46 protein-coding genes, 2 tRNA genes, 2 rRNA genes and 3 pseudogenes (1 of these 53 only partly in view) are annotated in these 57,671 nt (G+C 33.5%); 21 read left to right on the plus strand and 32 right to left on the minus strand.

What is annotated here, in order from left to right; translation table 11 throughout:
• A protein-coding gene (locus AAHM86_RS03985) for an integrase core domain-containing protein (RefSeq protein WP_342267345.1) crosses the window boundary here: on the plus strand, positions 1 to 106 show its 3' portion. It extends 191 nt beyond the left edge of the window; only the last 106 of its 297 coding nucleotides appear in the window; the start codon falls outside the window, past its left edge; it ends in the stop codon at positions 104 to 106.
• A 95-nt stretch (positions 107 to 201) separates the two neighbouring features.
• Here the strand turns inward: AAHM86_RS03985 and rrf are convergent.
• The 7 genes and pseudogenes from rrf to odhB all read right to left on the minus strand — a co-directional run bounded on the left by rrf (position 202) and on the right by odhB (position 9,094).
• Positions 202 to 316: ribosomal RNA gene (rrf, locus tag AAHM86_RS03990) — 5S ribosomal RNA — on the minus strand.
• Positions 317 to 470: 154 nt separating this feature from the next.
• Positions 471 to 3,251, minus strand: a 23S ribosomal RNA gene (locus AAHM86_RS03995).
• A gap of 199 nt (positions 3,252 to 3,450) precedes the next feature.
• The gene (locus AAHM86_RS04000; RefSeq protein WP_342268377.1) at positions 3,451 to 6,414 is read right to left on the minus strand and encodes a pentapeptide repeat-containing protein; all 2,964 of its coding nucleotides are present in this window, start codon (positions 6,412 to 6,414) and stop codon (positions 3,451 to 3,453) included.
• A 9-nt stretch (positions 6,415 to 6,423) separates the two neighbouring features.
• Positions 6,424 to 6,588, minus strand: a pseudogene (locus AAHM86_RS04005) (pentapeptide repeat-containing protein); the annotation flags it as partial.
• Entirely contained in the window at positions 6,516 to 6,836 is a 321-nt protein-coding gene (locus tag AAHM86_RS07190) for a pentapeptide repeat-containing protein (RefSeq protein WP_410521539.1), read from the minus strand. The pseudogene AAHM86_RS04005 and the gene AAHM86_RS07190, both read right to left, overlap by 73 nt.
• On the minus strand, positions 6,737 to 7,885 hold the full coding sequence (locus AAHM86_RS04010) for a pentapeptide repeat-containing protein (RefSeq protein ID WP_342267346.1): 1,149 nt from the start codon (positions 7,883 to 7,885) through the stop codon (positions 6,737 to 6,739). The genes AAHM86_RS07190 and AAHM86_RS04010 overlap by 100 nt, the downstream gene beginning before the upstream one ends.
• 21 nt (positions 7,886 to 7,906) lie before the next feature.
• On the minus strand, positions 7,907 to 9,094 hold the full coding sequence (gene odhB, locus AAHM86_RS04015; RefSeq protein WP_342267347.1) for a 2-oxoglutarate dehydrogenase complex dihydrolipoyllysine-residue succinyltransferase: 1,188 nt from the start codon (positions 9,092 to 9,094) through the stop codon (positions 7,907 to 7,909).
• An 85-nt stretch (positions 9,095 to 9,179) separates the two neighbouring features.
• On the opposite strand from odhB, the gene AAHM86_RS04020 reads away from it, so the two are divergent.
• Entirely contained in the window at positions 9,180 to 10,073 is an 894-nt protein-coding gene (locus tag AAHM86_RS04020) for a hypothetical protein (protein ID WP_342267348.1), read from the plus strand.
• Between the two features lie 215 nt (positions 10,074 to 10,288).
• Here the strand turns inward: AAHM86_RS04020 and AAHM86_RS04025 are convergent, their stop codons facing one another.
• From AAHM86_RS04025 to fabD, 3 genes are all read right to left on the minus strand, one after another.
• Positions 10,289 to 11,278, minus strand: coding sequence for a ribonucleotide-diphosphate reductase subunit beta (locus AAHM86_RS04025; RefSeq protein ID WP_341751429.1), 990 nt, complete (start codon positions 11,276 to 11,278; stop codon positions 10,289 to 10,291).
• A gap of 325 nt (positions 11,279 to 11,603) precedes the next feature.
• Positions 11,604 to 13,433: a ribonucleoside-diphosphate reductase subunit alpha gene (locus AAHM86_RS04035; protein WP_342267349.1), complete on the minus strand. Its 1,830-nt coding sequence runs from the start codon at positions 13,431 to 13,433 to the stop codon at positions 11,604 to 11,606.
• 78 nt (positions 13,434 to 13,511) lie between these two features.
• Positions 13,512 to 14,441 (minus strand): ACP S-malonyltransferase, encoded by a 930-nt coding sequence (gene fabD, locus AAHM86_RS04040; protein WP_342267350.1) that lies wholly within the window; start codon positions 14,439 to 14,441, stop codon positions 13,512 to 13,514.
• A gap of 38 nt (positions 14,442 to 14,479) precedes the next feature.
• Here fabD and AAHM86_RS04045 point away from each other — a divergent pair, with 38 nt between their 5' ends.
• The 5 genes from AAHM86_RS04045 to AAHM86_RS04065 all read left to right on the plus strand — a co-directional run bounded on the left by AAHM86_RS04045 (position 14,480) and on the right by AAHM86_RS04065 (position 19,542).
• Entirely contained in the window at positions 14,480 to 16,438 is a 1,959-nt protein-coding gene (locus AAHM86_RS04045; protein WP_342267351.1) for a lytic transglycosylase domain-containing protein, read from the plus strand.
• Positions 16,439 to 16,530: 92 nt separating this feature from the next.
• On the plus strand, positions 16,531 to 16,665 hold the full coding sequence (gene rpmH / locus AAHM86_RS04050; protein WP_341748129.1) for a 50S ribosomal protein L34: 135 nt from the start codon (positions 16,531 to 16,533) through the stop codon (positions 16,663 to 16,665).
• 3 nt (positions 16,666 to 16,668) lie between these two features.
• A complete protein-coding gene (gene rnpA, locus AAHM86_RS04055; RefSeq protein WP_341748130.1) occupies positions 16,669 to 17,079 on the plus strand; it encodes a ribonuclease P protein component in 411 nt (136 codons plus the stop codon).
• A 568-nt stretch (positions 17,080 to 17,647) separates the two neighbouring features.
• Positions 17,648 to 18,538 (plus strand): hypothetical protein, encoded by an 891-nt coding sequence (locus AAHM86_RS04060; RefSeq protein WP_342267352.1) that lies wholly within the window; start codon positions 17,648 to 17,650, stop codon positions 18,536 to 18,538.
• Positions 18,532 to 19,542, plus strand: a complete 1,011-nt coding sequence (locus tag AAHM86_RS04065; RefSeq protein WP_342267353.1) for a hypothetical protein — start codon at positions 18,532 to 18,534, stop codon at positions 19,540 to 19,542. The genes AAHM86_RS04060 and AAHM86_RS04065 overlap by 7 nt, the downstream gene beginning before the upstream one ends.
• A 171-nt stretch (positions 19,543 to 19,713) precedes the next feature.
• Here the strand turns inward: AAHM86_RS04065 and AAHM86_RS04070 are convergent, their stop codons facing one another.
• The 6 genes from AAHM86_RS04070 to sdhC all read right to left on the minus strand — a co-directional run bounded on the left by AAHM86_RS04070 (position 19,714) and on the right by sdhC (position 24,584).
• Positions 19,714 to 20,349, minus strand: coding sequence for a histidine phosphotransferase family protein (locus AAHM86_RS04070; protein WP_342267354.1), 636 nt, complete (start codon positions 20,347 to 20,349; stop codon positions 19,714 to 19,716).
• 4 nt (positions 20,350 to 20,353) lie between these two features.
• A complete protein-coding gene (gene sdhA, locus AAHM86_RS04075; RefSeq protein WP_342267355.1) occupies positions 20,354 to 22,144 on the minus strand; it encodes a succinate dehydrogenase flavoprotein subunit in 1,791 nt (596 codons plus the stop codon).
• A gap of 267 nt (positions 22,145 to 22,411) precedes the next feature.
• On the minus strand, positions 22,412 to 23,002 hold the full coding sequence (locus AAHM86_RS04080; RefSeq protein WP_342267356.1) for a HEPN domain-containing protein: 591 nt from the start codon (positions 23,000 to 23,002) through the stop codon (positions 22,412 to 22,414).
• Between the two features lie 125 nt (positions 23,003 to 23,127).
• On the minus strand, positions 23,128 to 23,319 hold the full coding sequence (locus AAHM86_RS04085) for a hypothetical protein (RefSeq protein ID WP_342267357.1): 192 nt from the start codon (positions 23,317 to 23,319) through the stop codon (positions 23,128 to 23,130).
• 197 nt (positions 23,320 to 23,516) lie between these two features.
• On the minus strand, positions 23,517 to 23,924 hold the full coding sequence (sdhD, locus tag AAHM86_RS04090) for a succinate dehydrogenase, hydrophobic membrane anchor protein (protein WP_342267358.1): 408 nt from the start codon (positions 23,922 to 23,924) through the stop codon (positions 23,517 to 23,519).
• A 273-nt stretch (positions 23,925 to 24,197) separates the two neighbouring features.
• On the minus strand, positions 24,198 to 24,584 hold the full coding sequence (gene sdhC / locus AAHM86_RS04095) for a succinate dehydrogenase, cytochrome b556 subunit (protein WP_342267359.1): 387 nt from the start codon (positions 24,582 to 24,584) through the stop codon (positions 24,198 to 24,200).
• A gap of 190 nt (positions 24,585 to 24,774) precedes the next feature.
• On the opposite strand from sdhC, the gene AAHM86_RS04100 reads away from it, so the two are divergent.
• Positions 24,775 to 24,987: a hypothetical protein gene (locus AAHM86_RS04100; protein WP_342267360.1), complete on the plus strand. Its 213-nt coding sequence runs from the start codon at positions 24,775 to 24,777 to the stop codon at positions 24,985 to 24,987.
• Positions 24,968 to 25,315: a type II toxin-antitoxin system PemK/MazF family toxin gene (locus AAHM86_RS04105; RefSeq protein WP_341748052.1), complete on the plus strand. Its 348-nt coding sequence runs from the start codon at positions 24,968 to 24,970 to the stop codon at positions 25,313 to 25,315. Before AAHM86_RS04100 ends, AAHM86_RS04105 begins: the two co-directional genes overlap by 20 nt.
• Before the next feature lie 66 nt (positions 25,316 to 25,381).
• Here the strand turns inward: AAHM86_RS04105 and AAHM86_RS04110 are convergent, their stop codons facing one another.
• Positions 25,382 to 27,901 (minus strand): DUF3971 domain-containing protein, encoded by a 2,520-nt coding sequence (locus AAHM86_RS04110; protein WP_342267361.1) that lies wholly within the window; start codon positions 27,899 to 27,901, stop codon positions 25,382 to 25,384.
• Positions 27,902 to 28,009: 108 nt separating this feature from the next.
• On the opposite strand from AAHM86_RS04110, the gene AAHM86_RS04115 reads away from it, so the two are divergent.
• Both AAHM86_RS04115 and dnaE read left to right on the plus strand, forming a co-directional pair.
• A complete protein-coding gene (locus AAHM86_RS04115; RefSeq protein WP_410521576.1) occupies positions 28,010 to 29,302 on the plus strand; it encodes a UDP-glucose dehydrogenase family protein in 1,293 nt (430 codons plus the stop codon).
• A 1-nt stretch (position 29,303) separates the two neighbouring features.
• Positions 29,304 to 32,651, plus strand: a pseudogene (dnaE, locus tag AAHM86_RS04120) (DNA polymerase III subunit alpha); the annotation flags it as partial.
• Positions 32,652 to 33,151: 500 nt separating this feature from the next.
• Here the strand turns inward: dnaE and AAHM86_RS04125 are convergent.
• From AAHM86_RS04125 to coxB, 5 genes and pseudogenes are all read right to left on the minus strand, one after another.
• Positions 33,152 to 33,913, minus strand: coding sequence for a gamma-glutamyl-gamma-aminobutyrate hydrolase family protein (locus AAHM86_RS04125; RefSeq protein WP_342268378.1), 762 nt, complete (start codon positions 33,911 to 33,913; stop codon positions 33,152 to 33,154).
• 113 nt (positions 33,914 to 34,026) lie between these two features.
• The gene (locus tag AAHM86_RS07195; protein WP_410521577.1) at positions 34,027 to 34,206 is read right to left on the minus strand and encodes an RDD family protein; all 180 of its coding nucleotides are present in this window, start codon (positions 34,204 to 34,206) and stop codon (positions 34,027 to 34,029) included.
• 152 nt (positions 34,207 to 34,358) lie between these two features.
• A complete protein-coding gene (gene ctaD, locus AAHM86_RS04130; RefSeq protein WP_342267363.1) occupies positions 34,359 to 35,975 on the minus strand; it encodes a cytochrome c oxidase subunit I in 1,617 nt (538 codons plus the stop codon).
• A gap of 8 nt (positions 35,976 to 35,983) precedes the next feature.
• Positions 35,984 to 36,585, minus strand: a pseudogene (locus AAHM86_RS04135) (CatB-related O-acetyltransferase).
• Positions 36,586 to 36,604: 19 nt separating this feature from the next.
• On the minus strand, positions 36,605 to 37,405 hold the full coding sequence (gene coxB / locus AAHM86_RS04140; RefSeq protein ID WP_342267365.1) for a cytochrome c oxidase subunit II: 801 nt from the start codon (positions 37,403 to 37,405) through the stop codon (positions 36,605 to 36,607).
• 137 nt (positions 37,406 to 37,542) lie between these two features.
• Here coxB and AAHM86_RS04145 point away from each other — a divergent pair, with 137 nt between their 5' ends.
• From AAHM86_RS04145 to AAHM86_RS04160, 4 genes are all read left to right on the plus strand, one after another.
• Positions 37,543 to 37,707, plus strand: a complete 165-nt coding sequence (locus tag AAHM86_RS04145; protein WP_342267366.1) for a hypothetical protein — start codon at positions 37,543 to 37,545, stop codon at positions 37,705 to 37,707.
• 38 nt (positions 37,708 to 37,745) lie between these two features.
• The gene (locus AAHM86_RS04150) at positions 37,746 to 38,186 is read left to right on the plus strand and encodes a B3/4 domain-containing protein (protein ID WP_342268379.1); all 441 of its coding nucleotides are present in this window, start codon (positions 37,746 to 37,748) and stop codon (positions 38,184 to 38,186) included.
• A gap of 213 nt (positions 38,187 to 38,399) precedes the next feature.
• Positions 38,400 to 39,152, plus strand: a complete 753-nt coding sequence (locus tag AAHM86_RS04155) for a YebC/PmpR family DNA-binding transcriptional regulator (RefSeq protein WP_342267367.1) — start codon at positions 38,400 to 38,402, stop codon at positions 39,150 to 39,152.
• A complete protein-coding gene (locus tag AAHM86_RS04160; RefSeq protein WP_342267368.1) occupies positions 39,145 to 39,891 on the plus strand; it encodes a sugar phosphate nucleotidyltransferase in 747 nt (248 codons plus the stop codon). The genes AAHM86_RS04155 and AAHM86_RS04160 overlap by 8 nt, the downstream gene beginning before the upstream one ends.
• A gap of 15 nt (positions 39,892 to 39,906) precedes the next feature.
• On the opposite strand, the gene AAHM86_RS04165 is transcribed toward AAHM86_RS04160, so the two are convergent.
• The 5 genes from AAHM86_RS04165 to AAHM86_RS04185 form a co-directional block, all read right to left on the minus strand.
• A complete protein-coding gene (locus tag AAHM86_RS04165) occupies positions 39,907 to 40,137 on the minus strand; it encodes a hypothetical protein (RefSeq protein WP_342267369.1) in 231 nt (76 codons plus the stop codon).
• A gap of 226 nt (positions 40,138 to 40,363) precedes the next feature.
• The gene (gene hemA / locus AAHM86_RS04170; RefSeq protein ID WP_342267370.1) at positions 40,364 to 41,611 is read right to left on the minus strand and encodes a 5-aminolevulinate synthase; all 1,248 of its coding nucleotides are present in this window, start codon (positions 41,609 to 41,611) and stop codon (positions 40,364 to 40,366) included.
• 354 nt (positions 41,612 to 41,965) lie between these two features.
• Positions 41,966 to 43,984, minus strand: coding sequence for a DNA mismatch repair endonuclease MutL (mutL, locus tag AAHM86_RS04175; RefSeq protein ID WP_342267371.1), 2,019 nt, complete (start codon positions 43,982 to 43,984; stop codon positions 41,966 to 41,968).
• Positions 43,959 to 44,132 carry a zinc-finger domain-containing protein gene (locus AAHM86_RS04180; RefSeq protein WP_341748418.1) on the minus strand — a complete coding sequence of 58 codons (174 nt, stop codon included), beginning with the start codon at positions 44,130 to 44,132 and terminating at the stop codon, positions 43,959 to 43,961. Before AAHM86_RS04180 ends, mutL begins: the two co-directional genes overlap by 26 nt.
• Positions 44,133 to 44,228: 96 nt before the next feature.
• Positions 44,229 to 44,894 (minus strand): phosphatase PAP2 family protein, encoded by a 666-nt coding sequence (locus tag AAHM86_RS04185; protein ID WP_342267372.1) that lies wholly within the window; start codon positions 44,892 to 44,894, stop codon positions 44,229 to 44,231.
• 73 nt (positions 44,895 to 44,967) lie between these two features.
• Between AAHM86_RS04185 and AAHM86_RS04190 the strand changes: the two genes are divergently transcribed.
• The 3 genes from AAHM86_RS04190 (at position 44,968) to AAHM86_RS04200 (ending at position 47,189) form a co-directional block, all read left to right on the plus strand.
• Positions 44,968 to 45,672 carry an MBL fold metallo-hydrolase gene (locus AAHM86_RS04190; protein WP_410521578.1) on the plus strand — a complete coding sequence of 235 codons (705 nt, stop codon included), beginning with the start codon at positions 44,968 to 44,970 and terminating at the stop codon, positions 45,670 to 45,672.
• A gap of 93 nt (positions 45,673 to 45,765) precedes the next feature.
• Positions 45,766 to 46,488: an amino acid ABC transporter ATP-binding protein gene (locus AAHM86_RS04195; RefSeq protein ID WP_342267374.1), complete on the plus strand. Its 723-nt coding sequence runs from the start codon at positions 45,766 to 45,768 to the stop codon at positions 46,486 to 46,488.
• Entirely contained in the window at positions 46,485 to 47,189 is a 705-nt protein-coding gene (locus AAHM86_RS04200) for a TIGR02281 family clan AA aspartic protease (RefSeq protein WP_342267375.1), read from the plus strand. The genes AAHM86_RS04195 and AAHM86_RS04200 overlap by 4 nt, the downstream gene beginning before the upstream one ends.
• 258 nt (positions 47,190 to 47,447) lie before the next feature.
• On the opposite strand, the gene AAHM86_RS04205 is transcribed toward AAHM86_RS04200, so the two are convergent.
• The 5 genes from AAHM86_RS04205 to uvrB form a co-directional block, all read right to left on the minus strand.
• Positions 47,448 to 48,251: a DsbA family protein gene (locus AAHM86_RS04205; RefSeq protein ID WP_342267376.1), complete on the minus strand. Its 804-nt coding sequence runs from the start codon at positions 48,249 to 48,251 to the stop codon at positions 47,448 to 47,450.
• Between the two features lie 94 nt (positions 48,252 to 48,345).
• Positions 48,346 to 51,969 (minus strand): acyl-[ACP]--phospholipid O-acyltransferase, encoded by a 3,624-nt coding sequence (locus tag AAHM86_RS04210; RefSeq protein WP_410521540.1) that lies wholly within the window; start codon positions 51,967 to 51,969, stop codon positions 48,346 to 48,348.
• A gap of 156 nt (positions 51,970 to 52,125) precedes the next feature.
• Positions 52,126 to 53,289 carry an N-6 DNA methylase gene (locus AAHM86_RS04215; RefSeq protein WP_342267377.1) on the minus strand — a complete coding sequence of 388 codons (1,164 nt, stop codon included), beginning with the start codon at positions 53,287 to 53,289 and terminating at the stop codon, positions 52,126 to 52,128.
• Positions 53,290 to 53,306: 17 nt separating this feature from the next.
• Positions 53,307 to 54,401 carry a class I SAM-dependent DNA methyltransferase gene (locus tag AAHM86_RS04220; RefSeq protein WP_342267378.1) on the minus strand — a complete coding sequence of 365 codons (1,095 nt, stop codon included), beginning with the start codon at positions 54,399 to 54,401 and terminating at the stop codon, positions 53,307 to 53,309.
• A gap of 342 nt (positions 54,402 to 54,743) precedes the next feature.
• Entirely contained in the window at positions 54,744 to 56,732 is a 1,989-nt protein-coding gene (uvrB, locus tag AAHM86_RS04225) for an excinuclease ABC subunit UvrB (protein ID WP_342268380.1), read from the minus strand.
• A gap of 75 nt (positions 56,733 to 56,807) precedes the next feature.
• On the opposite strand from uvrB, the gene grxC reads away from it, so the two are divergent.
• From grxC to AAHM86_RS04240, 3 genes are all read left to right on the plus strand, one after another.
• Complete coding sequence (gene grxC, locus AAHM86_RS04230; protein ID WP_342267379.1) at positions 56,808 to 57,080, plus strand: glutaredoxin 3; 273 nt, start codon at positions 56,808 to 56,810, stop codon at positions 57,078 to 57,080.
• 116 nt (positions 57,081 to 57,196) lie between these two features.
• Positions 57,197 to 57,273, plus strand: a tRNA-His gene (locus AAHM86_RS04235).
• 127 nt (positions 57,274 to 57,400) lie between these two features.
• Positions 57,401 to 57,477: transfer RNA gene (locus AAHM86_RS04240), tRNA-Arg, on the plus strand.
• Positions 57,478 to 57,671: the final 194 nt, after the last annotated feature.

Below are 57,671 nucleotides of genomic sequence, written 5' to 3' on the forward strand. Positions count from 1 at the left end.
CATCAATCACTATAATTATAGAAGATTCCATTCAAGTATTGGTTACAAAAAGCCTATGAATGCCTATCTAAATTCTATACAAAATTATGAACAAATTGCAGCTTGAAAAATGCAAAAATGGGAAACAAAATTATTATTTTTTTTGTCTTGATTTTTCAGTCCAGTATCGTACATGACTTTCACAAAAAACTTGCATTGCAAGCTTGGCAGCGACTTACTCTCCCATGCCTCAGGGCATAGTACCATCAGCACTACGAGGTTTCACGTTCGAGTTCGGTATGGGATCAGGTGTTTCACTCGTGCTATAACCACCAAGCTAGCAATACAAATTTTTTTATATATAGACTTCTTTAGACATTTATTCATAGAACCATAATTTCAAAAGAGGTCTAAAATTTGAGTTGTTGATAAAACTGAAAACCTTTTTATGTTTCTTGCAGAATTAATGCTGTACACAAGTACAACCTCAGCAAAGTAAAACAATCGAGCTATTAGTACTAGTTAGCTACACACGTTACCGTGCTTCCACACCTAGCCTATCAACGTGGTGGTCTTCCACGGCTCTGATAGGGAAGTCTAGTTTTGAGGTGGGTTTCCCGCTTAGATGCATTCAGCGGTTATCCCTTCCGTACTTAGCTACCCAGCTATGCCGCTGGCGCGACAACTGGTCCACCAGAGGTACGTCCACCTCGGTCCTCTCGTACTAAAGGCAGATCCTCTCAAACTATCCTACACCCACGGCAGATAGGGACCAAACTGTCTCACGACGTTCTAAACCCAGCTCACGTACCACTTTAATCGGCGAACAGCCGAACCCTTGGGACCTTCTCCAGCCCCAGGATGTGATGAGCCGACATCGAGGTGCCAAACGATTTCGTCGCTATGGACGCTTGGAAATCATCAGCCTGTTATCCCCGGAGTACCTTTTATTCGTTGAGCGATGGCCCTTCCACTCGGGACCACCGGATCACTATGACCGACTTTCGTCTCTGCTCGTCTTGTCAGACTCGCAGTCAGGCTAGCTTATGCCATTGCACTCTAACAGTTGATTTCCGACCAACCTGAGCTAACCATCGCGCGCCTCCGTTACTCTTTGGGAGGCGACCGCCCCAGTCAAACTACCCACCATGCATTGTCTCGGATCCTGATTCAAGGATCGCGGTTAGATATCAAGAATCAAAAGGGTGGTATCTCAAGGGTGACTCCACAGTGGCTTGTGCCACCGCTTCATAGTCTCCCACCTATCCTGCACATCTAATTCCTAATACCAGTGCAAAGCTATAGTAAAGGTTCACGGGGTCTTTCCGTCTAACCGCGGGAACTCCGCATCTTCACGGAGAATTCAATTTCGCTGAGTCGATACTGGAGACAGCGGGGAAATCGTTACGCCATTCGTGCGGGTCGGAACTTACCCGACAAGGAATTTCGCTACCTTAGGACCGTCATAGTTACGGCCGCCGTTCACTGGGACTTCAATTCAGAGCTTGCACCCCTCCTCTTAATCTTCCAGCACTGGGCAGGCGTCAGACCCTATACTTCGTCTATTGACTTTGCAGAGCCCTGTGTTTTTAATAAACAGTCGCTACCCCCTGGTTTGTGCCACCTATAGATGGTTGCCCATTTATAGGTCATCCTTCTCCCGAAGTTACAGATGCAATTTGCCTAGTTCCTTCAGCATCGTTCTCTCAAGCGCCTAGGTATACTCTACCTGTCCACCTGTGTCGGTTTAGGGTACGGTCTTTAATAAGGGTGTTATTTCCTGGAAGATATTCACTGCATATAACAATCCAATAAGCATATACAATTTACTATCTTCGTCACACCCTTTCGGTTCAGGAATATTAACCTGATTCCCATCGATTACGCCTTTCAGCCTCACCTTAGGGACCGACTAAGCCTGCGCAGATTAACTTTACGCAGAAACCCTTGGACTTTCGGCGAGAATGTTTCTCACATTCTTTATCGCTACTTATGTCAGCATTCTCACTTCCGATACCTCCAGCAAACTTCACAGTTCACCTTCACAGGTCTACGGAACGCTCCGCTACCATTTGCACTATTAAAGTACAAATCCGCATCTTCGGTACATGACTTGAGCCCCGTTACATTGTTGGCGCAGGAAAACTTATTTAGACTAGTGAGCTATTACGCTTTCTTTAAATGATGGCTGCTTCTAAGCCAACATCCTAGTTGTTTTGGTTTTCCCACATCCTTTAACACTTAGTCATGATTTAGGGACCTTAGATGGCGGTCTGGGCTTTTTCCCTCTCGACTATGGACCTTAGCACCCACAGTCTGTCTGCTATGCTGTACTCGTCGACATTCGGAGTTTGGTTGAGTTTGGTAAGTCTGTAGAACCCCCTAGCTCATCCAGTGCTCTACCTTCGACGGTAATCGCTATAACGCTCTACCTAAATAGATTTCGCGGAGAACCAGCTATATCCGAGTTTGATTGGCCTTTCACCCCTAGCCACAACTCATCCCCTACTTTTTCAACAGTAGTGGGTTCGGTCCTTCAGCGGATATTACTCCACCTTCAACCTGGCCATGGCTAGATCACTCGGTTTCGGGTCTAATTCATCTAACTAAAGTCGCCCTATTCAGACTCGCTTTCGCTACGCCTACACCTAACGGCTTAAGCTTGCTAGATAAACTAAGTCGCTGACCCATTATACAAAAGGTACGCCGTCACAGAACATATAAACGAGCTTTAAAACTCAATGTCTGCTCCGACTGCTTGTAAGCATTCGGTTTCAGGTCTATTTCACTCCCCTTATCGGGGTTCTTTTCACCTTTCCCTCACGGTACTTGTTCACTATCGGTCACTAGAGAGTACTTAGGCTTAGAGGGTGGTCCCCCTATGTTCAAACAGGATTTCACGTGTCCCGCCTTACTCAAGGACTCCAAAACTTTTTACCTATAAGGGGCTATCACCCTCTATGGCCAACCTTTCCATGTTGTTCTAGTTTTTATTCTGAAGCCACTGGCCTGGTCCGCATTCGCTCGTCACTACTAACGGAGTCTCGGTTGATGTCCTTTCCTCCAGCTATTGAGATATTTCAGTTCACTGGGTTTGCTTCGCATAGCTATGTATTCACTATACGATACCTGCTAAGCAGGTGGGTTTCCCCATTCGGAAATCTTCGGATCAAAGCTTATTCGCAGCTCCCCGAAGCTTATCGCAGCGTATTACGTCCTTCATCGCCTTCTAGTGCCAAGGCATCCACCAAATGCTCTTATTTTATTTACTTTGATTCTTTTAAAGCTTGAGATTGTACGATGTGTACAGAACTAATTCTGCTACTTATACAGTATCCACTCACGATCATAAATTTTTATTATCGCAGTGTGTATTTAGTTTTCAGTTTTATCAACTTTTCAAACAGCTACAGGATTTTTGCCCTGTGTGAAGTTTTATACCGACTATTCAGAACAATGTCAAACATTATTTTATCTGATTAACAGATTTGTTTGTCTTTCTTTGTTAGCATTTCTATCATATCTTTCTCTATGTTCATTTGATGATATTGTTTGACTTGCTTTAGGTACTGGTGGAATAACTTCTATTTTTTTTACAGTAGCTTTATTCAAATCTACATTTTTTAGCAAAGGATTTGATTTAACTTCTTCGCTTATATTCCCAACAACTCTTATATTATCTAAATTCATTGTTTTTTCCGGATGTTTTTTATTATATTTTTTAATTTCCGGAAGAAGTGTAGTTAAAGTATTACCATCAATGGTAGCTCCTTCAAAGTCTATATGTTCTTTAAAAGTAACTCTCTTAAAAGAGCATTCTTTCAATTCAACATTTTTCATAGAACATTTTCCTAATGTCACTTCATTAAAATTAAATCCTTTAATTTCAAAATCATCTAATTTCATATCTACTTTTTCAAAAGATAATCCTCTCAAATCTTTATTATTTAAGGAATAATCAAGTATCGGTGAATACTCAGATGAATTATTTCGACTATATTTCTCAGCCTGCTCCTGAAAGATAGAAGATAAATCTATTTTCTTGTCTGACTTAGCTATCACAAGAGGATTGGGCAAAACATCTTCAATAATTTGGTTCATTTTTTCACCAATTACTTTTTCACGTGTTGAATTAGACACAAAATGTTTTTGAAAATTATACTTCCAAAGGTTAACAGTAGCTTCTACAGCTAAACTTAGAACTTTTGTATCAGATAACAAATTAATCAATGGACGAACCATTGCACTATATTCTCCCTTCTTATATGAAGCCGTTATTGTTCCTACTTCCTTAGCATGATCCCCTAGTGCTTTAACAATTGCTTCACCTTTTAGTTTTAGTTTTTTACCCATCTCAGTTTCATTTAAAAATTTCTCAACCACAGGACCAAGGTCTTTAGCATGTTTTATTAAAAGCTCCGGTATTTTTTCTTGTAAAACTTCTTTAACCTTAGGATTATCCTTATTAAACTTAATAAGAGAGTTTACTAATTTACCAACTTTTTCTGCTTGTTTGGATTCAGGTACGTTCATAACCTCTTTAGTTTGCTCAATGATTCGCTCTAACCCCTCTTTGTCTGCTAAACAACTTTCAGTAAGTTCTGCTATTATCGGTAAAACATCAACAATAAATGGAATAGTTGCTGCTGTTGCATCACGTACAAATTTAGGATTCAGACCAATAAATCTTATATTTTGCTGCACTTCTGTTTTATCCAAAAATTCTAAAATATTCTTTTTATTATCAGCAAAATATTGTGGTAGAGTCGATTTTAAGGCAGGAGCTAGATCTTGAACAACCTTACTAGTATTATCTAAAATAGACAATATCATGGCTTTTTGCGTTCCTATTATTTCTTCTTTTCGAGTTGGAGATAAATTTTTATTAGTCAATAATTCCAAGCCCAAATCTTGATGTTTCATATAGAACTCATAGATCATAACCATTTCAGGAGTATGCTCTAATATCGTGCTACTTGCATTAGTTGCTAGTGATACAGTATCCCTAAAAAATTCTTTTGACACAAATCTAGTAAATTTATCGTCTAGAACATTCTCAGCAATTTTGGTAATTTCTTTTTGATTAGCTGAATCACGTAAAAACTCAACTAAATCTTTCTTGACTACTTCTGCTACTTTAGGGCTGGTAAAGATTTCCAAAGCATTTTTAATGATATCACGCCCTGAATTCTCGTTAGAAATTATTAGATTTTTATAAATTTCTTGTACTTTTTTATTTGATTCTCCTTCTAATACGCCACCTCCTAATTTTAGCACCAACGGCACTATCCTTCTAATAAAATTTTTATCTACTCCATCAAATATATCAGGATTAACTCTACTAGCTTCTGTAGGTGAAATCATTGGAGCGGGATTTAACACAGCTCCTAAAACTGGCAACAAAACACGCTGAGCGATCTGATCTATTGAAAGATCAGATCGTGCTTCATTCAGAGCAGGAATATATATATCAGCCACTGCACCAGCTCCCTTGATTAGATTAGATACATGCTCTACTTGTTCTTTTTGTAATTTTTGCCTTTCTTCAATTAGCAACTTATCACTTAATAATTTTCCACTCACTTCTTGAAATTTCAGGAAATCAGCATATAGCTCATCATATAATAGCTTCTTTGTATCCAGCGGATTCCTAATAGCTGAAGGTACTATAGTAGCAATATCAAGAAGAAATGTCCCTGTCTCTTTTAATAAACCTACAGCGATGTGAGGTAAATTCTCTAATGTTAATTCTAATTGCTCCACTTTTTTTACTTGCTCCAATTGTTTTTGCTCTTCTTGAAGCTTTTGCGGAATAATTTCTTGACCATTCTGAATGAATATGCCTTGTAAACTAATCAAATTTACGTCCACAATATCAGTATTAATATCGACCGTAGCTTTAGACAAATCAGCCTCAGCTAACTTTGCCGCACGTAAATTAACTCCTTCTAACTTAACCTTTTCTGCTTGTACTTTTTCCAATATCGCTTGCTGCAATTTTGATTTTGTAAGATCACCATTCATGAATATTACTTCGGTAAAATCACCTTCCTGAGCGTCAATACTCCTCATTATACTATTCGAGAAATCAGCCTTTTGTGCATGAACTTTTTTTAGTATACTATAACTTGCATTGATTCCTTTAGCCTTCGCTCCTTCTAAAATCGCCTCTGTTAAGTTAGCAAATTTGACCTCTACTCCTTCTAAAATTGCATTTCTGAAATTCGCCTTTTGTGCTTCCACCATATTTAGATTGGCATTAATAAAATTCACTCCTTCAGCATTAATCCTTCTTAGAATAGCTGCTTCTAAATTCGCTCCATCCAACTTAGTCAAACCACTTAACTCAACATCCGACAAATCTAATCCTTTTGCTTCTATGTTTTGCAATATAGTATCTTTAAATTTTGCTTTATGTGCTTTGGTCTTTTCCATCAAAGCATTAGATAAATTACTCTCTATAATTTGACACTCTGTTAAAATAGCTTTATCTAATATTGCATGCTGCATTTGTACTCTTCGTAAATCTGCTGAGATTAAAGAAATACCTTGCAAATCTGCCCGATTAAATGTTGAATCAGTAAATTTTGCGTGATCCCATTTACTTTTTTTATATTCGCATAATCAAAGTTGGAGTTATTTATCACAACCTCTTGACCATTAGAGCGAGCCATAAAAGCATGTGTAAACTGACTATTATCAACGACTGCCTGACTTAAATTACTATTAAAAAAATTCGCGTTATCTGCTTTAGACCCTAAAAAATTAGCTCCATCAAGTTCTGCACTCTCGAAATTCGCTTCACTAATATTAGTACCATTAAATCTACATCCGGATAAAACGAACCCCACGAACACAGCACCCCTAAATCTGCTCCAGAGAAATCTAAATTAGATAAATCAACTCTATCATACCATTCATTATTAGTAGAAGTATCAACTCTACTAGAACAATCTGCAATAATTCTTGCTCCTGATCTTATCTGTGATTTCTCTAATTTAGATTTAGCAAAATCATTTAAGCTTAAATTCTCATTACTCTTTCTTGCCTGCAAATATTGCTCTATATCTTTCCGAGCTAAGGGTACATATTGCGTTTCTTGATTTCGCTGTTCTTTAGTTGATCCTCGTACATAAGCTGGATCAAAAGTACAACTGCTACTGCCAAAAATGTTTTGAAAAGTTTCATACATTGAATTATCTTCTCTAGGAAATATTTTTTGCTCAACCATTAGCTTCAGCTCTTCTTGCAGCCTATCATATTCTGAATTCCCGGTTTTATAACCTCCAATACGCCAAGCCTGAGCTTTCAAGCTTAACTTCTTCTCCGCCTCCTCTAATTCTTTTTGTTTACTACTTATAAGATCTTGCTGCTCTTTTTTGCGAACTAAGTCACTTTTTATGTCAGCATATTTTCTGCCTAAAGAAGAAGTGGTACTGAATTTTATCCCCTCAATATCACGTTCTTTCCCTATTTGAGAGTATCCTTTATAGCCATCAGAAAACCTACAATTAGCAAGGTCAGCCCCTCTAAAATCTATGTTTTTTAGAATAGTATCTTCGAAATAAGCATTGTCAAAATCAACATCACAAAACACCGCATCAGCTAAATTACATCCTGTAAAAGTAGTATTTTTAAGTATACAACCAGTAAAATCTCCTCCGCTTAGGTCTGTTACATTACCAGATCTACTAAAAGTCCTATCGGATAAATCTGCAACTACTACTACATTATCATCTGAAAAATATTTTTCCTTTAAATATTGGTTAAGGCTTAAACTTTCCTTAGGGTCACTTGCTAAAGTTGCATGCTGAGCTGTAATATAATCCTTTATATCCTTGCTAGTAGGACGAAATTTTTCAATCTTAACAGCGAGATCATAGAAAACAGGTTTATTTTTCACCATAACTTATACTCCTTCTTTGTATTAAAGATTTAATAACAATTTCTCAGGATTCTCAATCAATTCCTTTATTTTTACAAGAAAAGTAACTGCTTCTTTGCCATCAATAATACGATGATCATAAGATAAAGCAACGTACATCATGGGACGTATTTCTATCTTACCATTAACCACTACTGGTCTTTCTTCAGTCTTGTGAAGACCTAAAATACCTGATTGAGGAGGATTAATAATCGGAGTTGATAATAGTGATCCATAAACACCGCCATTTGAAATGGTAAATGTTCCACCTGATAAATCAGACATAGATAATTTTCCTTCTCTAGCCTTTTTACCCAAACCAGCAATTTCTTTCTCAACCTTAGCAAAACTCAATTTGTCAGCCTGCCTAACTATTGGCACTACTAGACCCTGCTCTGTTCCTACTGCAACACCAATATCATAATAATTCTTATACAGAATCTCATCCCCTTCTATCTCGGCGTTTACCGATGGAACTGCTTTAAGAGCTTCAATAGTAGCTTTTACAAAAAATGACATAAATCCTAGCTTCACGCCATGCTTCTTCTCAAACTCTTCACGATACTGCATACGCAAATTAATAACTTTCAACATATCAATTTCATTAAAAGTAGTTAGAATAGCTGCAGTATTTTGTGATTGTTTTAAACGATCCGCTATAGTTTTACGAAGACGTGACATTTTAACACGCTCAACCATCCCTTCATTTGTACGTACAATATTGGCTATAACAGGTAATTCTGTTTCTTTTGCAGGCGGGGTATTTATGAACTCTAGTACATCTCCCTTGGTCACTCTGCCTTCTCGACCAGTACCTTTTATGTCAGCTAATTGCAGTTTATTTTCGCTCACTAATCTTTGCACCGAGGGCGGAACATCAACCTTGTTGGTACTTGCAGGTTGCTGTTTTATCTCTTTGTCTAGTGTACTAAGTGAAGCTACACTAGAAGCTTCTCCTTCGGTAATTTGTCCTACGCTCTCACCCACATATACTGTATCACCCTCATTCTTAAGTATTTTGCTTATTACACCAGAGGAAAGTGCATTTACTGCTAACGTAACTTTCTCTGTCTCAAGTTCTAAAAGTAGCTCATCCACTTTTACTGCATCTCCTTGTTTTTTATGCCACTTAGCAATAGCCGCTTCTGATACAGACTCTCCAAGAGATGGAACTATAATTTCAATACTCATAATTATTTTATTCTCCCAATTATATTCTATTATACTATTATTTATATCTTGCACTAATAACAAAAATTGTTTTAGCACTCAAATGATGTTAAAAACATCTATCTATAAAACATCTATCTATAAAACATCTATTTTTTGCAGTCATTTTAGTATACTATTATTTTATTTACCACTAATATATATTAAGGATATTATAGGGAATGAAATGAAAGATCGGAAAGAAATTGAGCCATATATGGCATATAAGCCTACTCAGGTATATAATGTCTTGAAAGATTTATCTAGAAAGCAAGGATATACACTATCAGCAGAGACGTATGAAAATCTGGGTAATCCTGAGAATAAAATCAATTATTATCTTAAAAATGACAATAATTATATCACTGCTCCATCTCATGATGCTCAAAAAGGTAGTACGCTTACAACAACTGCAGCCCCATTAAAGGATACACTTGGAGTATTAAACCAAGATCATAACTGGAAGAAAGCAATAATTCCTATTTGTCAGTCTAACAAATATTTTTTTGGACTTCTGACAAGGAAACACTTCACATACTTAGAACTTAATAAAGATAATGCTGGCAATATAACATCTCATCATCAGGATTCCAAAGGATGGCTTAGCCGTTTCTACCCACTAAAGCCAATTAGAGACTCACTAGAAGAAACATTTGGAAAAGATAGAGTTACCTTTAAATCATCATATCTAGGTCATCAGAAAATAGCTGATAATATAAATTGCGGTCGATTTATCCTGTCTTATATAAAAAACGTTATTACTGGTGATCTTGCTAAAAATAAAATAAATCCTCAAACTCAGACAAGTTTATTTAGCGATTTTGACACAACAATTAACAAACCACCTAAGGAGGAAAAGATTTTACCTAAAGCTAAAGTCCCAACACCAAAACCCCCAAATATGGTAGACCACGTATCACGCATTAGTAGAAAACCTAATAATCCAGCAAGAACACATTAAGTCACGCGAATTCGATATAAGAATTAATAATTCTTATATCGATACTTGCTTTGTTATAAGGAAAAATGCACTCTTGAAGCGACTGACGCGGATGCGTTTTAACTTTTTTCATCATTCAATATGTGATTTTAATAATCAGGTGGGCAGCCGCTTCAAACATGATTGTTTCTATATATAATACTGAATTCGATGTAACTTGTTACATCGAATTCAGGTTAAGTAGTACCACTCCTCCTACCATCCATCTCAGCAAATACATCTTCCCACGATCCAGTAGTTGCAGCTTTGGTATATTCTGTCACCCTTCCTTCAAAGAAATTAGTATGTTCAGCACCGTTTAAGATTTCATCAAGCCAAGGCAACGGATTAGTATCAATTAAATAAATCTCTTTAAGTCCAAGCTGCATTAATCTGCGATCGGCAATATAACGAATATATTGTCTTACCTCTCTAGCTGTCAGACCTTCAATGCCACCAACTTCAAATGCTAGTTCAATAAAGGCATCTTCAAAATGCACAATAGTAGCACACGCTTCATAAAGACGGCTACGAAGCTCTTCAGTCCATACTTCAGGGTTTTCTCTAATAAAAGTTTTAAATAACATAATGATAGAATCAGTATGTAACGTCTCATCCCTTACTGACCAACTAATAATTTGCCCCATACCTTTCATTTTATTAAAACGAGGAAAATTAAGTAAAATAACAAATGAAGCAAATAGCTGTAATCCTTCAGTAAATGCACCAAATACTGCTAAAGTAGTAGCAATATCTTCTTTAGTTTCTACACCGAAACGCTGCATATAGTCATATTTATCTTTCATTTCTCTATATTTGAGAAATGCTGAATATTCAGTTTCTGGCATACCTACGGTATCAAGCAGATGAGAATAAGCAGCAATATGAATTGTTTCCATATTAGAAAACGCTGATAACATCATCAGTACTTCAGTTGGCTTAAATACCCTAGAGTAATGTTTCATATAACAATTATTTACTTCAATATCAGCTTGAGTAAAGAAACGAAATATTTGAGTTAATAAATGTTTTTCTCCTGGACTTAAATTATATTTCCAGTCTTTTAGATCATCAGCCAGCGGCACTTCCTCTGGTAACCAATGAATTCGTTGTTGAATATGCCACGCTTCATAAGCCCATGGATAAGAAAATGGTTTGTAGATTGGACTGGCATTAAGTAAAGACATATTATATTTCCTTTTTAATTTTAAGTATACTACTATAAAACGTCATTGCGAGGAGACTGTAGGTTGACGAAGCAATCTATATGACAAGCTTCATGGATTGCCACGCTCACATGCGTTCGCTCGCAATGACGATTGGATAAGAATTGATAAATTCTTATCCCGAATTCGCGTATATTCATTAGACTTCCTGCATAATTCGCTTTTGCTGAGGAATTTGTAGGAGACACGGAACGCAGAACCGCAGCATACTCAAATGTACGTGAGGATTCGAGTACCGGATCGACGCACAAATTACCAGCAAAAGTAGAATTATGCAGGAAGTCTATTACTGACAGGATAAACATTCATCATAAGACACAACTTCTTTTTCTTGTTTTTTCTTATTATCTCTTTCAATATCTTGAAAATCCGCTTTCTTGACATCGTGTGATACTTTATCAGCTCTTTGAATTGAGGTTGATCTACAATAATATAAACTCTTAACCCCTTTTTTCCAAGCTCTAAAATGGATATTATTTAAATACATCTTACTTACATTGCCTGCTAAGAAAACATTTAGAGATTGAGATTGTGAAATATGTGGTGTCCTATCTGCTGCTAGATCAATAAGCCAATTTTGATCAATCTCATAAGCAGTTCTGAAAACATCTTTTTCATGGCTGGATAAAAAGGTTAGATGTTGAACTGAGCCTTCATGAGTTGCAATTGATGACCAAACCTGCTCATTATTAAAACCTTTGGTGCTTAACAGCTTTTCTAAATATTTGTTACGTACATTAAAAGATCCAGTAAGAGTCTTTTGGACAAAACTATTAGCAGCAAATGGTTCAATTCCAGGTGAACTATTGCCAGCAATAATAGAGATTGATGCCGTAGGAGCAATAGCTGTTTTATTACTAAACCGTTCGTTAATACCTACTTCAACTGCATCGAGGCAAGCACCACGTTCATCAGATAGAACTACTGAAGCTTTATCAACTTCTTTATGAATATGTTCAAATATTTGATTATTCCAAACCTTTGCCATTACCGACTCTATTGGTACATCCTTTGATTGTAGGAATGAGTGAAAACCCATAACACCTAAACCTACGCTACGTTCACGCATTGCTGAATATTTAGCTCGCTCCATGGTACTAGGTGCTTTAGTAATAAAATCTTCAAGTACATTATCTAAAAAACGCATTATGGTAGGAATAAACTCGGGGTCATTTTGCCAATCATCAAAATATTCTAAATTTACAGAAGACAAACAACACACAGCAGTTCTAACCTTACCCAAATGATCAATGCCAGTTGGCAGGGTAATCTCGCTACAAAGATTAGAAGTTTTTACTTGTAGCCCAAGTTTTTTATGATGCTGCGGAATATATTTATTGACAGTATCAATAAATAAAATATAGGGTTCTCCAGTTTCTATTCTAGTAGTTAGTAACTTAACCCACAAATCTCTAGCCTTAACTTCACGTACAACTTTTTTAGTAGCAGGGCTGATTAATGGAAAATTTCCATCACTCTCAACTGCTTGCATAAATGCATCTGTTACAGCTATGCCGTGATGCATGTTTAAAGCTTTACGATTAGTATCACCACCAGTATGGCGTCTTAAGTCTATGAATTCCTCAATTTCAGGGTGATCAATTGGTAAATATATAGCAGCACTACCACGTCTAATTGACCCTTGAGAAATAGCTAAAGTCATAGAATCGACAACCTTGACAAATGGAATAATGCCAGAAGAAGTACCTTTGCCTTTAATTGCTTCATTAATAGAACGAACATTGCCCCAATAGCTTCCTATACCACCACCGCGTGAGGCTAACCAAACATTCTCAGTCCAAAGATCTACAATACCTTCTAAACTATCATCTGTTTCATTCAAAAAACAGGAAATAGGCATCCCTCTGTCAGTTCCACCGTTACTAAGAACCGGTGTAGCTGGCATAAACCACAACTTGCTTATGTACTCATATAATTGCTGAGCTGATTTTGCATTATCAGCATAATAGCTAGCTACTCTAGCAAATAGATCTTGAAACCCCTCTCCGGCTAGTAAGTATCTATCTTTTAGCACTGCTTTGCCAAAATTAGTCAGTAAATCATCTCGTTTCTTATCAATTTTTATAGGAAATTTAGTATTTGCTTGCGTTGCCATTATTATATTATCTTATATCTTATTGTTTTAATTAAATTGGGATCATAGCAGATTTTTGTCTTAACACTAATACCATAATCACATAATTTTTAAAAATTCTTCCAATTCTACAAGACTCGAAACATTAATCAAATTAAATTTATGATCAGTTTTTTTCAGCATATTAGTTAGAACCTTACCTGCACCTATTTCAACTATTTGTTCTATTTTCAGATTTTCCAATTCGTTTAAAGTTTGACGCCACCTCACCCTACCACAAATCTGGGAGATTAAGTTTTGTTTTATCTCTATAGGGTTAGTTATTGGTTTAGCTGTAACATTTTGTATCACCGGAACAAACGGTTTGTTAATTGCTACTTTGTCTAAAGCCTTTGCCATTTGCTCTTCTGCTGGCTTCATCAAACTACAATGAAAAGGACTGCTGACATTCAATTTAATAGCTTTATAGCCTAAATCTTTTACGATAGATATTACCCGTTCCACTGCTATAGTTTTACCACTAATTACCACCTGTCCATCTATATTATCGTTAGCTATATCAAGGTCTATAACCTCTTTGATGATTTCTTCAAGCTTTTTTAGAGGTACGCCTATACATGCCGCCATTGAGCCTTGACCGACCGGATAGGCTTCTTGCATGGACTTACTACGTACTGCTAGCAATTGGGTAGTTACTTGTATATCTATACTTTCCGCTGCACATAATGCACTATATTCTCCTAAAGAATGACCTGCAACATATGAACACAGGTTAGTAATATTTCTATTTGTTTGTTGCTTAATGACATTCAATATTGCCATAGATACTGCCATTAGTGCTGGTTGAGCATTAATAGTCAAAGTTAAATCTTCACTTAATCCATTAAAGACAATATGGCTTAATTTTCTTCCAAGAGTATTATCTACCATTTCAAATGTCTCTTTTGCCACCTGAAAGTTATCGTAGAATTCTTGCCCCATACCAACCATTTGTGACCCTTGACCTGGAAAGACAAATGCTCTATTCATAATAATACCATAATAATTTAATTTATCCGCTGTCGATTATGAGAATTTCAACAATACTGTCAATAGTTTTAATTATTCTAAATTTATTAATATCAGAGTCAATGGCATCGGACTATGTCAAAGAAACTTTTATACATTTAGACAAAAAAGCATGGCAAGATTGTGAAAAGATGGCAAAGTCTTCAAAAGATAAAACCTTAATCAAAATTATTATGTCTCAAAGATTCTTAGACCCGAATTATAAGAAAAATAGCTTTGAAGAGGTAATAAAATTTATACAAAACAATCCCCACTGGCCGCAAGTCGATAAACTAAAAGAGATGGCAGAACAATATTTAAACTATAACACAGACCAAGCTTTAATTGTAAACTGGTTTAGTGAAAACGAACCAATTACTGCTTTAGGCTATAAATTTTATGCTTTAGCCAGTAGAAAATTAATAAAAGATCCACAAAAATTAGCGAAGATTATAAAAAATGGTTGGATTTATGGGGTTTTCACGCAAGCAGAAGAAAGCAATTATTTGAGTAATTTCAAAAATATATTATGTGAAGAAGATCATGTAAAAAAAATTGATGAATATTTATGGGCAGGGGATATGCGTAGTGCAAAAAAATATATGCATTATGTCAGTAATGGCTATAAACAAAATTTTATTGCCCAAATTGCTATCTTAAATAAATCTAATGATAGTGAAAAACTTTTTCAACAAGTATCAGAAAAATATTATACCCCATCTTTATTATTTAACTATTTGGATTCCAAGAAAACAGAGATTCCTACCAGCCAAAGTATTGCTCTATTTAAAAAAGTAAAGCAAGATAAAAGACATTCCGCCTATTGGGCTCGTGTACAATCTTATTATGCTAGAGAATTTATTGACCAAAAAGATTTTTCCAGTAGTTATAAAATAATTAGCATACCTCTTACTGTCTACCCTGAGGATGTAAGAGAAGCACAATGGCTTAGTGGTTGGCTTGCCCTTAGATTTTTGCATAAGCCTGATATTGCTTTAAGTCATTTTAACAAATTTATGAAAGTTGCAGCTAAACCATTAAGCGTATCAAGGGGGCAATATTGGCTAGCTAGAACTTATGAAGCCAAAGGGGATAAAGAGCAAGCGAATAAATTTTATCATATGGCCAGCAAGTATTCCCATAGTTTTTATGGACAATTAGCTAATATCGAACTTAACAAACGGCACTTCATTTTACCACAAAAGCCTACCTCCACTAAGCATAATAATGAAAATAGTGAAATTATTAGAGCCATAAAATATTTGATTAAACATGGTAAGCATGATTTAGCTCTGTTATATGCTAAAACAGCTATTGAAAAATCATCAACCCCATCTAAGATTGTATTAATTACCGATATCATTAGCACAAAGGGTAATATTTATCATACAGTAGATGTAGCAAAAACTGCTTGTCAACATCATACTTTTATTAAGGATTATGCTTTCCCTACCCCTTATACTAAGGCAGTAAAAAATACCCCCCTAGAACCAGCTTTAACATACAGTATTATAAGACAGGAGTCAGTTTTTAATCAGCATGCAATTAGTACAGCTAAAGCTAAGGGACTAATGCAACTTACGGATAAAGCTGCTTATGATACGGCTAAATCTGTTGGCTGTAAATGTCATATTAAAAAGCTAACTCTTGACCCTAAATATAACATTATGCTAGGTACTAATCATTTTAAAGAATACTTACAACTATATAATGGTAATTATCTTTTAGCCATTGCAGCTTATAATGCTGGTCCTTGTAGAATCACAAGATGGATTAATCTGTTTGGTGATCCTCGTGACTTTAAGAATTTACGACAAATAATTGATTGGATTGAACTAATACCATATGCAGAAACTAGGAACTATACTCAACGTGTTTTGGAAAATCTGCAAGTTTATCGATCTATTATCAATAGAAATAATAATATAAAATTAGAACAATATCTTTTAAAGACTAAAGATAATAAGAGAGAAATATAGCTATACCCTAGTTTAAATAATGTTATTTAAGTTGACAGTTTAACATTATCTGACTATAAAGAAATATATTATTTCGTATTGGATATGAATTTATGAAACGTACATTTCAACCTAGCAATTTAGTAAGAAAAAGAAGACATGGATTTAGGGCAAGGATGGCAACTGTCGGCGGTAGAGAAATTTTAAGGAAACGCCGAGCAAAAGGCAGAAAAAAATTATCAGCGTAGTAAGTGCTTATCTCATCCCTAAAAAATCAGAAAGAATTTGACCTAGTTAATAAGTTAGGAAAAAAGTTCCATAGTCCTTATTTTATCACAATAATAGCAAAGAATTCTACTAAGCTCTTTGCAAAGCTAAATGTAAAAGGTAATATTGACAACCTATGTAAGAAATCTAGTGAGATTTTATATAATTCGTCAAATACATTACTTTTTGGCATGAAAGTCGGAAAAAAGTTAGGAAACGCTGTTATTCGTAATAAAATCAAAAGACGTATCAGGCATTTAGTTAGACTGCTAAGCAAGGAATCAAAATTCAAACAAAATAGTTGGGCAATGATAGTCATCCCTAGGAAAGGTTTTGAGCAAATTGAATTTGCAACTTTATTAAGTGAACTATACAAGATAGTTTCACAGGTGTAATCCTTACTGCATAAATTACCTCCTGCAATCAAAAGTTATCATTCGTGTAAAAAATATCATCCTAGCCTTGATGCGGAATCCAGCCCTTATTCAGCTACCATCAAGTTACCCGAATTCGCGTAAGTTAAGTTGGAAATAATTTGGATTGCATAATACTGATACTAGGCTAGTGGAATTTAGGTTCAGAATTAGCAAACAAACTTTCCTACTTTTTAATGATTTTTATTATTAATATTCAAACTTAAGTTGAATTATTTTTGCTTATTCTTTATAATTATTCGTAATAATAACCTGAATTCGATGTAACAAGTTACATCGAATTCAGTATTATATATAGAAACAATCAGGTTTGAAGCGGCTGCCACCTGATTGTTAAAATATAATACTCCATTCAATATGTGATTTTAATAATTAAAATGCACTCGCGTCAGCGCTTCAAGAGTGCATTTTTCCTTATAACAAAGCAAGTATCGACATAAGAATTAATAATTCTTATATCGAACTGTGGTTAATAATATGTTTTATACGTACCGTTAGGGCATAATTTATTTTTCAACAGTTTCATTATATGAAAAAATTTTTAACATTATTCATATTACTAATTATTTATAGTAATACTTTTGCTCAAGTACAAGTATCTAATCTTATCACTCCAGTTAGTTATTTTGTCAATCATGAGCAACAACTTAAAATTCTTGATGAATATTTAAGTAAATATAGACAAGCAAGCATAGTGGGTACTAGCGGTATAGGTAAAACTCAATTAATTAGAATGTATGTTTATGAAAATAAAAATAATTATGATCTAATTTGGTTTTTTGATTATAACCTTGATTTTGATGAACAATTTGTTAAATTAGCAAAACAACTTAATATGGTTAAACAAACTAATATATCTGAAGAAGTTGCTTTAGCAAAAAAAGAAGTAATATCATATTTAACTGCTACTAATAAATGGTTATTAGTGTTTGATAATTTAAAAGTTAATGAAAATAAGAAAGTACAAGATTTAATTGATTGGGAGCATAATGGTCAGGTCGTGTTTTGTTCGCAAGATAATGAAAAGTTATCTAATATTATAGCAATGCCCCTACTTGATGTGTCTACTATTGTAGCTTTAGCTAATAACTTATTAGACAATAAAAATAACAATAATATCGAATTTTTAATACAATCTTTTAGTGGTTATCCAATATTGATAGTGCAAGGAGCTCAATTACTTAACAAAGTTAAAGGTTTAGATAAAGAGGAATATAAAAAGAAAATTTATCAATCGACTGATAAAATAGCAACAAATATTAGCATGGCTATTCAACAATTAAATCCTAGTGCAGTAAAATTACTTAATAAAATAGCTTTACTAAATAACCAAAGCTTCTCGAAACAGCTTCTTAGCACCATTACTGATCATAAAGATACTTTAATGATGATATATATCAATTATCTAAATCTATGCTAATCAGTAATATTGATCCTAACAAATATAACCCTATTTTTGAAATGCATGATATAGTTAGCAATAAAATAATGGAACTAAATGGTGATAATAATAAAATATATTTAAAAAATATTATTAGCAAATTACCTAAATTTAAAGGGTCTTATTCAGGATATTTGTGGAAAAGAGCCAAGACTATACTAGAAATTCTTTTAAAAAACTCTGAGAAATATAATGTTGACCTATACGCAATACTTACCTTAAGGGTAGAGTTATTCTCTCTGTATATCAACCTTCATAATGCCAGCAAAGCACAACAAATGTTTGATTGGTTTAGTCAAAAAGATAAAGAATTTAAATTGTGGCAGATGTCTGAAACTCAAAAATTTTATTATGCTAAGTACTTAGGAATAGTGGGAGCGTATTATAAAACAATATTAATGGATTTTAACACAGCAATTTCTTATTTTACTAAAGCATTAAATATTCTAGATAAGCTTGATAATGAAGCTGATTATTACGCTATTAAATTAAATCTTCTCTCTAATCTAGCTATGACTTATATATTCTTAGGTGAAATAAAAATATCTGAAGAACTTTTTAAAAAGATAGAAAAGCTAGTAAAATCAAGAGTAATGCAAGAAGATGAAATATATACACTATATATTATAAAAGCTTCATTCTTTGAGATTCAAGGTCACTATCAAGAAGCTTTAGAGTGTGCAGATAAAGTTATTGAAATATTTATAAAAAATGGTCATAATATTAATGACTCATACGCTTTTACAATTTATATGTATAGAGCATATATGTTGAATTTTTTGGGTAGATATCAAGAATCTTATACTCAGGTTCAATCATTATATAACTCAATACACAATGAGTATGAAGATGGAGATATTTATGCAATAATGGCAAGAAGTGCATTAGGTTTAGGTAAAGTAGATCAAGCTTATGAATATATTAGTAATGCTATCCTCCTGTTCTTAGCAGAAGACAAGAAAAATGCAGAGAACACAAATTAAGGAATTTGGCATACACCATCCTAACACAGTTGATATGTTTGAATATTGCAAACAATATAACATGGATTTGTGGGTCAAGAACAATTAAACATTAAGGTTCAATCGTTGGAACTTTATATTAAGTGGCAGCTCATCGCAACTACCTTAACATTGGTTCTATCTATGCAATTGCTAATAGAGATTTCCAACGAGTATATACTCCACTGAATCGGTTGATGGAGTAATAGCTAATTTATAACCATATTCCGTAATTAAGTAGTAAGTGTAATATTCATGAACGTTTTCGATACTTACATCATCAATAGTTCTGTTTCCAAGCAAAATATCTGCTCTATCCTGATCAAGCTTGAGGTTTGGAGATGTTACTACAATTTTTATACCAATAAAATTGTCATTTTGTATCTCTAGTTCAATCTTAATAACAGCATCTCTGTATATATTGCTAGATGCCGCAACAATTAAACACATAATAATCTGAGCTATATTGTCATCGATATTTGTGCTGATTAACCTTGTGAACACTAGTTCAATATTATGATTTTTTGATTTTAAAAAATCAGTACTTAATCTATTAATTTCTGCAATAGCAATTTTGTTCCCCTCAGAAGGTAGAGAGTATACATAACGATGAAACTGTAAATAGCTCATGAGTCTATTTATACTATCCTGAACCAGTTTAGTAGCTTTCTCTTGATACTCTATAGTTTTTATTAACCCAATAGCATTATCTATAACACCTATTGATCCTGCAAAATCATGACATATTTTTTCATTTAAAGCTTGGCATAATTTTAGTGAATTTAGCATATTCTTAATAAACTCGTTTAGCTGGTGAAATGCTATCTACTTCATCTGTCAAAGTTGTAAGAGTTACAGGTTTGTAATCTAACTTCACCTTACCTTTCTCATCAATCCAAGCTAGTGTATGTTTCATCCACTCCTCGTCGTTACGCTCTAAATAATCTTCCCTAGAATGAGCCCCCCTACTTTCTTTTCTATTGGCGGCAGAGTGCATAGTAATCACCGCTTGGTCTAATAAATTAGCTAGTTCTAATGCTTCAACCAAGTCGCTATTCCATATTAATGATCTATCATTAACCTGAATATCAGCATATTCCTTTCGTGCCTGGTCAATCAGTTCTATTCCTTGATCTAGAACTTCTTGAGTTCGGAATACTGCTGCATGATTTTGCATGATTTTTTGCATTTTAAGTCTTAAGTCAGCTACTGGTAGGCCCCCTTTAGCATGACGTATACCATCAAATCTGCTAATTATTTTATCCAATATAGACTCCGGCAAGCTTTTATGCTTTTGCCCTACTTTAACAATTTCAGCAGCTTTTTGTGCTGCGGCTCTACCAAATACTACTAAATCAAGCAGAGAGTTTGATCCTAACCGATTGGCCCCATGTACTGAAACGCAAGCAGCTTCACCGATTGACATTAACCCAGGAATAATCTTGTTATGACCATCCTGATCTTTATCAATAACTTGCCCATGGTAATTTGTTGGTATTCCCCCCATATTATAATGCACTGTTGGTAATACAGGTATTGGCTGAAGAGTTACATCAATACCAGCAAAAATTTTAGCCGTCTCTGAAATACCAGGTAAACGTTCGTGAAGAATTTCCGGCGGTAAATGATCTAAATGTAAGAATACATGATCTTTATGCTCCCCTACCCCCCTACCATCTCTGATTTCCATGGTAATAGCTCTTGATACTACATCTCTTGAAGCAAGATCCTTAGCAGCGGGAGCATATCGTTCCATAAATCGCTCTCCATTAGAATTTACTAAATACCCACCTTCTCCTCTAGCACCTTCGGTAATTAAGCAACCAGCTCCATATATACCAGTTGGGTGGAATTGGACAAATTCCATATCTTGCAAGGCAATAGAACTTCTTGCCGCCATGCCAGCTCCATCACCAGTACAAGTATGAGCACTTGTTGCAGAAAAATAAGCTCTACCATACCCGCCAGTAGCTAAGACCACTAAGTGAGCATGGAAACAGTGAATTGTTCCGTCATCAAGATTCCAAGCAACTACCCCTACACATTCTCCATTATTCATTAATAAATCAAGGGCAAAATATTCGATAAAAAACTGGGCTTTATTTTTTAAAGCCTGTTGATATAAAGTATGTAATATTGCATGACCAGTACGATCTGCTGCAGCACAAGTCCTTTGAGCTGCTTGTCCCTTACCATAATTTGTTGTCATGCCACCAAAGGGGCGTTGATAAATTTTGCCTTCTTCTGTTCGAGAAAAAGGTACTCCATAATGCTCAAGCTCTAGCACTGCTGCAACTGCATGTTTACACATATACTCAATTGCGTCTTGATCACCCAACCAATCCGAGCCTTTTACTGTATCGTACATATGCCAACGCCAATCATCTTGCCCCATATTACCAAGAGAAGCACTAATTCCCCCTTGGGCAGCCACAGTATGACTCCTAGTTGGGAAAACCTTACTAATGCAAGCAGTATTTAAGCCCTCTTTCGCCATACCAAAAGTAGCCCTAAGACCAGCCCCACCTGCTCCAACTACCACTACATCAAATTCATGGTGGATAATATTATAAGATTTAAACATTTATATAAATTCCTTTTGTTTGTAATAATCCTTTTGTTCATAGTACCCTACATTTTTTATATAACCACTATTAAAATGGCTGCTGATTGTCTATTAGCGAGGAGTCGTTGAAAGCGGCGACACGGCAATCTAGGATACGCGAAGCGTTACTCTAAAAAAACAGCTTTGCTGTTTACCTAGATCACCACGGCATCTAAAGAGCCTTGCTATGACGATTATAGAAAAATGTAGGGTACTATGCCTTTTGTTACAGAATATATCATATATTTATTCTTGACTAAGCTTTTCCAAACAAATTTTTTCAGTAATTTTTTGCAATTGTTCTACCCTGCCAATTAAATACAGCAACTGCTCCTTAGTAATCCTGTAGTTTTTGTCATATCTTGCTTTAACATAAGCATCTCGAAGTAATGTAAAACATGCTTTTTGCTCTTCACTTTCATAGGGAAATATTTTGCAAAGATCATGATAAAAAATCCGTGCTCTTTTGTTTAATTTTAATATATCATGTAATTTTGGTTTATAACCGGAAAAGACTAATAAAATAGCATTGTAAAAACTCTCGGTAGCTTGATGAAGTAAAAAGGCTGATTCAGAGTAATTGTCATCTTCAAAAAAAGCTTTTATTCCAATGAATAGTCCTTTTCCTCTACCAAACCAACATTCATATTCTTCTTGAGCTATTGGTTTGCGTTCCGACCATGGCAAGTCCTTAGCTTCCGATAGCACAAATTCCCCAGTATCATATAGCAAAATTCCTTCATTTCTAATATCACGAAAAAAATACTTACCTTTCTCGAGTTGGTTATTTACAAAGTGAATAGGCTCAAGTATCAGTGTCACTGATGGTTCTTTCATGGATACTAATGGATCTTTGGTAATATCTATAGGGAATTTTCTATCTAATCTTTTATGTATGTTATGCTCTAAGTTAATAGCTTGATATACAGCATATTTTCCTTTCTTTAAGACCAGTAACAGATCTATATCGCTCTGATAAACATAGGTTTAATATGATTCTCTGTGTACACGTCTTGTACCCAATCTCCCCTAGCATATGAGCCAAATAAAACTATCATTGCTATTTTTGATTTGCCAGCAGCTAAAATTTCTTGGACAATCGTGTCTAATCTTTCTTTAATAACTAATGAACGTTCAGGTAATGTAGTTTGCATAAGATTATTTTTGTTGACTCATCAGATTACTATAACCTGGATTCGATGTAACTTGTTACATCGAATCCAGTGTTATATATAGAAACAATCAGGTTTGAAGCGGCTTGCCCCCCCACCTGATTGTTAAAATGCACTCGTAGAACCGCTTCAAGAGTGCATTTTTCCTTATAACAAAGCAAGTATCGATATAAGAATTATTAATTCTTATATCGAGCTGAGGTTGAGGTTACTATAACATAAAATAATGCTACCACTAAGAAGGCAATCGTTATAATGCAAAATATTTTAAGTAATATAATTAACCCTGTGCGGAGCTTAATACAACTAATATAATCTTCAATTACCACTCGCATACCAAGCATTGAATGATAGAAAGCGGTAATAAGCAGTATTCCTAAAGGGACAATATTGTAAGGTCTTTGTAAAGTACTAACAAAATGAGTAAAACCCTCTCTAGTAGCATATTTAATAAAAGATATTAGCCAAATAGAACAAATTGCTAAAATAATAGCTGTTATTCTTTGATGTAACCAATGACTAGAACCGCTCTTTGCCGAACCAACTCCTTTAGCTTTTGCCAAATCTGTCCTTAAATTATTATTCATATAGAGGCCATAAGTTAAATTATTATTTCACCTTACGTATAACACCCATGGCAATTTAAAAGTCATAGGAAAAACAACCTAGCGTCATTGCGAGGAGTGCATAAGCACGACGAAGCAATCCATTTCTAATTACTTTATGGATTGCTTCAACCACTACGTGGTTTCGCAATGACGTCTTGTACTTTTCTGCAATTTTTAAATGCTATACGTAAGGTGAATCACTAATAGACATTTAGAAATTTATAAACAATATTAACAACCTGTTTTGGTTAGCTATAACAACCAAAAAACTAACATCATCAATATCGAAGCTACTACCACAAACCAACCTGTGAAGTTAATAGCCCTTATTGAAAAACAATGCCCACTATCCCAAATTAAGTGACGCACCCCATTACATAAATGATAAAACCATGTAAAACTTATGAATATTAGAGGAATTCTAAGTAAATTACATTTAAAGCACTGTAAATATTCAGGATCAAATTTACTAAAAGCTAATAAAATAAAGCACCACGACAATATTGATAGTCCAAAAAATAAGCCTATCCCCGTTATACGATGCAAAATAGACAAAACGGAGCTTATCTGCTTTTTATATATCGTCAAATGAGGAGAAGTAGGTCTACTATTATAAATTTCCTGCTTTGTTTTTGTCATAAGTTTCTGTCATAAATTATCTATAGGTGTAATCTATATCCTAAAACAAATTCAGGATGAAGCCCCTATAACTCTAAATAGCAACAGTATAAACGCTAGTTAGAAAATACTCAAGTTTTCATATTGTATTGTATTGTATTGTATTGTACAATAACTATTATACAATAATGAAGTTAATTTTATGAGAACGATGAGTATTAGTTTAAACGAGACCTTATATGATAAATTAAAATATATGATTCCTTCTAAAAAAATTAGTAACTTTGTAAGCAATGCTATTGCTAAAGAATTAGAAAAAAAGGAACTGGAACTTACTTTGGCATATAAATATGCAGAGCAAGATAATGAACGTCAAAATTTGCTAAAAGAGTGGGATGCAATAGATGACATTAGTAAAAAATAAAGAAATAATACGAGGCAATATTTATTGGGTAAATCTTGATCCAACAATTGGAACTGAAATTCAAAAAACAAGACCTGCAATAGTTATATCTAATAATATTCAGAATAAAATATCTAGTAGAGTAATAATTATCCCCATTACCTCAAATATTAATAATATTTTTCCTTTTGAAGTAAGAGTTACAGTTAACAACAAAACTGCAAAAGCGTTAACTGATCAAATTAGAACCATAGATAAATCTAGATTGGGAGAGTTTATAGAACAGTTGAATAAAACTGAGATTATTAATATTGAAAAAGCTATTAAAGTTACTTTAAGTTTAACTTAAGTAACCTAGGTTTGATATAACAAGTTATCAGTATCATCTCTGCTCAGGTTGATGACATAGGGACTATTACTCCTTATACTTCATCTCCATAGAGTAAGGCACAACCTTTGAAAATATTTTACCAATTATTGGTACTTTAGTGATAACGTTACTTGCAAAAAAGAAAGAAGGTATTACATTACCTTTAAGCTTCATTTGATGTTTATTAGTATCAATTGTACCTTGCATTGTAAAATCAAAAAATGGTCCGGTAGCTGATGTATCAGCAATATTTATGGTATTACCTATATAACTAAATCTACCTGTCATGTTCCTAAACATGATATCCTTATTATTTAATATAAAACTCATAAAACCTGGGAAAGAAACAACCGATACCATTCTAGTAAGAAAAGGCACATCGGTAGTAACAAAGTGCTTGATATCAAATGTTCCATCTACGATTGGTATCACTTCTCCCTTTCTAGCATCATATCTTTTTGTATCAAGTGTCAGATTTATAATACCAGATTTCATTTTATTATACATACCAATACCTCTAAATAAAGCTCCAGCATTATCACAGGTAACTATCCATTGTTCTAGATCTTTTTTATCTGTAAGTAGCATTTTAAAAGATTTAGTACCAATTTTTGAATTTAAAGAACCAGAAAAACATTTGATTTTATTACAATCAATTTGTAAATTAAGCTTATCAAGCATTATATTATTTTTTAACCTTACCCTATCTACATCAACTGTTAAATGAATATTTTTTGGATCTCCTTCTTTCTCTAAGAATTGCATCATATTAGATTCAGACAAATCTAGTTGTTTCCCATGAATCTGAGCATTCAAGCTATCTTTACCTAAAAGCAATTTTCCTACTAGATCAGTCGTATTATACTTCATCACAGGTAAAGTAACATCATACTTATCTTCTGCTACTTTAACCTTACCAACTATTTTTAAGTTATTTTCTCCCGAAAGATTAAAATCAATATCACCATTTAGGTTATTATATAACTTGCCAGTTAAAGTAAAGTTAGCTTCACTACCAAGTTTTTTATGTATAGATATTTTATCAATATAAAATTCTAAGTTTTTGAGGTTAGTATTGGCTTTAATTAAGCTTTTCCCATCTTTTTGCTCTTTATATTCAAAATCTAGGACACTACTACCTGAGATTAACTTTAATATACCAACCTTTTGGTTATTACCCATAATGGTAGTTTTTACTTTTAATAAATTCTGATAATCATCTTGGTTATTATCAGTGACATTAACATCGATAAGTAAATTACTGTCATAGCCATTAATTTTACCTATACCGATCAAATTTACCTTATCGCCATTAAATGTTCCAGTTATTTTAGCATTTTTTAATATGACATTGTCACTAAATGCTTTGCCATTTACTCCCGTTATTATTGTAGAAATGTCATAAGTATTTTTGATAACTGGACTAATCGGTATTATTATGCCAATTTTTGAATTAGCGATTCCAGTAATCTTTTTAAGATCGATTCCTTGTTTTTTTACCTTATTATAATCCTCACTTGATATGAAATCAATTAAATCGTTAACACTCCCCTTAGCATTAGCATTAACGATAAAATTTGATTTATCCATCCCTTGCCAATCAAAAGTTATTACCCCACCTGAAATAAGGCTATCACTACTATATGCTTGATTTAATATGAACTTAACAGATAGCCCAGATATAGTAACATCAGTATCAATTTTTCGTAAAGGGGGATAGTCTTTATCATATTGATATTCAAGATCTACAACATGCAGCTTGGCTTTCAGTGCTGTTTCTAGGGAAATATTCTTCTCTAAAGAATTTTTATCAAAATTAAAATCAAATTCTCCATTTCTAATATAACCACCTTTCATATATTCCTGTAGAAATAAAATTACTTTATCTTCAGGAATAATTTTCTCAACAATTTGATAAATCATTATAGGAATATTCTGAGCATTACCACTTGCTTGAATTATGCTACCATCCAATACACTATTGAATAATAGATAGGCTTTATCACCAAACTCTAGTTTGCAATTGATCGATTTCTTAGAAGCTCTAGAAATTTTACTGTTATAGGAACAAAATCCTTCACCATCAGGTAATTTTTCACCATAACTATCAAGCAAAGAAATATTTTTTATAGGACCTAAGTTTAACTGTGTTTCAATCTTATTTTTAAAAAAATCCACAATGGATATAGCAGATATTTTGGCATTTATTACTAGTTGATCATCTTTAGAGATTAAGGAAAAACTATCTATGTCAATAGTACTAAGAATTAAAGGCTTGGTTGTTATATCATCAATAATAAAACTGATTTTGAAATTAGTAATTTCACCTTGGGCGTTATTTGCTAAATCCATAAAGATTTTATCGATTGATAGAATATTATTTCTTACTTGTAAGTTACCTATCCGTGTTTTCATAGCTTTTTTATCAAGGTAAAATTCTATTATCTTCTTAATTGGCTTATCTAAATATCCTTTACTACTACTTAATATTAATAAAGTTAAAATTACTACAATTGTGCAAACTATTATGCTTAGGTTAATAAAAAATCTTTTAATGAGCATCATCTTGTTATTTAGTACTTGATCAGTTAATATATACTTTGCAGCAATATAGCACAACAAACTTGTTGCACTAAGTATATACTGAAAAAAATTTGAAAATTATTTATGAATATTAGACTTCATTTTATAGGTACTGGTTACGTTGGATTAGTATCTGGCGTAATGATGAGTTACTTAGGACACGACGTTACTTGCTTAGATACCGATATTTCTAAAATCGATCAGCTTAAAAAAAATATTTTACCAATTTATGAACCAAAATTAGCTCAGTACCTACCGCCATTAGTAAAGTCTAGTAAGTTGAAGTTTACAGCCAACTACTCGGCTGAATTAAGAAATGCCCAAGCGGTATTTATTACAGTAGGAACACCACCACTACCTTCAGGGGAGGCAGATTTACAATATATTTTTACTGCTATCGATAATTTATGTGAATGGATCAACGATGATTGTTTGATTGTTATTAAATCAACTGTACCTCCAACAACATGTAACCAAATTATTGATTATTTAAAAAAAAGAAATCTTAAATTTCCTGTTGCCTCAAATCCTGAATTTCTTAGAGAAGGTACTGCTGTAGATGACTTTTTAAACCCTGATAGAATATTAATTGGCACAAATAATAAACACGCAGAAGATTTATTAAAAAAGATCTACCTGCCTTTGACTACAAAGAATATATCTCTTATATATACTGATTTGGTTACGGCAGAACTTACCAAATATGCCTCAAACGCTTTCTTAGCAACAAAGATTGCTTTTATTAATGAAATGGCAAATTTATGTGAGAGAACTGGGGCAAATATCAAAGAACTATCGATTGCTATGGGACTCGACAAGAGAATAGGTAAAGAATGTTTAAATGCTGGACCTGGATTTGGTGGTTCATGTTTTCCTAAGGATCTCTTAGCACTTTCACAAATAGCTGGGCATTATCAATGTAACTTACAAATAGTTAATTCTGTTATAAGTAGTAATGATCAGAGGGGCTATGATATGGCGGATAGGATTGATTATATCATAAATGATAATTTGACTAATAAAAATATTACCGTATTGGGTCTTACTTTTAAGGCTGGTACAGATGATATTAGAAGCAGCCCGGCTATTAAAATCATCAAAATTCTAGTTGATAAAGGAGCTAATATTATAGCCTTCGATCCAATAGGTATGGATAATGCTAAAAAAGAGCTAAAAAATATTTTTTTTGCCGATTCAGCACTTAGTGCTTGTCAAAATAGTGATATAATTGTAGTGGCAACCGAATGGTCGGAGTTTAAAGATTTAGATTGGTCGCTTATTCGCCATCAAGTTAGATCTCCTATAATTATTGATTTCAGGCATATTCTTGACGGAGATATGCTAAAATCTCTTGGGTTTAAATATTATACTATTGGTACGTAATATGAAATTTGATTTTATTCACTTAAGAGTACAAAGCTCATATTCATTTCTTGAGAGTGCCTTAACAATTGATCGTATAGTAGAGCTGGCACAATTACACAAAATGCCAGCGATTTGTTTAGCAGATAAGGGTAACTTATTTGGCTCACTAGAGTTCGCTTTAAGTAGCTGTAGGGCAGGGGTACAACCTATAAATGGGGCAATTGTAAACGTTGCTTTTACTAAAGATAATTTTGGTGAAATGGTGCTGATTGCTAAAAATGAGGTAGGTTACAAAAATTTACTAAAAGCAGTTAGTGCTAGTTTCACTGAAAATGATCGCAAAATTTGTAATCATATTACTTTTGATGATTTGGTTAAGTACCATGAAGGACTTATTATCTTATCCGCTTATACTGATGGGATAATTGGTAAAAGCCTGATTGATGGGAACGAAGAATTAGCCATTTTTTGGACCACTAAGCTACAAAGCATTTTTGGTGATCGTTTCTATTTTGAGATTATGCGGCATAATTTAGCAATAGAACAATCTATAGAAGCAAATTATATAAAAATAGCCGATGACCTTGGTATTCCACTAATTGCTACCAACAAAATATTGTTTAGCGATGTTAACATGCATGATGCACATGATGTATTATTATGTATATCTGCTGGTGTTAGTAAAGAAGAGGAGAATCGTAAAAAGGTTAGTACTGGTTGTTATTTTAAATCACCAAAAGAAATGCTAGAACTTTTTAGTGATTTACCTGATGCTGTACAAAATACCGTCCATTTAGCCCAAAGATGCCATTTTATGGCACATGCTAATCCACCAATGTTACCAAATTTCTCTAGTCTAGATATTAATGAAATATATCTAATTAAGCAAAACTCCACAGCAGGATTACTATCAAGACTTGATACAAAATTTAAATGGGAAAATATTGCCATAGATAAACAGCAAGATATTAAACAACAATATTTAACTCGTCTTAATTACGAACTAGATATTATTTGTCGGATGGATTTTGCTGGCTATTTTCTTATAGTCTCTGACTTCATAAAATGGAGTAAAGAGCAAGGTATTATGGTAGGACCTGGTAGAGGCTCTGGGGCGGGATCAATAGTCGCTTGGAGTCTTCTTATCACTGATCTCGATCCTATTAAATTTGGTCTACTATTTGAGCGTTTTTTAAACCCTGAACGTATATCAATGCCAGATTTTGATATTGATTTTTGTCAAGAACGGCGAGAAGAAGTTATTAATTATGTACGTTCTAAATACGGGGATAATAAAGTTGGTCAAATCATCACTTTTGGTAAGATGCAGGCAAAAGCTGTTATCAAAGATGTATCACGAGTTCTTGGCTTGCCTTATAAATATGCTGAATATCTAACTGAGCTTGTGCCATTTAATGCTGTTACTCCCGTTACATTAAATCAGGCTATAAAGGAAGTAAAGGAGTTGAACAACGCCGCCCATGGCAGTGGTCTATATAATTTAGATGGTCAAGAGGAGCTAATAAAACAAGTATTGGATACATCCTTAGTGCTTGAGGGACTTAACAGGCATGCTTCTACACATGCAGCGGGAATCGTTATAGCTGGCAAAGATTTAGTAGAAATATTACCAGTTTATAAAGACCTAAATTCGGATATGTTGGTAGTACAATATTCCATGAAATATGCTGAGATTGCTGGTTTAATTAAATTTGATTTTTTAGGTCTGCAAACTCTGACTGTTATTACTAAATGTCTAGAATTATTAAAACAGCAAGACATAAATATTGATTTTACTAATATGCTATTTGATGATCAAAAAACTTATGAACTACTGTGTAATGGTAGAGCTACCGGTGTTTTCCAGTTTGAAAGTAGTGGAATGCAGGATGCTTTAAGACGTCTAAAACCTGACTCCATCCAAGATATAATAGCGTTAGGAGCATTATATCGCCCTGGTCCTATGGATAATATCCCAACTTATATTGCTTGTAAGCACGGTTTGCAGCTACCAGATTACTTGCATGAGATGCTTAAACCAATTTTAGAAGAGACTTATGGAGTTGTTATATATCAGGAACAGGTCTTAGAAATTGCCAAAGTAATTGCCGGCTATAGCTTAGGTGGAGCAGATTTACTTCGTAAAGCCATGGGCAAAAAAATAAAATCTGAAATGGCAGAGCAAGAAGAAACTTTTATTAAAGGTGCAATAGCTAACAATATTTCACGCCAGCAAGCAGAGTCTATTTTTACAACAGTGGCTAAATTTGCTAGCTATGGTTTTAATAAAGCACACGCCTCAGCTTATGGTGTAATATCTTATCAAACCGCCTATCTGAAAGCAAATTTTCCAGCCGAATTTTTGGTAGCTTGTTTAAATCTTGAATTAAATAATCATGATAAAATCAATCTATTCATGCAAGAAGCTAGAAATAACAACATTACTATTATTCCTCCTAATATCAATCTTTCCACTGGTTATTTTAGTACTACTCATGAAGAAGGAAAGACATTTATCATCTATGCCCTAGGTGCTATCAAAAGTGTCACAGCTACTTTTGGCAAAATATTAGCAGAAGAAAGAATTAAAAATGGTAAGTTTAAAAATATTATAGATTTTATTGAAAGGCTATCGCTTAAATCTATTAATCGAAAATTATTAGAGAATCTTATTAAAGCCGGGTGTTTTGATACATTACATTCTAATCGTAATCAGTTACTGTTAAGCATCGCTAAACTTTTAGCTTACGCCTCTTCCTATCATGCAGAAAAAGTTTCTGATCAATTTAGCCTGATTAAGGTAAATTCTGCAAGTCAACAAGTGTTAATTGAAGCAGAACCACTTGATAATAATACTGTCTCTTATTATGAATTTGAAGTATTAGGACTATTCATTATACTACATCCATTATCAAGATATCAAGATTTGCTAGCTAGGCTTAATATTGCAACATCACTTGACTTACAAAATGATAGTGGTGCTACTTCTAATAGGCAAATAAGGATAGCTGGGGTAATACAAAAAAAAGATTCACATATGTCATCTCGTGGAAGGTTTGTAACCTTACAACTATCCGATCAATTTGGTATTTTCGAATTAACTATTTATAGTGAAGAAATACTTAAAAATTTTGTTCACTTACTTGACATTCAATGTCTAGTTGTGGCAAACTGTGATTTGTTTAAGGATGCTGGAGGAACAAGGTTAATCGCTAAAAGCTTCACAACTATTGACGATATAATGAATGAAGAACGACTAGAGATAAAACTCTATCCACAAAATCATTATGAATTATGTCAAATCGTTGATTTGCTTAAAAACCGTATTAGCCCTGAACGTAGTAATACAAGAATAATTTTACTGCTTAAGGTGAGTATACAAGATGAATTTCAAGAGTTGGCTAGGTGTACGAGTGGTGAGCGGACTAGGCGTAGTCAAACCGTTGTTCCTACGCGAAGTCCCATCGTGCCACAACGCCAACACTTGAAAGGCAAAGGGTATATAAATAATAACTTTACTGCTCGAGTCCATTTACCAGAAATTTTATGTCTAGAAACTGAAGATTTTGAATTTTTAAATCGGTTTATGCTAGGTTCTAGTTAACCTGAATTCGATGTAAGAGATCGTTTTAACAGTCTCGATGTCATCCCATAATTGTTGAAAGTTAAAAAATCGTCTATTAGCGAAGTGCTATTGTAAGGCTTAAACCGTCATTGCGAGAAGCCGCTGCAAGAAGCGGCAACGTGGCAATTTTGTGAAGTAGTACTCAAATCACCTAGAGGTCACCTAACAAAGGCAGATATTACTTCATGAGATCGCCACGTCGGCAATTTCATCGTCTCCCTCGCTAATAGACGGTTCTTTGGCTAAAACCTTTCCAGTTTAGCTATAGCTTCGATTAATCCTTTAAATAAATTTAAATCTAAATCATTAGGGTTTAAATATTCAGGATGCCATTCTACTCCTATAACAAATTTGTAATTTATTGACTCAATTGCTTCAATTATTCCGTCCAGTGCTGTTGCTGCAACTCGGAGTCCCTTGCCTATTTTTCCTACTGCTTGATGATGGCTCGAGTTAACCATACAAGTTTGCTTATTTCCCGATAAGTTTGCAAGAATAGTGTTTAGTTCTATCGTTATAGAATGCGATAATGTATGTTTGGGGGCAGGTTGCTCGTGGTTAATAACCGTAGCTACTCCTGCTTGTGACTTTATGTAATCAGGTATATGCTGGATAAGGTTGCCACCACATACTACATTTAACATATGCATACCACGACATATTCCAAGGAATGGCATATTCTTTTCTAGAGCTTTTTGGGTAAGTAGTAACTCAAAATTATCACGTTGGTCGTTGGTAGCTGTTCTATCACAAGTGAATTCTTGGCTATAAAATTTAGGGTGAATATCCTCATCGCCACCAGGGATAATGAGTCCATCGATAATTGACAGCATCACTTCAATTGTATCATATTGATAGGGTAGCATTAAGGGGATTCCCCCAACTTTTATCACGCTATCTGCATAATTTTGTCTAATTGCATACCAAGGAAAAGGAGCATAGGCATACTTTTCAGAATTATTAGCCAAATCTAGAGTGATTCCTATTACTGGTTTTTTCTGTATCATACTAATCTTATCGCTTTACCATACGAGTACCACAAATCATGTCATGTAGAAACTTTTTCTCATTAGTACATATCATGCAGATAATACTTATAATCCCCAATATTACAGTACTACTTGATTAGTGCTAATATAATAAATCTAATCAACGATTTTAAAAAGCTTATTCGAGTACCATCCTCGTTTATGATCTTCATACCTAAAATATAGCAACCAAGAGTTGCTTGCATTGAAGATGACTCAAATATTGGATCATATAATATTGTTAATGATAGTATTATTGATGTCGAAATGAAAGAATCGGATAGTGTATCGGCCTAGTGGAAGGTTACTTAGTAGTATCATAATAATACAAATTAGAAGAAAAATAATTAAGAAAATTCGATCCAAAACTACAGCAATAGATCTTCGCCAAAAGCCACAATAGATATATTCATTCATAAAATTAGTTTCCTTTATGTGATATTTCAAAAGTATGAAATGGTGGTGGAGATGATACTGACCATTCAAGGGTATCAGCCCCATCACCCCAAGGATTATATGGGCATTTTTTCCCATATTTCATAGTATAAATAACAATAAATACAAAATAAAGAGCTGCAATAAATGAAATACTAGCTCCGATAGATGAAACCATATTCCAGCCGGCAAACGCATCCGGATAATCCGGTATTCTTCTTGGCATACCAGCTAATCCTAGAAAATGTTGAGGGAAAAATGTCAAATTAACACCGATAAAGGTAATCCAAAAATGAATTTTGCCCATCATCTCAGGATACTGCCGCCCGGACATTTTACCAAACCAATAATAGAACCCAGCAAATGCAGTAAATAACGCCCCAAGCGACATAGTGTAATGGAAATGTGCTACAACATAATATGTATCATGTAAAATTCTGTCGATTGCTGAATTTGATAATATTATGCCGGTAACTCCGCCAATAGTAAATAGCAAGATAAACCCTATGGAAAACAACATAGGGGTTTCAAAAGTAATTGATCCTCCCCACATTGTGGCAATCCAGCTAAAGATTTTGATACCAGTAGGTACAGCTATAATCATAGTACCAGCAGTAAAATATATTAATGCATTGTACGAAAGACCAACAGTAAACATATGGTGAGCCCAAACTATAAAGCCAACAAATCCTATAATTACCATAGCTACCACCATACCAAAATAACCGAATATTGGCTTACGGGAGAAAGTAGAGATGACCTGACTGACTATACCAAATCCCGGTAATACTACGATATATACTTCTGGATGACCAAAAAACCAAAATAAATGCTGAAATAACACTGGATCTCCGCCACCATCAGGCTTGAAAAAAGTAGTACCAAAATTTCGATCAGTCAGTAACATGGTTATTACACCCCCTAACACAGGAATTGCTAGTATCAGCAAGAAGGCAGTAACCAAAATTGACCAAACAAATAAGGGCATTTCAAATAACCCCATACCATTAGTTCTCATATTAAAGATAGTGACAATCATATTAATTGAACCAAGAATGGAGGAAAGCCCTGTAAGATGTAAGCTTAAAATAGCCATATCCACAGCAGCCCCAGGATGCCCTACTAGACTACTTAGAGGAGGATACAGTGTCCAACCAGTACCAGCTCCTCCATCAAACAAACCTGACAGCATTAATAATATAAAAGCAGGGACAAGTAGCCAAAAACTTATATTATTTAGCCTAGGAAAAGCCATATCCGGGGCACCTATTAAAATTGGTATGAAGTAATTACCAAATCCGCCAAATAAAGCTGGCATAATCATGAAAAATACCATAATTATAGCATGAGCGGTAATTAATACATTGTATAGCTGATAATTACCACCTAGTAGATGCCCGCCGGGTACTGCTAGTTCTAACCTAAAAATAACAGAAAATAATCCACCAACAAGCCCAGCAAATATGGCGAATATAATATACATTACGCCAATATCTTTGTGATTAGTAGAAAAAATCCATCTTTGTAACCCCTTAGGGGTTTCGTGATGATCAGATATTACTTCTGCAAGAGGTCTAATAGAGGCTTTATCTTTAAGTGTCATAATGGTTACTATTTACATTCTTTAAGTTGATCAATATCTGCACCTACTATGACTTCGATATTTCTAGTAATTTTATCATAATCCCAGTCCCACCATTTTATTTGTGCTAATTTGTCTACTATGTCTTCTGAGAATCTTTTTCTAATAATTCTACTAGGGGGGGATTACCTACAGCTATAGAATAGGGTGGTACATCCTTGGTGACCACTGCATATGCTCCGATAATTGCTCCGTCTCCTATTGTTACTCCTGGCATAATGACTGAATTCGTACCAAACCACACATCATTACCAACTATTGTACTTCTAGCTTTGTTGCAAGTTGGAGTATAATTATTCCAACCTTCAAAAATAAAAAATGGATAAGTAGAAAAATCATCCATGATGAAGGTAGTTCCTTTGGCAATAGCACAAAACTTACCGATAATTAATTTACACTGATGACAACCTATAACATTATTACGTTCAAACTGTTCTGGATAGTGGCTATCATGATAGTAACTATAATCACCTACCATTATGTTAGGATTATGAACAAAATGTTTTAAAAATATAGTTTCTTTAACCTGTTTTGCGTAAAGATGGGGATAATGCTTGTTGAAATGTACCATAGTAACTCTTTTATTTAATTTATTTGAAGGCTAATTTTTTGTTAGTCTTCATATTCATAGAGAATTTTGACTTTGCCATAATCAACCAGTTTTGAAATTCTTCCTTGCTTACCACTTCAATGGCAATCGGCATAAAACCGTGATTAACACCGCAAAGTTCTGAACACTGACCATAATACACGCCTTTTTTGCTAATTTTAGTCCAAGTTTCATTGATTCTTCCAGGAACGGCATCCATCTTTATTCCCAGTGCTGGTACTGCAAAACTATGTATGACATCTCCTGCCGTAATTAGAAATTTTACCGTAGTATTTTCTGGTATGATAATACGGTTATCGACATCTAATAAGCGTTTTTGACTAGGTTTTAATTTTTCATCGGTAATTAAATAACTATCAAATTCGATATTATCGTGATCAGGATATATATAATGCCAATACCACTGATAACCCACAACTTTAACAGTCATATCTATTTCAGGGATTTTTTCTGCAAAACGTAAAATACGAAATGATGGTATAGCAATAATAACTAAAATTATTATAGGGATTATCGTCCAAATAACTTCAATTAAGATATTATGAGAGAATTTTGCTGGAATAGGGTTGGCTTTTGCATTAAATCTAATACAAACATAGACTAGTAGAATGGTAATAAAGACAACTATTCCTCCTGATATTAACAGTAGGAAATTGTGAAACCCGTGAAGCTCTTCCATAAGAGGGCTTGCTGGAGTTTGTAACAACATTTGCCACGCCTGAGGTTCTGAGGCTAAGCAATCGTGAGCAAATAACAGATATAAAATTATAAATTTTTTCATAAATAATACTTAGTGGGCTTAACTCCATATGCTATAGTTAGACAATAATAAGATGATATGTAGTTTTATTAAAGTAAAAAATATGGGATGGTAAAAAAATTTGAAGAATTTATTATTAAATTATTGGAGATTCAATTATGAAAAGTGTGGTACGAGAGTTTAACAGACGAATAAGTATCAGCAAAGAATTGATAGAAGCCTCAGGAGGGGTTCTAGTATTAGGGGTTGTTACAGCAAAGGTGCAAGTAAGTTCATTAAACCAAAGATTATGGGATTTGTTGCAAGATAGTGGCAAAAGTTAAAAAAACATGATCCTAAAACAATTAGTGAACTAATTCCTATTAAAGCTTTACGCGATGCTTACGAGAACTTAGGAGTAAAAGTTTCTAGTTACCCAGGCTCTAATGAAGCTTTATTAAAAAGAATTCTTTCAGATAAGGGATTATATCAAATTAATACGGTTGTAGACATAAATAATTATATTTCTATTACTTCATTACGGTCTGTAGGATCTTATGATTTATCTAAGTTATCAGGAGATATTGAATTTCGACCAGGAAAACTAGGGGAAACTTATATTGGTACTACAAAGAGGGCAATTAATCTTGAGCATTTACCCGTGTTATGTGATCAGGATGGACCATTTGGCAGCCCTACATCTGATTCAAGTAAGGCCTTAATTCAAGACTCAACAACTGATCTTATTACAATAATTTTTAGTTTTGATGGAAATCAGTTGTTACAAGAACAAATGCATGAAATGACAAGGTTATTAACATAATATGCTGGTGCTACTAATGTGCATACTTATTCGATCAAAGATGGGTTTCAAGAATTACTTCTATAATTTGAAGAATTTATTATTGACTTTAAGCAGCCTTTTGGTACGATTCGGCTTACTATAGCTAACCTGATTAGCGTTGCTCCGTCATTGCGAGGAGGCGTTAGTTTAGCTATAATGAGTAGATTTTTTAAAATGATTTAAGATTACAATATGGCCGGTCATTCAAAATTTAAAAATATTCAGCATCGAAAAGGTGCACAAGATAAAAAAAGGGCAAAAATTTTTACTAAGTTAGTTAGAGAAATTATTACTGCTGCTAAATTAGGGGCTGATATAAGCAATAATCCACGGCTGCGGAGTAGTATAGCGGCAGCTCGTAGTCAAAATTTGCCAAAGGATCGAATAGATAAGGCAATAAGTGCAGCAAGTGATTCTAGTAATAATGAAAATTATACAGAAATTAGATACGAAGGCTTTGCTCCTGGTGGGATTGCGATAATAATAGAGGCTTTAACTGATAATAAAAATCGTACGGCTGCTGAAATTAGAGCAGCTTTTAGCAAATTTGGTGGTAATTTAGGTGAGACTGGAAGTAGCAGTTATATGTTTGATCATCTTGGAGTAATACAATATCCGGCAAATTTAGCAACAACAGAAGCTATGTTTGACAGTAGCCTAGAGGCTGGAGCAAAAGATATGATTTCTGAAGAAGATACATATTTAATCTACACGGATATTGAGAACTTTATACAAGCTGTTGATTTTCTGACCAATAAATATGGACATCCTGAAGAATCTTACGTAGGTTGGGTGCCTAAAAATACCATAATTATAGAAGATAATGATAAAGCAGAGAAGCTATTAAAATTAGTGGATATTTTAGAAGAAAGTGATGATGTGCAAAAAGTTTTTGGTAATTATGAATTATCTGATGCAATTTATGAAACTATGAAAGATGCTTAATATGGACTGCCAAGTTATTGTTTTAGCTGCAGGTAATGGTCGAAGAATGGATTCTACCTTACCAAAAGTAATGCATAAAGTTGGTGGTAGATCGATGCTTGATAGGGTGATAACCAATGCTCGGCAAGTGAGCAATGAAGTTATTTTAGTTCACTCATGGCAACTAGAAGAACATATTGTTTGTTATAAAGATATTTGTAAATTTATATTACAGCCAGAACCTCTTGGTACTGCTCATGCGGTATATAATGCTTTAGACTTAGTTGATGACAATAAAATTGTAGCAGTGCTTTACGGAGATAATCCTTTAATCACCGCAAATATTATTAACGATTTATTAGACCACCTAATTTCTACAAATTCAGCCATTACAACGTTATGCTTTAGACGTGATAACCCGGGGCAATATGGACGAATAGTTACTGATGAACTAGGACATTTCTTAAAAATTGTGGAATTTAAAGAGGCAACGAGTGAAGAACAAGCTATAACAATTTGTAATTCTGGTATTATGGCTTTTGAAGCTGGTATATTAAAAAAATATCTACCTACTATTTTTTTAGGTAAGGTTGATAGATCAAAAGAGTTATATTTGACCGCCCTTGTAAAAATAGCTAAGGATAGCGGAGAAAAAGTATCATATTTGTTATCTTCAGACCACGACATAGTGCTTGGAGTAAATACTAAACAGGAGCTAGAAGAAGCTAATAAAACTATTGCTAAGTTAATGGGCAGGTAATACACACAAAATTCTTCAACGTAACTTAGCGTTTGCAATCACAATGATTTTACGCATCAATGCTACCATCGCCACCATTTTCTTTTTTCTTCTATTGATCAATTTTTCATAAAATACCTTCAGTTCAGAGTTAGAATTTCTAGCAGCCATAGCAGCTACAAACAACATAGGTCTAACAAAATTTCGACCATGACCTGTATGTCTATATCCGCTATATCTACCGCTAACCTGAATTCGATGTAACAAGTTACATCGAATTCAGTGTTATATTGTGGTCATGTTAGTTCATTTCTTAATAATTTTCATTATACATTATTTTCTTTAGAAATCGATCGAAGAAAATGTATTAGTAAGAAGAATTATTATTGCTACACCTGCTATTAAAATCATGGTTGATGACATAGTGGCAAGTAGGAATAGCATCTTTGGTAGTTAATGCTACTATGTACATTAACTACTGATTACAATTATACTACGCTGCAGGGTGTAAAGGTAATTTTATTATAGAGTAAGAATTGATTGATGGTGATATATCGAGAGTACTAAAAATTTCAACAAGGGCTGTGGTGAGGTCATAAATCATTTGGTCGGTATGGTTAGGTGTTGGGATGATTCTTAAACGTTCTGTGCCACGTGGTACTGTTGGGAAGTTAATATGCTGAACATAAATATTATATTTATCCAACAACATTTTAGAAGCTTGTTTGGCTTTAATTGGATCACCAATAATTATTGGTATAATATGACTATCATTTTTTAAATAATTCACTTTAGCTTTATCAAAAGATTCTTTTACCTTGGCTATTACCTTTTGGTAAGTTTCCCTCTCTATATTAGAATTTTTTAAATGACGAATACTGGCAGTTGCTGCTGAAGCAATAACTGGGGGTAGAGAGGTGGTGAATATAAAACCTGGTGCAGTAAGCCTTATAGAATCGATAATTTGACGATTGGCTGCAACATAACCACCAATAGTGCCATAAGCCTTACCAAGCGTTCCTTGGATCATATCAATTTTATCAGCACAACAACCCTGAAGATCGGCAATGCCAGCACCATGCTTGCCGTACAGACCAACTGTATGTACTTCATCAATAAAGGTTAAAGCATTATATTTTTTAGCTAAATTCACTATTTTTTCTATTGGTGAAAATAATCCGTCCATAGAATAAGCTGATTCAAAAACAATAATCTTCGGTCTATTAATATCCACCTTTTTGAGTAATTCTTCAAGATGGCAAGTATCAATGTGCCGATAAATATGTTTTTCAGCTTTTGAATTACAGATACCGGAAATAATAGAAGAGTGATTTAACTCATCTGAGAAAAAAACTATATTAGGCATTATTTTTGCCAGTGTTGCAAGGCTAGTATCATTGGCAACATAACCGGAAGTGAAAACTAGAGCTAATTCTTTATTATGTAGGATTGCTAGTTCCTTCTCTAATTCTATTATACTGCTATTATTGCCACCTATATTTCTTGTACCACCAGAACCAATTCCATATTTGGATATAGCATCTAACGCAGCTTTGGTAACATCTGGATGCTTACTCATACCAAGATAATCATTAATACACCACATTACAATTTCTTTATTACCATACCAAGCAGATGGAAAGTTATTTGCCTGTCTTTGAACAGGAACAAATTCACGATATCTTCCTTCTTGTTTAATTCTAGTTATATGGTGATCGAATATATTATTATAGTTAGACATTACATTATTTTTTTATACAGTTTAAAACCTACCTAACCTCAGTTCGATATAAGAATTAATAATTCTTATATCGATACTTACTTTGTTATAAGGAAAAATGCACTCTTGAAGCGGCTGACACGAGTGCATTTTAACTTTTTTCATCATTCAATATGTGATTTTAATTATTAAAATCACATATTGAATGGAGTATTATATTTTAACAATCAGGTAGGCAGCCGCTTCAAACCTGATTGTTTCTATATATAATACTGAATTCGATGTAACTTGTTACATCGAATTCAAGTTACCTAACCTACGCAAATTAGGGATAAGAATTGACAAATTCTTATCCCTAATTCGCGTAACCTCAGGTTACCTACGTCCAAATAATCGCTCAATATCTTTGAGTTTGAGTTCGATGTAAGTTGGTCTACCATGATTACACTGACCAGAAAATGGGGTTTTTTCCATTTGTCTTAATAATTCATTCATTTCTTCAGAAGATAATTTACGACCTGCTCTGATAGCATAATGACATGCATAGGTTTCTGTAACATGTTCAATCAATTGAATCAAGGAAATATTTTCACCAAGATCAGATAAATTATCTGCCAAGTCTTGGGTAAGTTGGTTTATATCGGTATTTCCAAATAAGCTTGGAGTCTCTGATACAATGATAGATCGCTCGCCAAATTTTTCTAGGCTTAAACCTAATTTAGAAAGATCATCCTTTTTATTATACAATAAATCAGCTCTTTTGACATCCGGTAATTCTACTATCTCAGGCATGAGTAATCGTTGCTTAATTAAGCCATTGTTACTTATCATTTGCTTAATTTTCTCGTATCCCAAACGCTCATGTGCTGCATGTTGATCTACGATAATAATACTATCTGCTGTTTGTGATATTATATAAGTGCCGTGCAGTTGGGCTCTTGCTGCTCCGAGTGCAACATTAGACTTTTTGCATAACTCTACTTCTGCTGGTAATTTAGGCAATGGTGCTAGACTTGAATCCGTAACAGAATTTGCCGTACTGCTTGAAGGGTGAGGTTTCAATCCTCCTGCAGATTCCCTAGTAGAAGTGAATTTTGCAAGAGGTTTATTATTACAATCTAGGTCTAGGATATCATCCTCTAGCACTTCTACTTTAGCATGTGGGTCTGTCTTTATTAATTGTTGCTGAACATTAGAACTATCATTGTGCCTAGGAATGGTTAAATTTTGAGCCTTATAAGTACTGATATTATCAGATATACTCAAACCATCTGGATATACTTTATTAGAAGAGGTATGGTTCTTTTGAAATGCCTTATTTGTTTTAACAAAGTTAGTAGTAGTATTTCGAAAAAGACCTAAGGCAGTTGTGGCAATATTCGTTGACACCATATGACTTCTAGTGGCAAGGGCATCTTTGATAGAGCTTATCAGTAATCCCCGTATAGTACCCGGATCATGAAACCTTACTTCTGTTTTGGCAGGATGTACATTAACGTCAACCATGTGGGGATCTATCTGTAGAAACAAAACTGAAACTGGATGTCTATCCCGAGCTAAATAATCCTGATAAGCTAGTCTTAGAGCGATTTGTAGTAATTTATCCTTAACGGGTCTATTATTAACAAATAAAAACTGATCCTCAGCAGAAGCTCTATTAAAGGTAGGAATGCTGGTAAAGCCATATACTGATATTTCCGGTCTTTGTAGATTAATATGGACAGAATTTTCAATAAAATCATAACCCAATATATCAATTATTCTTTGCTTTAACAGATCATCAAAATTTCCATCTTGACCTTTTACTTTTATGATATTTTTGCCATCATGAGATAAATTAATGCTGATTTTAGGATGAGCTAATGCAATTTTCTTGATTACATCAACCGAAGCTGCTAATTCAGTTTTATCAGATCTTAAAAATTTTAGTCTTGCAGGGGTAGCAAAGAATAAATCACGTATTTCAATCTTAGTACCCTCGTTATGAATGGTAGGTTTAATCTCTTTATTATGCCCACCGCTAGATTGTATATGATAAGCCCTATCAGCCCCACGTGCCTTTGAAGTAATCGACATCTTACTTACAGAACCTATTGAAGGTAATGCCTCTCCGCGAAAGCCAAAAGTGTGAATATTTTGTAAATCTGACTCATCAAGTTTAGAAGTAGTATGACGTTCTACGGCAATTTTTATATCTTCTTCAGACATGCCTATTCCGTCATCAGAAATAATAATAAGATTTTTCCCTGCTTGCTGTAAGCTTATATCTATCTTAGTGCTAGCTGCATCAATAGCATTCTCAACTAGTTCTTTTACCACCGAAGCTGGTCGTTCAATTACTTCCCCAGCAGCTATGCGGTTTATAGTACTATCTGACAGGAGTTTTATCTTCATTACTTACTAACACAAATGTTTTACTACAATAAGGACACACAATAGAGCCTTTGGTTGAATCAATCTCCAAATAAATTCTTGGATGATCAAAAGGTGGTTCTTTGCCAAAACATGATACGGATGTAGAGATAGTCTCAATAATTTCCATATTTTGCATAAATTTGAAGCTATATAAGAGTTTTTTAGTATCTTACTACTATAAAACATAAGTGAAATTTATTCAAAATAAAAATCACTAATTATATTAGTGGTCTAGAAAATAATGATATAATAGAGAAAGAATCCTTTCACCAAACCATTTTATTAAATTGTTGGTAAAAATTTTAAAAATCATTTTACTAACCACTATAATCATTATGGTGATAAGGAAACTATAAATAATATCAGCTGGGTAATGCATAGCAAGAGTAATACGTGAGACTGCCACTAATAAAACAATCAAAAAGGCTATAATTTTTTGCCACATTGTTATATATGGCCAAATACAGTAAGATACCATTAATGCTAATCCGGAGTGACTGCTTGGAAAACTGGATAAACATCTTTCAACTTCAACATTAGCAATTGTTACAAAACTATTAAGAGGTAATGAGCAAAATGGTCTAGGTATATTAACCGAAAATTTAAATAGAGCATAAGTACAACCGAATATAGCATAAATTATACCAATCATTACCATTTTATTATATATAGACCAAAATTTGATCTGATTAAAATCTTGAATCTTTTTTAACTGGATATAGAAATATCCACAATATATAAAATAAACGATAGCAAAGTTGGTAATATTAAAACAATAAGAGATAATTTGTAGAATATAAGCTATTATGCTAAAATGGTTAGTAATTCTATTGATCCACAAGAATATCTCTTGATTAAGACCATGGAAATTATATAAAAGTTCAAACATTTTCAATTTCAATTTTGTTTGGTTTAAGTATATGCTACAAATAACAGTGCTAGGATGTGGCTCATCACTTGGTATGCCGATAATTAATTGTGATTGCAATATATGCACTTCTACTTCAAGTTACAATAAAAGAACTAGATCATCAATATACATCGATGATGGTAATAGTCAAATTCTTGTTGATTTTGGTTTTGATATCAAGAATCAATTAATGCGAGAAAAGATTAAAAAATTGGATGGTGCTATATTAACCCATTATCATGCAGATCATGTTAACGGTATTGATGATTTACGTATATTTCCATTTTTCCAAAAGACACCACTAGAAATTTTTTCTGACAGTAGCACAGCATTGAAAACTGAGAATCGTCACCAACATTTATTTGCTCCGGACAAACTGATTGCAAGACCGGTAGATTTTTTTGCAAAATTTAAAATTAATACCATAGATGTACAATTCTTCAGACAACATCATGGTCCTATAGATAGTTTAGGTATTAGAATGGATGATTTTGTATATTCTAGTGATGTGCTAGCTTTTCCGGCAGAATCTAAACCATTCTTGAAAAATATCAATGTTTGGATATTAGACTGTATGGCGTATGAATCTAATGATTGCCATGCAGGATTAGATAAAATTTTACAGTGGAACGATGAATATAAACCTCAACAAATATTATTAACGAATATGAATCATTTTATTGATTACCATGAGATATCAAAAATATTGCCAAGTAATATAAAACCTCTATATGATGGTTACAAATTTATAGTTTAACAAACCTGAGTTACCCCCATTCGGGATAAAAATTAGTTAATTCTCATCCCGAATTCAAGTAGGTCTATCAACTTTTCAAATTATTAGGAGTATATGATAATACTCGATAAGGTTTCAAGAAATTATGGCAAAACCTATGCTGTTAAAGATATTAGTCTTGAGTTCAAGAAAAAAGAAACTATAGCGATTATAGGATCTTCTGGTAGTGGTAAATCTACTTTATTGCGAATTATCAATGCTTTAGAAGTTCCCACCAGTGGGCATGTGTTAATCGATGACAAAAAATTGACGCAAAAAAATAAAAGGAAACTTTGTCTTAAAATTGGCATGATTTTTCAAGCGTTTAATCTTTTTCCGCACTTAAATGTCCAAGATAATTTAATATATGCTCCTGTTAATATTTTAGGAATGAAGCAAATGGCTGCCATTGCTAAGGCAGAGAAATTATTAGAACAATTTGGTTTAAGACAAAGAATTACCGCCTTTCCTGTCAATTTATCTGGGGGACAGAAACAAAGAGTGGCGATTTGCCGAGCCTTGATGATGAATCCAGAAATAATGTTATTTGACGAGCCTACTTCAGCTTTAGATCCTGAAAATATTAAAGATATTATTGAAATTATATCTTTATTTAAAAGTCAAATAACCATGATTGTAGTTACTCATCATATTAAATTTGCCAAAGCCATAGCCGATAGGATAATTTTTATGGATCACGGACAAGTTTTAGCTGATCAGCCGGCAGTAGAGTTTTTTGAAAAACCCAAATCTCATAGAGCAAGATTATTTTTAGAGAATATAGGTGATTTAATGTGAGTAATAAAAGTCTTATAAAGTTAATAATTATTCTATGCATTAGTATTGTCATTACTTTCTGTGCATGTAAACTAGTAGCTGCACAATTTGCTGCTTTTTCTTGGGATAACCAAAAAAGTATAACTTGTTTTATAATGATTTTGGTGATTATCAGTATAGTTTATAATTCCTTTAGCCAAAAAGGTATAAGGATACTCTCTATTCAATTATTAACTTGGGGCGGAATTTTCTTAATTATAATTACTAGTTATGCTTTCAAGTTTGAGTTAAATTATGCCGCTCAAAGAGTCATATCCGTACTAATACCATCATATAATTGGGTCAATAAACAAGGAGAATTAGTAATTAGTCGTAGTAACGATGGGCATTTCTACGTTAACGCCGTGGCAAACGGAATAAAAATTAAATTTATGATTGATACCGGAGCAAGTGATGTTGCTCTTACTATTAGTGATGCTAAAATGCTAGGATTTGACTTATCAAAACTAAATTACACTAGAACTTACTCTACAGCTAATGGTACGAGTAGGGCTGCTCCCGTGAGATTAAATAGTGTTGAGATTGGTAGAGGAGCTTTTTTTAGAAATGTTGAAGCTCACATAGGTACTGGCGGTCTTGACGTATCGTTACTAGGCATATCGTTATTAGAGCGTTTTAAAGGTTTCAGAATAGATCGAGATATGTTGATTTTGAGTTATTAGGTGTATACTCTTCTAGGAAACAACTATCTAACATATTGATTTTCAAGCATTTTTGCTTCTTCCATTATGAACTTGATAGCACTTATCAAGTGTTAGCTCCTAACAAACTGCTTCTAATAGTTTGTTTTTACATAATGCGTAGTGGTGCTACTTTGAAGAATTGCGTTGTCGATATCGTTTTTGGTCTTGTAGTACCATTACTTACATTGGTATTTTTAGGCAAAGTCTCCATGCACCGTAGCTCGGATAACAGCGAAACTACTTATTTTGACTTCGTATATCAGCAACTATCGTCTGCAATTGGTCTATATCTACCATTCCTGCTATTAATTTACCATTAATAATATAAGCAGGTACTCCCTGTATTTTTAAACCCTTTGCTAACTTAACATTTTTGTCGATGAGATTTTTTATTTCATCTTTATTGATTTCTTCCGCAATTACTTCAGGATTTAGATCATTTACTAGTAACAATTTTTCTACAGATTCTTTGGTAATAGATTTTAAGTCCATTAAACCATTATGAATATCTTGAAACTTACTCGGAGTGGTTTTATAAACAGCTAAAGCAATAGTTGCAGCATAATTAGATGCATCACCAAGAATCGGGAACGGTTTTAAAACGACTTTAACCCCCGTATCTAATTTGATTAACTGGTTAATAAAGTTATGACCTTTTCTACAATAACTACAATTATAATCATAAAAAGTAGCGATGACTACATCTCCATTCGGGTTACCAAGTACAGGAGATGTAAGAGAATCTTCTATTTCAGATTTATTATCTTTTATATATTCGCCAGTTTTTATTTCCATTTCTTGCATTTTACGCTGCTGAAGACCTTCTATTGCCTGAATGATTATTTCGGGATTATTTAATAAATATTCTTTTATAATTTGTTCAGTTTTTTCCACTTCTTCTTTTCTGTCTAACACTTGCTGATCGAGAGTGTTAATCGAAACCGTAGTAGAAGCACTAGGAGTCTTCATAGTTTTATAAGCAAATAATGCTAGAAGAACAACAACAATAATTAATAATACTTTACCAACAACATTATGCATAATATTTTTCTATTAAATAGATTAGTTTGTTATAAATGGTTTATTAGTCCAAGTTATATAGTATATTGGCGTCCATATATGACACTCATGTACCTTATTTCAGCATTTTAGTTACTTTTCTATAATTTTCAAACATTTTAGTTATTTGCCGATAATTTACTTTACCTATTGGTAGAATTGGTATTTCTTTAACAGGGATAATAACTGGTATATTCTTTTGGTTTGAGTCTATTGAATTTTTATGCATTATTTCTATGAATTTTTCACTATTTATGGTCTGACTTGTGGTCAATAGAAAAATCTGTTTGTCTTTATTATCATTATCAGGGCAAATAGCAACATGCTTACTATTAACATCGATCATATTAGCTAAATCCTCTATTAATATCAGCGTAATTACTTTTTCTATTGTAACAAATTGCTGAATACGACCTAATAAGGTAAGATATCCATCTTCATCAATTTTTACTATATCTCCAGTATCATGCCATCCCAAACCCAATTCTTCTGATGATGTAGGGTGGATAATTCCGGGATTATTAGAGTGCATATAGCCAAGCATAATATTTGGTCCTTTGATGAATAGTTGTCCTACCCCCTCTATTCCAATAGACCTCTCGCATAATTCTATTCCTGCTGGTAATTTATTCGTACTACCGGTACTCTGCTCTTCACCTACATTTGAGTACGCTACGGTTCGAAGCTCCGTGGTTTCTTTAAATTCCTCAGCAGAAGCAAATTCTGCAAGAGGTCTATTGTGAATTGGTCTAATATAATATTCTATTTTAGGCATCAAACGCCCTACACTTCCAGCACGATAATGCATTGGGGTATTACAAGATATTATTGGAGATGTTTCTGACGTACCATATCCTTCAAAAATTCTTATACCAAACTTATCAAGCCATAATTCCCTTGTGTCTTTTCTCAGTTTCTCACTACTGGCAAATACGTATCTTATAGAATAAAAATCGTAAGGATGAGCATAGACAGCATAACCATGCAAAAATATATCCGTACCAAACATAATTGTCGCTCCGATATCGTATATTACCTCAGGAATACTCCTATAATGCAGAGAAGACGGGTAAAGAAACACTGGTATAGCATTGAGTGTCATCATTATTGTTCCAGATAAACCAAAACAGTGAAAAAGCGGTAAAGCCATAAAGGCAGAATCATCAGGACTAAAATGTACCTTAGCTAGAAGTTGGCATCGATTAGCCTGCAAGTTCCTATGTGATAATACTACAGCTTTAGCTGTTGCTGAAATACCAGAAGTAAATACTACAACTGACGGATCATTATCATCATAATTGCTACATATATTGTTGTAATAACTTTGTGGGAAGAAGCTGGCAATAATAGCCTTAATTTTTAAATATAAATCAATTCTTTGTGTTAAATCTTCAAGGTAAATAATTTTTATATTGGCTGCTAAGATTTTTGCTACCACTTCCTGTAATCCAACTTTTTCAACAAACTGTTTTGAAGTATATACCATTTTAACTGACGTTGTTTTACATGAAGCCACTATATTGCTCACCTCACTCATATAGTCAATCATAACTGGTCGACGGCAGCAGGCTTGCATAGCATAAAAAGTAACCATAGTTTCAACCATATTAGGTAGCATAAGACCTACATAGTCAGCTACTTCCGTATCCTGTTTTATTAAATTTGCTAAAGTAAAAGATCCCAATATTAATTGGCGATAGGTAACAGATTTATCATCAATATCTTGTATTATTTTTTTGTTAAAACCGTAAGCTTTTGCTGTCTCAATTAGAGACTGAAATATAGTATTTTGATAATCAGAGCTTTCAAACATCATATCAGCCATGATATCATAAAGAGCCTGACCTATATATTTACGCTTTTCCCTATTATCTATATTCGGCTTAGAAGGAAATTTTACTGGTGGCAAAATAGTAATAGTAACCTTAGGAAATATTCGTGTTTTTAATATATTCTTAAGTTTAGAAAAATGAGTAAATTGTGTACCATCTATTCTTACAGGTAGAATTGTCGCATCAGATTTCTCAGCAATCATGCCAGGTCCTTCATATATCTTCATTAAGGAACCAGTAATACTTATTCTTCCTTCAGGGAATATAACAACTTTTTTATCTTTTTGTACTTCCCTAATCAAGCTCTTTATAGCCATTGAATTAGAAGGATCAATTGGTAAAGTTTTTGCCATCGTTAAGAATGGTTTTACCCACCACACTTTAGCCATAGTTGTATTAATGGCAAAAGTCATTTCTTCAGGTAGATAAGTTGCCAGTAATGCAGGATCAAGATATGAAATATGATTGGCGATAATTACTGATCTTTTACCAGCTTTATAAAAATTTTCAATACCTTTTACTTCCACTCTGTACATGCAATCAAAAAGAAATTTTAAAATAGCTCGGTTAACAGCAAAAGGTACTATTTTTACTTCAGGAATTAATTGATAAATATAATAAGCTACCACTATGTTGAGCAGACTAATAAATAATATAACGGATGGTATCGAATATTCCCAATAGAACAACAACGACAATATTGCAGTAGAGCCAGCCATAAATATAGCATTAACAAAATTATTTATAGCAATTATTCTACTACGATGAGCTGAAGAACTCAAATATTGTAATACTGCAAAAAGTGGAACAATATATAGCCCCGCAATAGCAGCTATAAAAAATAAATCGATAATGATCCGCCAATTATGCTTTTTAGATAAAAAGACAAATATACTCTTTAACTGTTCCGGTTCATAATGAACTGCACTAATGCGACTGGCAAAAAATAAATCAATACCAAATATACTGATACCAAGTGCCGAGACAAAAACATATTTCGTGGTAATTTCATTTCCAAAAATCTTACTACACCAAAAAGAACCAACCCCTACTCCAATTGAAAATGTTGCAAGGAACAAATTAGCAACATTTTCATCCGCTCCAAAAGTATCTTTAGCAAGAGATGGAATTTGGGCAAGTATTGCTGCACTGATAAACCAAAACCAAGATATACCAAGAATTGCTAGATATACTTGCTTTTTAGCTTTAGCATATTTAATCATTTCTATACTTTCACGAAATAAATTTAAATTTATTTTAATTTCACAGTTAGAATTATTCGATCTTGGCATAAAATAACTAGCAACAACACCAACCATAGCAATTATTATCAGAATAGTGATGATTAAATTGCCACTTATAGTGTAGTATCCTCCAATAATAGTACCAACTAAAATAGAGATAAATGTTCCTGCCTCAACAAATCCATTAGCTCCCAATAGTTCATTTTTGTATAAATGATCTGGCAGAACACTGTATTTGATTGGTCCAAAAAATGTCGAATGTATACCCATAAGAAATATAGACAAAAAAAGTATTACTAAATTATTATTGAAAAATCCATAAGTAGCGAAAAACACTATGGCGAGTTCAAATAATTTAATGATTTTAACTAAAGTTGCTCGCTCATATCTATCAGCCACTTGACCTGCAATACTTGCAAATATAACAAAAGGCAATACAAAAATAGTATTAGCAGCAAGTAAAAGCAATTGGGTTGATTCTACCAATTGACTAGATAGTTTATAAGTAATTAAGATAATTAGAGCATTTTTTAGTATACTATCATTCATACAACCACAAAATTGTACTATGAAGATAGGCAAAAAACGCATATCTCGAAATAAATATAATTGATTTGATGGCATGCTTTCTCCAGAGACATATTTAGTTGTAGTATAGTATGTAATTTGTTACTCGATAATCAACTTTTTTCTAAGTCATAACAATTGGCTTATTGCAGGACAAATTTTTGTGTTAGTTTTTATAATGCTGAAACTTTTAGGTTAATAAGGTTGTAAAAATTAAGGTAAAATTTTATGTATAGATTCTTTAAGATTATTTTTAATTTTCTGAAATTCTTCCGTGATATTATTTAGTTTACTTATTTTTTCTAAAAATTCTTTCATTTCATTTTTTTTAAGTAATGGTATGTGTATATTACAAAGCTGTTCATAAGTTAAATTCGCTCTAACAGCTCCATATTTTGTATCGTATTTGCCAATAATGGCTAAATAATATTTTGACTTTAAAATATGTAATAAATATTCGGATGGTAGAATATCTTGGAATTTTTTTAAAACTCTAAAGACGGTATAAATACCACTTACATAACCACCGCTTAAATCCTCAAAGACTAAACCTAAAGAACCCACATTAATCCTATGCGGATTATATACCAAATCTCCAGCTTGAACCTGCTTGTATTTTTGGTTTATGTCCTCACCTTTTAAAATTTCATTGTCAAAAACACCAATACTATTACTTACACCTAAAATTCTAAAATCTGTAATTGGCTGTAAAGAGGGCTCTGTTTTTTCTGTTATCTCCTCAATATAATTACCAAGTTTTATAATATCACCTTTTAAATTAGCAAAAATATCAAAATAATCATAAATCCACAAACTATAACCATTCTTGGCGATTTCAGTTGATGCTATTATAGCAGACTCAATTTCCAAAATAGTCTTTTTGTTATTGAAATCATCAAGTGCAGCTGGCAAATCATTATCCTTAATTGGCTTCTTTCTTGAACCAAGTTCATAACCAACCGCATTAACGGCAAAAAAGAACGTGTTTGATATCTTTCTGTTTTTCTCGAAATACACAATGCTTGTTTTTGTTGGTGTGTAAGGTTCAAAAAGCTTTCTTGGCAATGAAACAATAGAAACATTTGATGAATTATTAAAAATATACTCTCTTACCTTTCCAACATCGCCCCCATCTGAAAGAAAGTTTTCTTTTACAAGTAAACAAGCTCTACCACCTAGTTTTAAAGCTTCAAAGCAATGTAAAGCACAAATAGCGTCACCATTATTTGATTGAATTGGATACAAATACCCAAATCTTGTTTGTTGCGAATATGGTGGATTTGTAATTACAATATCATATTTTTGATTTACATAATCAGAAATGGTGTCTTGTTTTTTGATATTACTATGTCCGTCTCCGAACAAAATCATATTCATTTTTGCAATTCTTGCATTTACAGTAATCTCAGAACCATAATTTTTTTTCTTAGAATATTTTGCATCTCATCGTTAAACGAAGTTCTGATTTTTAAATATCTAAACGCTTCAATTAAAAACCCTCCTGTACCACAAAAAGGGTCATAAATGGTTTCGCCAATTTTAGGATTAACCATACTTATCATTGTTCTTACAATGTTTCTAGGTGTAAAATATTCGCCTAAATCTTTAATTTTGATGCCTTGGTAAGCATTTTTTAAAAAATACTCAAAAGCATCACCATTCACATCACTATCTGAAGCTGTAAGGTTAAGTTTTGAAATCTCATAAATAATCTCTTCAAAAATATCAGGTAAATTAATAGGGAATGCTTCGCTAAAAATATCACCATATTTCTTATTAATCTTAATCCAAACAACATCTTTCACATATTGATACAATTCGTTTCCTTTTCTCTGAGAAAATGAACTCCATCTAAGGTACTCATCTAATGTATTCTCCTCACCCCCCAACATCTTTAGAACAGAAATATCATCAAGAATTTTTAAAAACAAAATATCAGAAAATGCTCCAAATCTATCAAGACCGGCTTGTAGACCATCCTCTCTTAGTAAATTAGCTGCCCTTTTAAATATCTTAATAAGCTCGTCTCTTGAATGCTGAATAAAATTTACTGCAGATAGTATTTCAGATCCTTCGTTAACAAATCTGAGTGCCGTATGATGATTTACAAATTGCCTTACATCTTCTCCATCAATTTTAAGATTACGCCCATTATACAAATATTGGGTTTCAATATAACTTCCATTATAAGCAAATATAAGTGGCGTATTTAGTGGTTTAGCATACAAATTCAATGCTTGGTTTATTGATAATTGTATACTTTCATTCGGTTTTTTTGCCTCAATTATTATTATTGGTTCATTACTTCCTTCCTTGTATAGCACAAAGTCAGGCATTTTACCATTAAGTAATTCTTTTTGCTTTGTAAGTTTCACTCTTTGTTGAAATACGTTACATTTTGGGTCTTTTTCATCGACAATCCAACCAAGATTATCAAGTTGGACTAAAATATCATGCGTTATAGACGCTTCTAATCTTTTAGTATACATATAGAATATTCCAATTTCACAAAACAGCTTGTTTTATCAACAAATTAAACATATCGTAATTATCTCTGTTATTATATCTATAGAACTCATCAACGTATTTTTGCGAGTGTTGTGATGATACACGGTAATAAATAACCTGAATTTAATATAACAAGTTATTCCAAATTCGGTTATATCTATAAATATAACAGATTTTTATGATCCACTAATAGCTGTTTTCATTATTTTTGCGGTATTGCTTATTTTGTTCATCCCATAACCAGTACATTACTATTACTCATTCTTTAAAAGGCTTATTCTTATCTCAAACTAATGGTTAATTGGAACAGAAAGTACTTTAAATTAAGTTAGCTCTAAGGCTGCTTCTTCTAGTACATTAATTTGATCTCGTATTTTTGCCGCCTGTTCAAATTCTAAATTACTAGCCTTTTCATACATTTCCTTCTTTAATCTATCGATATGAGCTTTCAATTTCATTGGATTGTCCAATAATATATGAGTTTGTTTTTTATTATCTAACTTACTATCCAATTTTTCTAATTCGATTAGTGCATGGATATGGTGATTAATTGTCTGCGGTACTATACCATGTTGCCTATTATATTCCTCCTGAATTTTTCTTCTTCTATATGTCTCACCTACAGCCTTATCAATAGACTTGGTATTGCGATCTGCGTAGAGTATTACTCTTCCTTGACTATTCCTTGCAGCCCTGCCGATAGTTTGAATTAATGAGACTTCAGAACGCAAAAAACCTTCTTTATCAGCATCAAGTATCGCAACAAGTCCACATTCTGGAATATCTAAACCTTCTCGCAATAAATTAATACCAACAATAATATCTATAGTACCTTGGCGTAAATCTCTTATGATTTCCATACGTTCAAGAGTATGAACATTAGAGTGCAAATATGATACTTTATACCCTAATTCTTGTAGATAATTTGTTAAATCTTCTGACATTTTTTTAGTTAATGTTGTCACTAAAACACGAAATCCTTTATTTATCGTATATTGGATCTCACTTATCAAATCTTCAACTTGGTTAGTCGCTGGTTTTATAATACATTCTGGGTCTAGTAGTCCCGTTGGTCTGATAATTTGTTCGACCATAATCCCTGCTGTTTCTTCCAATTCAAAAGACCCAGGTGTTGCCGAGACAAAAATCGTCTGAGGTCTAAAATCTTGCCATTCTTCAAATTTTAATGGTCTGTTATCTAAGGCTGATGGAAGGCGAAACCCGTGTTCCACTAATACTTCTTTTCTTGCCCTATCACCATTATACATTGCTCTAATTTGCGGGACAGATACGTGACTTTCATCGACAAATAGTAAAGCATCTTTAGGCAAATATTCAAATAAGGTTGGCGGGGGTTGCCCATTTGCTTTACCAGTTAGGAATCGAGAGTAATTCTCAATGCCTTTGCAACCGCTAGTTTCCATCATCATTTCCATATCATATTGGGTACGCTGATTTAATCTTTGAGCCTCTACTAATTTATCATGTGCTTTAAGAAATTCTAAGCGTCGTTGTAATTCCTCTTCAATTTGCGATATAGCATTTTGTACTACTTCTTTAGGTGTTACAAAGTGGGACTTAGCATAAATCACAGCTTGATCCAATTTAGCTAATTTTTCACCTGTAAGCGGATCAAATTCGCTTATATATTCAAGTTCATTGCCAAAAAATGACAATCGCCAAGCTTTATCGTTATAATGTACTGGAAATATATCAATATTATCACCTTTTACCCTAAACGTACCGCGTTCAAACCCCACATCATTACGCTCATATTGTAAATTTACTAATTCATTAAGCAATTTATCTCTAGCATAAATTTCCCCAGACTTAAGGCTTATTGTCATCTGATAATAAAGATTTGGTGAACCAAGACCATAAATACAAGAAACTGAGGATACAACAATTACATCTCGACGTTCCAGCAGTGACCTAGTAGCAGAGTGTCTTAATAAATCTATTTGTTCATTTATCGAAGAATCTTTTTCTATATAAGTATCGGTTTTTGCAATATATGCTTCAGGTTGGAAATAATCATAATATGATACAAAATATTCAACGGCATTATTGGGAAAAATTGCCTTCATTTCTGAATAAATTTGGGCAGCTAATGTCTTATTATGTACCATAATAAGCGATGGTCTACCGGTTCTCTTAATAATATTTGCCATAGTAAAGGTCTTACCAGAACCAGTAATACCAAAGAGTATTTGTGAACGCATTCTAGATTCAAGACCTTTAACGATTTCATTAATTGCTTTTGGCTGATCGCCAGCTGGACTATATTTAGATACTATTGAAAACTTATTTATCATTAACTTGTAACTTGCTAAAAGTTTATTATATGTGGATAATAGTCTTATAACTATAAAAATAGGATAACAATTATGCACAAAATGATTCTATACACTGTCATAATTTATACATTAACATATTGCCCCTATTGCACTAAGGCAAAAAAACTACTTAATCGAAAAAATATATCTTACAAAGAAATAATCGTAGACAATTATAGTGACAAGCAAAGATTAGAGTTGCAAGCTAAAGCTAATGGACAACGTACATTACCACAAATATTCATTGATGGTAAGCATATTGGTGGATGTGACGCTCTTCATAAACTTGAAGAAGAAGGTAAGTTAGATGAATTAGTAAAATAATATCATATAATTATGACAGCAAAAATTCTAAGAATAAAAGTATTAAGTCATGGTAACTTGGTTTGAATATACTTGACTTATGGGTGATAATAATTTACTTTAACGCAGATTACATGGCGGATGTAGCTCAGTTGGTTAGAGCATCAGATTGTGGATCTGAGGGTCGCGGGTTCAAGTCCCGTCATTCGCCCCATATTTGTTAGGTTAAAAATTCTTCTCTCAGATAAAGCCATAGGGTAATTTAAAAGTCACGATCAGTAGTTGCTATTAACAAAAAATATCTATTGTATTTTCATGTTTGAGAAGCAGCAATAAATTAAGCATTCGTAGCTCAGCTGGATAGAGCGTTGCCCTCCGAAGGCAGAGGTCGTTGGTTCGAATCCAATCGAATGCACCAATTACTTGAGAGTCTAAGGATTTAATAATAGACCTCTTTCGAAACTCGCTTGTGCTGAGGGATTTGAAGGAGACGCGGAACGCAGAACCGCAGCGTACTTTGATGTACGTGAGGATTCGAGTACCGCATCGACCGTGGCAAATCACCAGCAGAAGTAGAGTTTCGAAAGAGGTCTAATGAGTGAAAAAGGTTCT

It is taken from the genome of Candidatus Tisiphia endosymbiont of Empis tessellata (assembly GCF_964031035.1).
In the GTDB taxonomy this organism is placed as follows: Bacteria; Pseudomonadota; Alphaproteobacteria; order Rickettsiales; family Rickettsiaceae; genus Tisiphia.

Coding starts and splice junctions, on each gene's coding strand:
- AAHM86_RS04220 (WP_342267378.1), bottom strand. CDS start 54,401: ATGTATACTAAAAGATTAGAAGCGTCTATAACGCATGATATTTTAGTC.
- mutL (WP_342267371.1), bottom strand. CDS start 43,984: ATGAAGATAAAACTCCTGTCAGATAGTACTATAAACCGCATAGCTGCT.
- sdhC (WP_342267359.1), bottom strand. CDS start 24,584: ATGACAAAAACAAAGCAGGAAATTTATAATAGTAGACCTACTTCTCCT.
- AAHM86_RS04215 (WP_342267377.1), bottom strand. CDS start 53,289: ATGAATATGATTTTGTTCGGAGACGGACATAGTAATATCAAAAAACAA.
- AAHM86_RS04020 (WP_342267348.1), top strand. CDS start 9,180: ATGTTAAAAACATCTATCTATAAAACATCTATCTATAAAACATCTATT.
- AAHM86_RS04010 (WP_342267346.1), bottom strand. CDS start 7,885: ATGGTGAAAAATAAACCTGTTTTCTATGATCTCGCTGTTAAGATTGAA.
- AAHM86_RS04060 (WP_342267352.1), top strand. CDS start 17,648: ATGAAAAAATTTTTAACATTATTCATATTACTAATTATTTATAGTAAT.
- coxB (WP_342267365.1), bottom strand. CDS start 37,405: ATGAAAAAATTTATAATTTTATATCTGTTATTTGCTCACGATTGCTTA.
- AAHM86_RS04205 (WP_342267376.1), bottom strand. CDS start 48,251: ATGCATAATGTTGTTGGTAAAGTATTATTAATTATTGTTGTTGTTCTT.
- fabD (WP_342267350.1), bottom strand. CDS start 14,441: ATGAATAGAGCATTTGTCTTTCCAGGTCAAGGGTCACAAATGGTTGGT.
- AAHM86_RS04065 (WP_342267353.1), top strand. CDS start 18,532: ATGCTAATCAGTAATATTGATCCTAACAAATATAACCCTATTTTTGAA.
- AAHM86_RS04155 (WP_342267367.1), top strand. CDS start 38,400: ATGGCCGGTCATTCAAAATTTAAAAATATTCAGCATCGAAAAGGTGCA.
- AAHM86_RS04085 (WP_342267357.1), bottom strand. CDS start 23,319: ATGCAAACTACATTACCTGAACGTTCATTAGTTATTAAAGAAAGATTA.
- AAHM86_RS04195 (WP_342267374.1), top strand. CDS start 45,766: ATGATAATACTCGATAAGGTTTCAAGAAATTATGGCAAAACCTATGCT.
- ctaD (WP_342267363.1), bottom strand. CDS start 35,975: ATGACACTTAAAGATAAAGCCTCTATTAGACCTCTTGCAGAAGTAATA.
- AAHM86_RS04080 (WP_342267356.1), bottom strand. CDS start 23,002: ATGAAAGAACCATCAGTGACACTGATACTTGAGCCTATTCACTTTGTA.
- AAHM86_RS04160 (WP_342267368.1), top strand. CDS start 39,145: ATGCTTAATATGGACTGCCAAGTTATTGTTTTAGCTGCAGGTAATGGT.
- rpmH (WP_341748129.1), top strand. CDS start 16,531: ATGAAACGTACATTTCAACCTAGCAATTTAGTAAGAAAAAGAAGACAT.
- AAHM86_RS04180 (WP_341748418.1), bottom strand. CDS start 44,132: ATGGAAATTATTGAGACTATCTCTACATCCGTATCATGTTTTGGCAAA.
- AAHM86_RS04000 (WP_342268377.1), bottom strand. CDS start 6,414: ATGGAAAAGACCAAAGCACATAAAGCAAAATTTAAAGATACTATATTG.
- AAHM86_RS04210 (WP_410521540.1), bottom strand. CDS start 51,969: ATGCCATCAAATCAATTATATTTATTTCGAGATATGCGTTTTTTGCCT.
- AAHM86_RS04070 (WP_342267354.1), bottom strand. CDS start 20,349: ATGCTAAATTCACTAAAATTATGCCAAGCTTTAAATGAAAAAATATGT.
- hemA (WP_342267370.1), bottom strand. CDS start 41,611: ATGTCTAACTATAATAATATATTCGATCACCATATAACTAGAATTAAA.
- AAHM86_RS04110 (WP_342267361.1), bottom strand. CDS start 27,901: ATGATGCTCATTAAAAGATTTTTTATTAACCTAAGCATAATAGTTTGC.
- AAHM86_RS04190 (WP_410521578.1), top strand. CDS start 44,968: ATGCCGATAATTAATTGTGATTGCAATATATGCACTTCTACTTCAAGT.
- grxC (WP_342267379.1), top strand. CDS start 56,808: ATGCACAAAATGATTCTATACACTGTCATAATTTATACATTAACATAT.
- sdhA (WP_342267355.1), bottom strand. CDS start 22,144: ATGTTTAAATCTTATAATATTATCCACCATGAATTTGATGTAGTGGTA.
- AAHM86_RS04185 (WP_342267372.1), bottom strand. CDS start 44,894: ATGTTTGAACTTTTATATAATTTCCATGGTCTTAATCAAGAGATATTC.
- sdhD (WP_342267358.1), bottom strand. CDS start 23,924: ATGAATAATAATTTAAGGACAGATTTGGCAAAAGCTAAAGGAGTTGGT.
- AAHM86_RS04045 (WP_342267351.1), top strand. CDS start 14,480: ATGAGAATTTCAACAATACTGTCAATAGTTTTAATTATTCTAAATTTA.
- odhB (WP_342267347.1), bottom strand. CDS start 9,094: ATGAGTATTGAAATTATAGTTCCATCTCTTGGAGAGTCTGTATCAGAA.
- AAHM86_RS04035 (WP_342267349.1), bottom strand. CDS start 13,433: ATGGCAACGCAAGCAAATACTAAATTTCCTATAAAAATTGATAAGAAA.
- AAHM86_RS04105 (WP_341748052.1), top strand. CDS start 24,968: ATGACATTAGTAAAAAATAAAGAAATAATACGAGGCAATATTTATTGG.
- AAHM86_RS04100 (WP_342267360.1), top strand. CDS start 24,775: ATGAGTATTAGTTTAAACGAGACCTTATATGATAAATTAAAATATATG.
- AAHM86_RS04145 (WP_342267366.1), top strand. CDS start 37,543: ATGAAAAGTGTGGTACGAGAGTTTAACAGACGAATAAGTATCAGCAAA.
- AAHM86_RS04025 (WP_341751429.1), bottom strand. CDS start 11,278: ATGTCTTTACTTAATGCCAGTCCAATCTACAAACCATTTTCTTATCCA.